This window comes from Hymenobacter sp. 5516J-16 (genome assembly GCF_022919335.1).
Taxonomy (GTDB): domain Bacteria; phylum Bacteroidota; class Bacteroidia; order Cytophagales; family Hymenobacteraceae; genus Hymenobacter; species Hymenobacter sublimis.
The window spans coordinates 454,893-512,563 of record NZ_CP095058.1 but is presented as its reverse complement, the minus strand read 5'-3'; the positions used below and the strand labels follow the sequence as shown (position 1 = coordinate 512,563).

Annotated in this window: 42 protein-coding genes, 1 tRNA gene and 10 pseudogenes; 18 read left to right on the top strand and 35 right to left on the bottom strand. The window is 60.1% G+C overall.

All coding sequences use genetic code 11. From position 1 onward, the window contains the following. Positions 1-168 precede the first annotated feature (168 nt). The 4 genes and pseudogenes from MUN84_RS02510 to MUN84_RS02495 form a co-directional block, all read right to left on the bottom strand. Entirely contained in the window at positions 169-1,266 is a 1,098-nt protein-coding gene (locus MUN84_RS02510) for a DUF695 domain-containing protein (RefSeq protein ID WP_244696509.1), read from the bottom strand. A gap of 89 nt (positions 1,267-1,355) precedes the next feature. Continuing rightward, positions 1,356-2,498 (bottom strand): alpha/beta fold hydrolase, encoded by a 1,143-nt coding sequence (locus MUN84_RS02505; protein ID WP_244696508.1) that lies wholly within the window; start codon positions 2,496-2,498, stop codon positions 1,356-1,358. A 357-nt stretch (positions 2,499-2,855) separates the two neighbouring features. After that, positions 2,856-4,033, bottom strand: a pseudogene (locus MUN84_RS24360) (MFS transporter). Between the two features lie 223 nt (positions 4,034-4,256). Next, positions 4,257-4,808 (bottom strand): GNAT family N-acetyltransferase, encoded by a 552-nt coding sequence (locus MUN84_RS02495; protein ID WP_244696507.1) that lies wholly within the window; start codon positions 4,806-4,808, stop codon positions 4,257-4,259. Positions 4,809-5,245: 437 nt separating this feature from the next. Here MUN84_RS02495 and MUN84_RS02490 point away from each other — a divergent pair, with 437 nt between their 5' ends. After that, positions 5,246-5,905, top strand: a complete 660-nt coding sequence (locus tag MUN84_RS02490; protein WP_244696506.1) for a dioxygenase — start codon at positions 5,246-5,248, stop codon at positions 5,903-5,905. A gap of 502 nt (positions 5,906-6,407) precedes the next feature. On the opposite strand, the gene MUN84_RS02485 is transcribed toward MUN84_RS02490, so the two are convergent. After that, positions 6,408-6,842 carry a c-type cytochrome gene (locus MUN84_RS02485; protein WP_244696505.1) on the bottom strand — a complete coding sequence of 145 codons (435 nt, stop codon included), beginning with the start codon at positions 6,840-6,842 and terminating at the stop codon, positions 6,408-6,410. 8 nt (positions 6,843-6,850) lie between these two features. Beyond that, entirely contained in the window at positions 6,851-8,134 is a 1,284-nt protein-coding gene (locus MUN84_RS02480) for a PQQ-dependent sugar dehydrogenase (protein WP_244696504.1), read from the bottom strand. Between the two features lie 454 nt (positions 8,135-8,588). Between MUN84_RS02480 and MUN84_RS02475 the strand changes: the two genes are divergently transcribed. The 3 genes from MUN84_RS02475 to MUN84_RS02465 all read left to right on the top strand — a co-directional run bounded on the left by MUN84_RS02475 (position 8,589) and on the right by MUN84_RS02465 (position 13,573). Beyond that, positions 8,589-9,668 (top strand): acetamidase/formamidase family protein, encoded by a 1,080-nt coding sequence (locus tag MUN84_RS02475; RefSeq protein WP_244696503.1) that lies wholly within the window; start codon positions 8,589-8,591, stop codon positions 9,666-9,668. A 238-nt stretch (positions 9,669-9,906) separates the two neighbouring features. Beyond that, a complete protein-coding gene (locus tag MUN84_RS02470; RefSeq protein ID WP_317239079.1) occupies positions 9,907-12,501 on the top strand; it encodes an MGH1-like glycoside hydrolase domain-containing protein in 2,595 nt (864 codons plus the stop codon). A gap of 358 nt (positions 12,502-12,859) precedes the next feature. Continuing rightward, positions 12,860-13,573, top strand: a complete 714-nt coding sequence (locus tag MUN84_RS02465; protein WP_244696502.1) for a dienelactone hydrolase family protein — start codon at positions 12,860-12,862, stop codon at positions 13,571-13,573. A gap of 182 nt (positions 13,574-13,755) precedes the next feature. On the opposite strand, the gene MUN84_RS02460 is transcribed toward MUN84_RS02465, so the two are convergent. Continuing rightward, positions 13,756-14,208 (bottom strand): ankyrin repeat domain-containing protein, encoded by a 453-nt coding sequence (locus MUN84_RS02460; protein WP_244696501.1) that lies wholly within the window; start codon positions 14,206-14,208, stop codon positions 13,756-13,758. A gap of 273 nt (positions 14,209-14,481) precedes the next feature. Here MUN84_RS02460 and MUN84_RS02455 point away from each other — a divergent pair, with 273 nt between their 5' ends. The 5 genes from MUN84_RS02455 (at position 14,482) to MUN84_RS22720 (ending at position 18,085) form a co-directional block, all read left to right on the top strand. Then, on the top strand, positions 14,482-15,180 hold the full coding sequence (locus MUN84_RS02455) for a carboxypeptidase-like regulatory domain-containing protein (RefSeq protein ID WP_244696500.1): 699 nt from the start codon (positions 14,482-14,484) through the stop codon (positions 15,178-15,180). Then, entirely contained in the window at positions 15,084-15,293 is a 210-nt protein-coding gene (locus MUN84_RS02450; protein ID WP_244696499.1) for a hypothetical protein, read from the top strand. The genes MUN84_RS02455 and MUN84_RS02450 overlap by 97 nt, the downstream gene beginning before the upstream one ends. Before the next feature lie 580 nt (positions 15,294-15,873). Beyond that, positions 15,874-16,935, top strand: coding sequence for a TonB-dependent siderophore receptor (locus tag MUN84_RS02445; protein ID WP_244696498.1), 1,062 nt, complete (start codon positions 15,874-15,876; stop codon positions 16,933-16,935). Between the two features lie 17 nt (positions 16,936-16,952). Next, positions 16,953-17,756 (top strand): PepSY-associated TM helix domain-containing protein, encoded by an 804-nt coding sequence (locus MUN84_RS02440; protein WP_262920616.1) that lies wholly within the window; start codon positions 16,953-16,955, stop codon positions 17,754-17,756. Beyond that, positions 17,711-18,085, top strand: coding sequence for a PepSY-associated TM helix domain-containing protein (locus MUN84_RS22720; protein WP_262920615.1), 375 nt, complete (start codon positions 17,711-17,713; stop codon positions 18,083-18,085). Before MUN84_RS02440 ends, MUN84_RS22720 begins: the two co-directional genes overlap by 46 nt. A 256-nt stretch (positions 18,086-18,341) precedes the next feature. Here MUN84_RS22720 and MUN84_RS02435 read toward each other — a convergent pair whose 3' ends face one another. The 10 genes and pseudogenes from MUN84_RS02435 to MUN84_RS02390 all read right to left on the bottom strand — a co-directional run bounded on the left by MUN84_RS02435 (position 18,342) and on the right by MUN84_RS02390 (position 26,802). After that, complete coding sequence (locus tag MUN84_RS02435; RefSeq protein WP_244696497.1) at positions 18,342-19,391, bottom strand: bile acid:sodium symporter family protein; 1,050 nt, start codon at positions 19,389-19,391, stop codon at positions 18,342-18,344. Positions 19,392-19,477: 86 nt separating this feature from the next. After that, positions 19,478-20,839: a PepSY-associated TM helix domain-containing protein gene (locus MUN84_RS02430; protein ID WP_244696496.1), complete on the bottom strand. Its 1,362-nt coding sequence runs from the start codon at positions 20,837-20,839 to the stop codon at positions 19,478-19,480. Positions 20,840-20,970: 131 nt separating this feature from the next. Then, a complete protein-coding gene (locus tag MUN84_RS02425; RefSeq protein ID WP_244698599.1) occupies positions 20,971-22,296 on the bottom strand; it encodes a TonB-dependent siderophore receptor in 1,326 nt (441 codons plus the stop codon). Positions 22,297-22,859: 563 nt separating this feature from the next. Next, positions 22,860-23,363: pseudogene (locus tag MUN84_RS02420) on the bottom strand (carboxypeptidase-like regulatory domain-containing protein); the annotation flags it as partial. A gap of 733 nt (positions 23,364-24,096) precedes the next feature. Further along, entirely contained in the window at positions 24,097-24,537 is a 441-nt protein-coding gene (locus MUN84_RS02415; protein ID WP_244696495.1) for a hypothetical protein, read from the bottom strand. Positions 24,538-24,629: 92 nt separating this feature from the next. After that, positions 24,630-25,153: pseudogene (locus MUN84_RS02410) on the bottom strand (MsnO8 family LLM class oxidoreductase). Between the two features lie 145 nt (positions 25,154-25,298). Further along, the gene (locus MUN84_RS02405; RefSeq protein WP_244696494.1) at positions 25,299-25,508 is read right to left on the bottom strand and encodes a hypothetical protein; all 210 of its coding nucleotides are present in this window, start codon (positions 25,506-25,508) and stop codon (positions 25,299-25,301) included. Next, the gene (locus tag MUN84_RS02400; protein WP_244696493.1) at positions 25,481-25,777 is read right to left on the bottom strand and encodes a hypothetical protein; all 297 of its coding nucleotides are present in this window, start codon (positions 25,775-25,777) and stop codon (positions 25,481-25,483) included. Before MUN84_RS02400 ends, MUN84_RS02405 begins: the two co-directional genes overlap by 28 nt. Positions 25,778-25,790: 13 nt before the next feature. After that, positions 25,791-26,312 carry a hypothetical protein gene (locus MUN84_RS02395; RefSeq protein ID WP_244696492.1) on the bottom strand — a complete coding sequence of 174 codons (522 nt, stop codon included), beginning with the start codon at positions 26,310-26,312 and terminating at the stop codon, positions 25,791-25,793. 14 nt (positions 26,313-26,326) lie between these two features. Next, positions 26,327-26,802 (bottom strand): annotated as a pseudogene (locus MUN84_RS02390) (MFS transporter). A gap of 251 nt (positions 26,803-27,053) precedes the next feature. On the opposite strand from MUN84_RS02390, the gene MUN84_RS02385 reads away from it, so the two are divergent. Continuing rightward, positions 27,054-27,833: a sulfite exporter TauE/SafE family protein gene (locus tag MUN84_RS02385; protein WP_244696491.1), complete on the top strand. Its 780-nt coding sequence runs from the start codon at positions 27,054-27,056 to the stop codon at positions 27,831-27,833. 213 nt (positions 27,834-28,046) lie between these two features. Here the strand turns inward: MUN84_RS02385 and MUN84_RS02380 are convergent, their stop codons facing one another. Next, positions 28,047-28,508, bottom strand: coding sequence for a hypothetical protein (locus MUN84_RS02380; protein ID WP_244696490.1), 462 nt, complete (start codon positions 28,506-28,508; stop codon positions 28,047-28,049). Between the two features lie 192 nt (positions 28,509-28,700). On the opposite strand from MUN84_RS02380, the pseudogene MUN84_RS24355 reads away from it, so the two are divergent. Then, positions 28,701-29,701: pseudogene (locus tag MUN84_RS24355) on the top strand (SDR family NAD(P)-dependent oxidoreductase). A gap of 200 nt (positions 29,702-29,901) precedes the next feature. Here the strand turns inward: MUN84_RS24355 and MUN84_RS02365 are convergent. The 5 genes from MUN84_RS02365 to MUN84_RS02350 form a co-directional block, all read right to left on the bottom strand. Then, positions 29,902-30,402, bottom strand: coding sequence for a DUF5004 domain-containing protein (locus MUN84_RS02365; protein ID WP_244696487.1), 501 nt, complete (start codon positions 30,400-30,402; stop codon positions 29,902-29,904). Between the two features lie 312 nt (positions 30,403-30,714). Next, positions 30,715-31,536: a DNA-formamidopyrimidine glycosylase gene (mutM, locus tag MUN84_RS02360; RefSeq protein WP_244696486.1), complete on the bottom strand. Its 822-nt coding sequence runs from the start codon at positions 31,534-31,536 to the stop codon at positions 30,715-30,717. Positions 31,537-31,680: 144 nt separating this feature from the next. Beyond that, a complete protein-coding gene (locus MUN84_RS22715) occupies positions 31,681-32,280 on the bottom strand; it encodes a PhzF family phenazine biosynthesis protein (RefSeq protein ID WP_262920614.1) in 600 nt (199 codons plus the stop codon). A 32-nt stretch (positions 32,281-32,312) separates the two neighbouring features. Then, positions 32,313-32,582, bottom strand: coding sequence for a PhzF family phenazine biosynthesis protein (locus MUN84_RS22710; RefSeq protein ID WP_262920613.1), 270 nt, complete (start codon positions 32,580-32,582; stop codon positions 32,313-32,315). A 220-nt stretch (positions 32,583-32,802) separates the two neighbouring features. After that, on the bottom strand, positions 32,803-33,687 hold the full coding sequence (locus MUN84_RS02350; RefSeq protein WP_244696485.1) for a membrane-binding protein: 885 nt from the start codon (positions 33,685-33,687) through the stop codon (positions 32,803-32,805). A gap of 228 nt (positions 33,688-33,915) precedes the next feature. On the opposite strand from MUN84_RS02350, the gene MUN84_RS02345 reads away from it, so the two are divergent. From MUN84_RS02345 to MUN84_RS02335, 3 genes are read left to right on the top strand one after another with little or no spacing between them, the layout of a single operon-like run. Beyond that, a complete protein-coding gene (locus tag MUN84_RS02345; RefSeq protein ID WP_244696484.1) occupies positions 33,916-34,641 on the top strand; it encodes an IPT/TIG domain-containing protein in 726 nt (241 codons plus the stop codon). Continuing rightward, entirely contained in the window at positions 34,638-35,225 is a 588-nt protein-coding gene (locus tag MUN84_RS02340; protein WP_244696483.1) for a hypothetical protein, read from the top strand. Before MUN84_RS02345 ends, MUN84_RS02340 begins: the two co-directional genes overlap by 4 nt. After that, on the top strand, positions 35,129-35,968 hold the full coding sequence (locus MUN84_RS02335; protein WP_244696482.1) for a T9SS type A sorting domain-containing protein: 840 nt from the start codon (positions 35,129-35,131) through the stop codon (positions 35,966-35,968). Before MUN84_RS02340 ends, MUN84_RS02335 begins: the two co-directional genes overlap by 97 nt. Before the next feature lie 165 nt (positions 35,969-36,133). On the opposite strand, the pseudogene MUN84_RS02330 reads toward MUN84_RS02335, so the two are convergent. The 9 genes and pseudogenes from MUN84_RS02330 to MUN84_RS02295 all read right to left on the bottom strand — a co-directional run bounded on the left by MUN84_RS02330 (position 36,134) and on the right by MUN84_RS02295 (position 44,890). Further along, positions 36,134-37,928 (bottom strand): annotated as a pseudogene (locus tag MUN84_RS02330) (ABC transporter ATP-binding protein). A gap of 266 nt (positions 37,929-38,194) precedes the next feature. Beyond that, positions 38,195-38,574 (bottom strand): annotated as a pseudogene (locus tag MUN84_RS22705) (MFS transporter). Beyond that, positions 38,511-39,774 (bottom strand): annotated as a pseudogene (locus MUN84_RS02325) (MFS transporter). The pseudogenes MUN84_RS22705 and MUN84_RS02325 overlap by 64 nt, the downstream one beginning before the upstream one ends. A gap of 275 nt (positions 39,775-40,049) precedes the next feature. Continuing rightward, positions 40,050-40,286, bottom strand: coding sequence for a KGG domain-containing protein (locus MUN84_RS02320; protein ID WP_244696481.1), 237 nt, complete (start codon positions 40,284-40,286; stop codon positions 40,050-40,052). 48 nt (positions 40,287-40,334) lie between these two features. Next, on the bottom strand, positions 40,335-40,667 hold the full coding sequence (locus tag MUN84_RS02315; RefSeq protein ID WP_244696479.1) for an STAS domain-containing protein: 333 nt from the start codon (positions 40,665-40,667) through the stop codon (positions 40,335-40,337). Between the two features lie 53 nt (positions 40,668-40,720). After that, positions 40,721-41,155, bottom strand: coding sequence for a hypothetical protein (locus MUN84_RS02310; RefSeq protein ID WP_244696478.1), 435 nt, complete (start codon positions 41,153-41,155; stop codon positions 40,721-40,723). A gap of 529 nt (positions 41,156-41,684) precedes the next feature. Beyond that, a complete protein-coding gene (locus tag MUN84_RS02305) occupies positions 41,685-42,422 on the bottom strand; it encodes a hypothetical protein (RefSeq protein WP_244696477.1) in 738 nt (245 codons plus the stop codon). Next, the gene (locus MUN84_RS02300) at positions 42,329-43,852 is read right to left on the bottom strand and encodes a hypothetical protein (protein ID WP_244696476.1); all 1,524 of its coding nucleotides are present in this window, start codon (positions 43,850-43,852) and stop codon (positions 42,329-42,331) included. Before MUN84_RS02300 ends, MUN84_RS02305 begins: the two co-directional genes overlap by 94 nt. Positions 43,853-44,149: 297 nt before the next feature. Further along, positions 44,150-44,890 (bottom strand): DUF305 domain-containing protein, encoded by a 741-nt coding sequence (locus MUN84_RS02295; RefSeq protein WP_244696475.1) that lies wholly within the window; start codon positions 44,888-44,890, stop codon positions 44,150-44,152. A gap of 377 nt (positions 44,891-45,267) precedes the next feature. Between MUN84_RS02295 and MUN84_RS02290 the strand changes: the two genes are divergently transcribed. From MUN84_RS02290 to MUN84_RS02280, 3 genes and pseudogenes are all read left to right on the top strand, one after another. Next, complete coding sequence (locus tag MUN84_RS02290) at positions 45,268-46,842, top strand: alpha-N-arabinofuranosidase (RefSeq protein WP_244696474.1); 1,575 nt, start codon at positions 45,268-45,270, stop codon at positions 46,840-46,842. 171 nt (positions 46,843-47,013) lie between these two features. Next, positions 47,014-49,503 carry a beta-galactosidase GalB gene (gene galB, locus MUN84_RS02285; protein ID WP_244696473.1) on the top strand — a complete coding sequence of 830 codons (2,490 nt, stop codon included), beginning with the start codon at positions 47,014-47,016 and terminating at the stop codon, positions 49,501-49,503. 218 nt (positions 49,504-49,721) lie between these two features. Next, positions 49,722-51,996: pseudogene (locus tag MUN84_RS02280) on the top strand (heavy metal translocating P-type ATPase). Positions 51,997-52,250: 254 nt separating this feature from the next. Here the strand turns inward: MUN84_RS02280 and MUN84_RS02275 are convergent. Next, positions 52,251-52,322, bottom strand: a tRNA-Glu gene (locus MUN84_RS02275). A gap of 112 nt (positions 52,323-52,434) precedes the next feature. Beyond that, positions 52,435-53,160, bottom strand: a complete 726-nt coding sequence (locus tag MUN84_RS02270) for a TVP38/TMEM64 family protein (protein ID WP_244696472.1) — start codon at positions 53,158-53,160, stop codon at positions 52,435-52,437. Positions 53,161-53,322: 162 nt separating this feature from the next. Here MUN84_RS02270 and MUN84_RS02265 point away from each other — a divergent pair. Beyond that, positions 53,323-55,112, top strand: a pseudogene (locus MUN84_RS02265) (glycoside hydrolase family 15 protein). 114 nt (positions 55,113-55,226) lie between these two features. Here the strand turns inward: MUN84_RS02265 and MUN84_RS02260 are convergent. Next, positions 55,227-57,401: a bifunctional alpha,alpha-trehalose-phosphate synthase (UDP-forming)/trehalose-phosphatase gene (locus MUN84_RS02260; RefSeq protein WP_244696470.1), complete on the bottom strand. Its 2,175-nt coding sequence runs from the start codon at positions 57,399-57,401 to the stop codon at positions 55,227-55,229. Positions 57,402-57,671: the final 270 nt, after the last annotated feature.

The window sequence follows — 57,671 nt, the reverse complement described above, 5'->3', positions numbered from 1 at the left end:
GCGTAGCCGCCGCCATCACCAACGCCGTGTACCACGCCACCGGCAAGCGCGTCCGCGACCTACCCATTTACCTGGACAAGCTGCTGTAATCCGGCTTGCTATGACACAGAAAAGCCCCAGTGCCGTAAGGTGCCGGGGCTTTTCTGTTCCAGGGCAATTTTACTGAAACTAGCTGCTAATGAACCGGTTAAACGACTGCCAGTATTTGTCTTTATATATATAATATGTTAGTGGAAATATATCTGCATACTCATTTTGTATTTGATAGAGAAGCTTGGATGGCTTCCTGAAATCTCTACAGGCGAAGTAAATATCTCGCACCCCATCGGCTGTTTCTCTGCCAATATTTAGATATCCCTCAGAATCCTTGAGCTCCTGTATGATTCCGTCTTCGATATCATCAAGGGTTTTATAATCTTTTTCGTCTGGCAATCCACGACTTTCTTCTCCGTTATACTGTATTTCAATATGGAGTATCCATGGGTGAGAAGCTTTACCGTCCCAGTTCAGCAGGTCTGTGTTGACGACGGCAAGCATTGGCTTTCCGCTTTCTAGTTCAGCTTCAAGTCCGGCATAACTATCAGATTCTGTATTGTGTCGAATACCTTCATACTTTTCAATAAACTCCTTTTCACGCCATATCAGAAAATTCTTTAGCTTTTCAATTGGTATTAAATTTCCTGGGGCATCAGGAGGGGAGATAATTTGTAAATTATCAATGGTAGTGGCGTAGTTCAGCTCCCCAAGGTAGTTATCCAGGAAAATGTGTACGCCTTTGGCTATTTCAGACTCGTTTTCCTCTGTAGCATCCTTGTGTACAACTGTAATATCTATTAAATCAGGACAATCATGATGATCTGTCGCATAGAAGCTCATGTTTCCACAATTAAATGAATAACCTGCCATACTTATACTAACATTTGTTATGTCAATTTCAGGCTTCAAGGCCGTAAATTTCCATCCTTCTATTTTAGGTGCAGAGTTTATAAGCTCCTCTGCAAAGATTATATTCTCTATAGTACCATCAACTGTAATAACTAGCTCAGCGACATTTTCGCTGTCCATTCCAACTAGAAAATAGAAGCCTTCTTTTAATTCGTTTAGCTTTGGTGAAAGCTTGTCAAGAAAGTCACTTTCTATGTTATTGTGCTCTTTTGTTGCTTTGAAGAAAGTCTTTTCGTGTATTAGAAACCAACGCCAGAAGTCTTCATAAGATACAATAGGCGTCTGCTTTTGCTTGTTAAGAATGTTTTTAAAAAAACTCATGTGTGGACTGTTAATGTTCTCATCTTGGGTTAGGGTACTTAGTCAGAACTCGCAACGCACCCATATAGAAGAGGCAATCTACAACGTCTTCAACATCTCCACCGCATTCGTATTCCTGGGGTTAAGCTCCACGGACTTCTTATAGTTGGCTTTCGCCAGCTCTTTGTTGCCGGAGGTGAGGTAGGCTTCGGCGAGGCTGTCGAAGGCGTTGCCGCTCTGGGGTAGAGCACGGTGTTGAGTTTGAAGACTTCCAGGGCTTTCTGAATTTCGCCCTGGCGCAGCAGGGTGTAGCCCCAGCTGTTCAGGTCGCTTTCGGAGTGGCGGTAGTCGGTTTCGCGCTTCTTTAGCTCGTTGGTGGCTTCCACGGAGTAGCGGAGGCTGCGCTGGAGTAAGTCGGCGCGTTGCTGGGGGCCGCGGGTGGCGGCGTAGGCTTTGGCAATGGCACTGACTGCCAGGGCGGGATTCTCGTGGAAGAGGTAGTGGCCGCAGCCATAGGCCGTGAGGAGTTCCCGGTTAGGCTGTGCCGCGGCGAACTGCTGATGGCAGGCTTTCCAGCGGGCGGCTTCGGTAGGATTAGGTATGAAAAATTGCTCCGCTACCACGTCCATAACCGGGACGCTGGCCGGAAACGGGGCATTGCGGACGGCCTGCACGGTGGCGGGGTAGTTGAGGGTTTGGTAGTAGCGGCCCCGGTGCTCGGTTTTGTTTTTGGCAATGTCGGCCTGCATGTCGCGCATCATGCCCGCGAGGAAGTCATCGGTGGCGAAGCAGGGTAGCATGGCATCCAGGAGCACCACGGCCTTTACCTGCTTGGGGTGGCGGGCGGCGTAGAGCGAGCTGTACCAGCCGCCATAGGAGTGGGCTACTAGCATAATTTCCTTGCCGTAGCCCAGCTTTTTGAGACCGGTTTCCAGCCCCTGCATGCCGCTCAGGATGCCGTGCTGGGTGTCGTCAGCTTCCCGGGATACTTCGCTTTTCCCGAACCCGGCCCGGTCGTAGGTTATTAGGGTAGTGCCCGTTACCTGGGCCAGGGGTTTCAGCAGCTGCTCCCACACGCGGGCATCGTCGCCGCCCCCGGCTTCGAAGAGAATCGGTGTGCCTTGGCCTTTAACGATGTGGAAGTGGAGGCGGTAGCCGCCTACGTCCACCAGGGTGTCAACGGTCTGGGCATGCCCGCGCTGGGGGACTAGCGGCAACAGGCAAAGCAGGAGAGCGGCCAAATAAAGCTTCATCAGGGTAAGGATAGAAGGGTGGGTATAGGATAGGGAGGTGATTCGGCGGCGGGAAGTTGCTTCGAGTCACAGGTTATAAAGGCCCAAGTAGAACGTCATGCAGAGGCGCAGCCGAAGCATCTCGCTCGAATCGTTAGGTAGTAAATCAGACATCAGCACGCGAGATGCTTCGCTGCGCTCTGCAGGACGTTCTACTTGGGCCTATTCAGTACTGAAAGGCTGTGCAAAAAAGCCATTTTCACTGGTCATTCCGAGCCCAAGCGAGGAATCCGGGTTGACCATCAGGAGCCAGACCCAGATTTCTCACTTGGGCTCGGAATGACAAACTATGGTGTTACCTTCTACCAGCGGCCTTAGCTACTTCCTATCCGCTGGCGCAGTCCTGCCCCGCCACAAGGCCAGTAGCCCCAGGGCCGGCCCGATGGCTAGCGGCAGCAGCAGATAACGCGGGTTGAGGCTGCGGGAGAGCAGGCCGGTGAGCTGGATGCTGGCAATGGTGAGGGCAAAGCCCAGGCAGTTGACGATGGTGAGCGAAGTGCCCCGCGAAGCGGCCAGCGCGTGCTGCGCCACCAGCGTGGAAAACAGCGGCGAATCGGCCACTACTACTACCCCCCAGAAAAACAGAAACCCCAGCAGCAACGCCACGGAGCCGCTGCCCAGCATCAGCGGCGACACCACGCAGCACACCCCCGACAACGCCAGCGCCGCCGTGGCCACCGGGCGCGGCCCCAGCCGCTGGGAAAGCAGCCCGCTACCCACGCAGGCCAGGCTGCCTACCCCAATAATCAGAAACGAGAGCAGCGGCACGGGCAGCTCCGCGCCAGGGTGGGCGCGGTTGTAGGTCGCCAGCAGCACCGGTACAAAGGCCCAGAACGTGTACAGTTCCCACATGTGTCCGAAGTAGCCAAAGGCCGCCGCCCGAAACGGCCGCTCCCGAAACCCCGCCAGAAACGCCGTGAACTTCAGTTGCTGCCCGGCGCGGCGGTGGGGCCCATCGGGCACCAGCAGCACCAACGCCAGGCCGCCCAGCAGGGCCAGGGCAGAGGTAGCCCCCGTTACGTATTGCCACGGCAGCTGGGCGGTAGCGGCCTTCAACAGGTGGGGAAAGGCCGTGCCCAATACCAGCGCCCCACCAGAAACCCCAAGGACTTACCCAGGCCAGCCTGGTAGTAATCGGCGGCTATTTTCATACCCACCGGGTAAATGCCCGCCAGGAAAAACCCCGTCAGGAACCGCAGGGCCAGCAGCTCCCCGGCCCCGATGCCATTGCCGTTAACGCCCAGGTTGCACAGCGCTGCCAGCAGGGCACTCCCGAAGAACACCCGTGAGGGCGAGAATCGGTCGGCTAGGGCCAGCAGGGCGAAGGTGAGCGTGCCGGTAATGAAACCCAGCTGCACGGCGCTGGTAAGCGTAGCCACAAAACTGGGTGGTAGGTGCAGCTGGGCGGCTATGTCCGGGGCAACGGCGTTGCCGGCAAACCACAGGGAGGTGCAGAAAAACTGCGCCACCACCAGGGTTGGTAGAATACGGGGCATGAAGGGTGAGCAGAACGGGTGGGGTAGGAGCGGAACCAGTCAGCAAGTTGCCGAAAGTTCTGACGCGGTGGCCCGTAACCTTGAGCAGAAAGCAGGACGTTTTAAAGGGCTGTTAACTACCACCTGTTATTCTGAGCAGCGCGAGGAAGCTGGAGTTACTGCGAGAGGGTAGCCCAGATTCCTCGCGCTGTGCGGAGCGACAGGTGAGATGTTGCCGCTCCCGTTACTTAGAGGTGTCGTAGGCCAGCTCGTAGTACTGGTTGCCGTTGAACTCAAACTCCCGGATAACTTCAAGGCCCAGCTTTTGAGTATGCGCGGCATAAGAGCGGGTATTGATGCGGTTGATAAACGTGACCAGCACGGGGTAGCGCACCGCCATCTGTGCCCTGGAGAAATCAAATATTCTTTCCAGCACCCCGCTACCCCGGTGGGCCTTATCAATGCAGATGGGGCCGTACTGGTAGCTGTTCGCGGTGCTGAGCTGCCGGCCCGCGTAAGTCAGCGTCGGTAGCTGCGCTATCATGTAGGCGAAAATCGGCCACCCGGACCAGAACTGCCACGAGGCCGCCATGACGTACGCTACCACCTGCCCCTCATGCGTGGCAACAGTCAGGCCCTGCTCTTGCTCAATAAGCTGCGTGAGCTGCTCCCGGGTGAAAGCGGTAGTTACAAACCCATCCGGCTTGTCTTCCTCGGCAATGGTGGCCAGCTGGTATTTCTGGTGCAGGGCCAGCACGCCGTCAATGTCTTCTAGACTAGCAAGTTTGAACTCCATAATAGGGGTAGGGGAAATATGGTCAAGAAGCACAAGCTACTAATTCGTTGTCATGCTGAGCGAAGGCGTAGCCGCAGTCGAAGCATCTCTACCTCTGACTAACTTCTAATGGGAGGACGAACCGGGAGAGATGCTTCGACTGCGGCTACGCCTTCGCTCAGCATGACGTTCTGGTGAGTTGCTATTTACAGCATAGCAGTAACCCCGAGCCGTGCTGCGCCTTTATTTCTTACCCTACATCAAGGTCCCGCCACCTAAGCCGGGGTACTTTTGTTCTGTAGAAACTACTAACCCAGCGCACCGCCACGACTTCCTGAAAGTCCGGGCCGCGCTACCCTTTGCCGCTGCTATGAACTCCCTGCAAGACCTTCATAAAACCGCCAGCTCCTTCCAGCAAACCGCCAAAATGCCCGTGCTTTTCGTGGGCACGGCTCCCCATGAATGCCCTGGCCGACAACCCGTTCACCCAAACTCTGCACCAACTGGGCCAAGACATTCGCAACCGGCAGCCGCCGCGGGCGGTGCTGGTGGTGTCGGCGCACTGGCTCACGCGCGGCACCTTTGTGGCCGTGAATGAGCGGCCCGAAACCATCCACGACTTCGGCGGCTTTCCCCAGGAGCTGTTCGACATGCAGTACCCCGCGCCCGGCGCCCCCGATGTGGCCCGCGAGGTACTGCAAGCCTTGCCCGACGCCCACCCCACCGACGAATGGGGCCTCGACCACGGCACCTGGACGGTGCTGCACCACATCTTTCCCGAGGCTGATATTCCGGTGTTTCAGCTCAGCATCGATTACTACAAGCCCATTACCTACCACGCCGAGCTGGCCCGGCGGCTGCAGTTTCTGCGCCGCCGCGGCGTGCTCATTCTGGGTAGCGGCAACATCGTGCACAACCTGCGCCAGAGCATGCCCCACTTCATGCAGAACGATGCTACGCCCCACGCCTGGGCCGTGGAGTTCGACGCCTGGGCCAAAACCAAGATAAACCAGCGCGACCTAGCAGCTCTGGCCCACTACCAGCAGGCCGGCGCCAGCGGCCCGCTCTCCGTACCCACCCCGACCACTACATCCCCATGCTCTACAGCCTGGCCCTAGCCGAGCCCACCGACGACATCCGCCACGCCTACGAGGAGGTAAGCTTCGGCGGCATGAGCATGCGCACGTTTGTGGTAGGGTAGGCAGTGAGCCTCGTTGGTGAACTGAGTGTGTGTTGGTAAGTGTGTTAGGTGCTTCCTATTGAGTTGTAGACTACTTATTTTTTTCCGCGCCCTACAATTACCCCCTTATACCCTGGGGTAAGTAAACAGTCAGTAAAAGGCACGTCATGCAGAGCGGAGCGAAGCATCTCGCGTGCTGACGTTGCAATGCTAACCAGACATCAGCACGCGAGATGCTTCGGCTCCGCCTCTGCATGACAATTTCCTTCTTTAAAATCTTTATTGCCTACTCTCTAGCCCATTGTCCTGAGCGTGGCGAAGCATGAAGGACTGCAGAAGCACGTACTGTAATCTGCATTGTCACACTACCCTTGCCTCTCAAGCTAGAAAGCCACCGCTGCTAAGTGCAACGGTGGCTTTCTAGCTTGGTATGCTTTGGCCTACTTCCTGTTGGTAGTCCGGATGGTTTTCACTTCCGCTGCGGTTACCTCACTGGCTTTGTTGCCGAAGTTGCTGCGGACGAAGGTCAGTACGTCGGCAATTTCCTGATCCGTGAGAATGTCGAAAGCGGGCATGACGTTGTTGTAGGGTTCCCCATCAATGTCCTCGTCTTGGAGGCCATTGAGGATGACTTTCACCAGGCGGGTTTTGTCGCCGAGCACGTAGGTGGTGTTGGTGAGGGGCGGGTTCATGCCATCTACGCCGCCACCGTCGGCCTGGTGGCAGGTAAGGCAGTTGCGCGCATAAATGGTTTTCCCGGCCACCACGCCCACGGCGGCCGCGGGGCGCGATTTGGTTTTTGCGTTGGTTTTCTGGGCTGCTGCCGAGTGGCTAAACCAGGCCAGCATGCACAGCAAGGCAAGAATCTGCTTCATTAAAGGGGTTATTTTTTAGCGTAGACGATGCGGTAGATGGTGCCTTTCTTGTCGTCGGTGACGTAGAGCGAGCCATCGGGACCCTGGGCCAGGCCGCAGGGCTTGTGCTCCGGGCGGCCGGCAGCAGCATTGGCCTCAGAGCCAGCAAAGTTATCCGCAAATACTTCCCAATCACCGCTTGGCTTGCCGTTTTTGAAGGGCTGAAACACTACGTAGTAGCCTTTCTGGGGCTCGGGGGCGCGGTTCCAGGAGCCGTGGAAGGCAATGAAGGCGCCGTTGCGGTAGCGCTCCGGGAACATCGTGCCGGTGTAAAACAGCAGGGCATCGGGGGCGGTGTGGGCAGGGTAGGCCGCGGCCGGCTCCAGGTAGTTGCCCGTCGCTTCCTTCTTGCCGTCGCCGCCGTACTCGGGGTTCAACATTTTCTTGCGCTGCTGCCCATCATAATAGAGGTAGGGCCAGCCGGCGTTGTCGCCTCTTTTCAGGGCATACATGCACTCGGCCGGTAGCTCCGCCGACTGCTTGCTGTCGTAGAGGGCCGGAAAGTTGTCGTAGAGCTGGTCGCGGCCGTGCTGCATCACGAAAAGCTGGTTGGCCTGGGCGTTCCAGTCGAGGCCCACCACGTTGCGCAGGCCCGTAGCGTAGCGAATCCCGTTGCCGTAGGTCTGGTTGAGCTTGTCGGCCCGGAACTGCCAGATGCCGCCCGCCGAGTCCAGAATGGGGCAGTTGGGCCGGCCCAGGGAGCCTTTCTGGCGGTCCTTCACCTGGCAGGTATTGGAGTAGGCGCCCACATTCACGTACAGGTTGCCTTCCCGGTCTAGGGTGATGGACTTGCTCTCGTGCTGGCGGCGGTTGAGCAGGCCCGTCACAATTTTCTCGGGCTGCTCGGGGTTTACTACCTCGCCCTTGCCGTTGAGCTTGTAGCGGAACACGTCCTGGTCGGAGGAGGCGTAGAGGTACTCCGGGGTGCTGTACACGCCCGTGCCGCCGTAATTGCCAAAGGCGCTGGCCACCTCGGCCTTGCCGCCACTGGTTTCGCGCAGCATCAGCAGACCCTTGCCGGCCGCGTTGGGCCGGTTCAGCTTCACGAAGATGGTGCCCTGGGGCGTGATGGTGATGTGGCGGGCCCGGCCCCCGGTTTCGGCCACTTTCAGGGCGCTAAAGCCGGCGGGCAGCTTCAGGCCGGCATTGTCGGGGTCGGGCACAACGGTGCTGGCGTGCCGGAGCGCCAGCAGCGCCAGGCTGCCGAGCAGGGCCGGCGCCAGCAGCAGGGAACGGGTAAAGGAGCGTTTCATAAGAAGAAGACGATGGGTCAGTTCAGTAGATAAATCGATGAAAAGGCAAGTAAACCATTTGCCCGGCAAGAAAAGCGCCCGACCACCCGAAAAGCCGTTTCCTTCCCTGCAAGCTGGCCGCCGCACCGCTAGGCCCCGAGGAGCGAAGCCCAAGTTCTACTGGTTGCGGCAGGGTAGGTGTGCGGCCCAAGTGCGCATGTAGCAGCCAGTAGTTCAACCGGAAGGCTACCCTTTCGCAGCTGCTCGGGAGGCTGCGCGGTAGCCTCAAGTTCGCTGCTCTGCCACCGCGTTTGGGCCGGTGCCATCCTTGGCAGCGGTTCTGCCAGGGCAACGGCGGTGAATTGGGGCGGGAGGTGGGCTTGATTGTGATTTGAGGCTTTTTGGAGGAGGCCCTTGGTGGGCGTTCGGGTTCTGGGATGTAGCTTGGGGCGTACTCCTGTTTAGCTTTTTCTCGATGACTCCTCGTTTGAACCGCTACGCCGCGGCCACGGCTTTGGCGCTCCTGCTCTGCACTAACGTCCGGGCTCAGCAGGCGGCATCCGCTGCCGCCACGGGCAAATCCACCACCCACCAGCTCAAGCCTACGCCGGCCACCGTGGCCTGGGGCTTTTACGATGCCGCCGCGAGGCCCGTGCTGCGCATCAAGTCCGGCGACAAAGTGGAGGTGCAGACGCTCATTACCTCCAGCCCCACCCGCCTGGAAGGGGCCGGCCTACCCGCCAGCCAAGTGGAGCAGTCCTTGCGCGACATCCACCAGAGCGTGACCAACAAAGGGCCCGGCGGCCACATTCTCACCGGCCCGATTTACGTGGAAGGTGCCGAGCCCGGCGACGTGCTAGAGGTGCGCATTCGCAAGGTGGAGCTGGCCATTCCCTATGCCTACAACGCCTTCGGACCCACCAGCGGCTTTCTACCCGAGGACTTCGGCTACGCCAAAATGCGCATCATTCCCCTGGACAAAAAGCGCATGGTGGCCCACTTCGCGCCGGGTATTGAGGTGCCCCTACGGCCCTTCTTCGGGAGCATGGGGGTGGCCCCGCCGCCCGCCGCGGGGCGCGTCAACAGCGCCCCGCCCGGCATCCACGCCGGCAACCTCGATAACAAAGAGCTGGTGGCCGGCACTACCCTCTTTATTCCGGTGCACGTGGCCGGGGCCCTGTTCGAAGTCGGTGACGGGCACGCCGGCCAAGGCAACGGAGAGGTGGACATTACCGCCCTGGAAACCTCCCTCACCGGTACCCTGAAGTTTATCGTGCGCAAGGATATGCACCTGACCTGGCCCCGGGCCGAGACGCCCACCGCCTACATTACCATGGGCATCGATGAGGACCTCACGAAAGCCACCAAAATTGCCCTGCGCGAAATGCTGGACTTTTTGATGAAGGAAAAAGGCCTCAGCCACGACGATGCCTACATGCTGGCCAGCGTGGCCGCTGATATGGAAATCACCCAGCTAGTGGACGGCACCAAAGGCGTGCACAGCATGATTCCCAAGAAGATTTTCACTGGCAAGGCCAGTGGCAAGAAGAAGTAAGGGCTTACGGTTTAAGATCATGGAAGAAGCGCCCGGAAGTAGGACAAGGCGCAGAACCGGCCTGCTTGCTACCCTGCCTACCTCCTCCGTAGCAACCATGCGGCGCAAAACGGAGTAGGGCAGAACTTCATTCGGCCAGATAAAGCCTAGCCAGGGAAACCGGCGCGGGCCCTGCTGCCCGCCGCATCTCGGCTCCCGTTGGCTTACGTGTATATTCAGGAGCCCTGAGCACCACTCTATGACGCAGGAACAACTACGCCTCGCAGAAACTACCGCCCGCACCGCCCCCTGGAAAAAGTTTGGCCCCTACCTCACGGAGCGCCAGTGGGGCACGGTGCGCGAAGACTACAGCGCTGAAGGCAACGCCTGGGACTACATTACCCACGACATGGCCCGCAGCAAGGCCTACCGCTGGGGCGAGGAAGGCCTCGGCGGCCTCAGTGACGACCAGCAGCTGCTCTGCTTCGGGCTGGGATTGTGGAATGGCAAGGACGAAATCTTGAAGGAGCGCCTGTTCGGCTTGACCAACGGCCAGGGCAACCACGGCGAGGACGTGAAGGAGCTGTACTACTATTTGGATAGTACGCCCACGCACTCCTACATGAAAATGCTCTATAAGTACCCGCAGCGGGCGTTTCCGTACCGTAAGCTGATCAGGGAAAACGGCCGCCGCAACCGCCAGCAGCCGGAGTATGAACTGACGGACACGGGCATTTTCAGCAAAAACCGCTACTTCGACGTGTACATCGAGTATGCTAAAGCTGGCCCCGAGGACCTCCTGATGCAGGTAACGGTGCACAACCGCGGGCCTAAAGTAGCCTCGGTGCAGGTGCTACCCCAGTTCTGGTTTCGCAACACCTGGGCCTGGGGCTACGACGCTACCCGCCCCGTGCTGCGCGAAACGGCCCCCGGCACCGTGCTGGCCGAGCACCCCGCCCTGGGCCGCTACCACCTCTACTACGACCAGGCACCCCAGCTGCTGTTCTGCGAAAACGACACCAACGGGGCCCGCCTCTACAACCTGCCCGCCGAAGGCCGCCACTTCAAAGACGGCATCAACGACTACGTGGTGGACGGTGACGCTGAGGCCATTAACGCTGAGCAACGAGGCACCAAAGTAGCGGCCCAGTATTTCCTGAAATTGCAGCCCGGCCAGTCGCAGGTAGTGCGCCTGCGGTTGCGCCAACCTGACTGCGAAGAGCCTTTCCTGGATTTCGACCACATCTTCGCGGCCCGCCGCCACGACGCCGACGAGTTCTACGACTGCATCCACGAAAATATTACCGACCCGGATGCGCGCAACGTGCAGCGCCAGGCATTTGCCGGCATGCTTTGGAGCAAGCAGTTCTATTACTACGACGTCACGCAGTGGCTGCAGGGCGACCCGGCCGTGCTCATGCCCCCGCCCGAGCGCCACAAGGGCCGCAACCGCCACTGGGGCCACCTGCACAACGCCGACATCATCTCGATGCCGGACAAGTGGGAATACCCGTGGTACGCGGCCTGGGACCTGGCCTTTCACTGCATTCCGCTGGCCATGGTCGATGCCGAGTTTGCCAAAAGCCAGCTCCGCTTGCTCACCAAGGACTGGTACATGCACCCCAATGGCCAGCTGCCGGCCTACGAGTGGAACTTCTCCGACGTGAACCCGCCCGTGCACGCCTGGGCTACTTGGCGCGTGTACCAAATGGACAAAAAGCTCCGCAATGGGCTAGGCGACGCCACCTTCTTGGAAAGCGTATTCCATAAGCTGGCCCTGAACTTTGCCTGGTGGGTGAACCGCAAGGATAAAAGTGAGCGGAACATCTTTGAGGGCGGCTTTCTAGGCCTGGACAACATCGGCGTGTTCGACCGCTCGGCCCCATTGCCTACCGGCGGCTTTATTGAACAGTCGGATGGCACGAGTTGGATGGCCATGTTTGCGTTGAACATGATGCGCATGGCCCTGGAGCTGGCCAAAACCAACCCGGTGTATCAGGAGCTGGCCGGCAAGTTCTTCGAGCACTTCCTCTACATTGCCGATGCCATGACCCGCGGGGGCGACGGCCTGTTCAACCTCTGGGATGAGGAAGATGGCTTCTACTACGACGTGCTGCACACCCCCGACGAGGAGCGCACCAAGCTCAAAGTCCGCTCCATTGTGGGGCTGATTCCGCTGTTTGCCGTGGAAGTCATCGACCAGAGCCTGCTGGACGCCATGCCTGAATTCACGGAGCGGGCCCGCTGGCTGATGGAAAACCGCCCCCACCTGGCCCAGCTGGTTTCGCGTTGGGAGGAGCCGGGCAAGGGGGCCCGCCACCTGTTGAGCCTATTGCGCCGCTCCCGCCTCAAAAAGCTGCTGACCCGCATGCTCGACGAAACGGAGTTCCTCGCCGATTACGGCATCCGGGCCATGTCGCGCTACCACCTGGAGCACCCCTACGTGTTCAGCACCGAGGAAGACGACTTTGCGGTGCAGTACGTGCCGGGCGAGGCGGAAAGCAGCATGTTCGGGGGCAACAGCAACTGGCGCGGCCCCATCTGGTTTCCCATCAACTACCTCATCATCGAGTCGTTGCAGCGGTTTCACTTCTACTACGACGACAAGTTCAAGATTGAGTATCCCACCGGCTCGGGCAACCTGCTCAACCTGCAGCAAGTAGCGGCGGCCCTGGCTGGCCGGCTTACCAAACTCCTGCTCAAGGACGAAACCGGCCGCCGCCCCGCCCTCGGCAAGAATGAGCTGCTGCAAACCGACCCGCACTTCCGCGACAACCTGCTTTTCCACGAGTACTTCCACGGCGACACCGGTCACGGCCTCGGGCCAATCACCAAACCGGCTGGACTGGCCTAATTGTGCGGCTGCTCCAACTGCGGGAGCAAGGAGTAGCATCGTGAGATGGTGAAGTGTGCGTGAGCCCAAGCGGCTCGCCTAGCTAACAAAAGCACGTCATGCTGCGCTGGCGAAGGACCTAATTACGGCAGTACGATACTCGGCGTACCGACTCGCTCAAATATGATTAAGTCCTTCGCCAGTGCAGCATGACGTATGGAAGTAGGAGCAGATGATGCCTTAGCAGAGATGGGTACTGGGTAGGCAAAAGTGGACGATGGGCAGCTGATGTCACTTTGAGTGCTGGCGTCCTTAGCAGACGCAAACAAAAAACCGGCTAGCTGCTTTAGATAGCCGGTTCTTCAACCTCGCCTTTCCTATGAGCTACCCCAACGCCGTTACACTTACCGCTTCCGACAATACCCAGCTGAGCGCCTACACTGCCTTTCCAACAGATGGTGTGGGTCCGCAGCCGGGTATTATTCTGTTGCAGGAAGCTTTCGGCGTGAATGGCCACATCCGCAACGTGGCCGACCGGCTAGCCCAGGCGGGCTACGTCGTTATTGCCCCGGAGCTGTTTCACCGCACGGCGGCAGCGGGCCTGGAACTTCCCTACTCCAACTTTGCGGCGGCCATGCCCCACTACCAGGCCATTACCAAGGAGGGCCTAACGGCCGACGTGCAGGCCTGCTACCACTGGCTGCGGGGCCAGCCAAACGTGACGGATAAAATAGGCAGCATTGGGTTCTGCTTGGGTGGCCGGGTGTCATTTCTGACGAATGCCGTGCTACCCCTGGCGGCGGGTGTATCATACTACGGCGGAGGCACTCACTTGCTCACCGACCGTGCAAAGGACCTGCACGCACCCCACCTGTTCTTCTGGGGTGGCCAGGACCAGCACATTAGTTCCGCGCACATAGCCCAAGTTACGGAAGCCCTAGAAGCGGCCGGCAAGCCCTACATCAACACCGTTATTTCCTACGCCGACCACGGCTTCCACTGCGACGAGCGGCCCAGCTACCACGCCCAGGCCGCCGCCGAGGCGTGGGCCCTTACCCTAGCCTTTTTCGAGCAGAAACTGCGCCTGGCCTAACGTCAGTCGCCGCGGGTACGGTTGCCGGAGTCAGTGAGCGAGGTAGTTTTTGCCCTTGTTGGGGCAATGTCAAAGTAGGCCTAAGGGAAACCTAAGATGCCTACTACCAGCCCCGAGCAACGAAACGCCCGAAACTCCAGCGGGAGCTTCGGGCGTGCCAGAAGGGTAGCGGGCCGTGGGCCTTACTTGGCTTTGGCCTGAATCAGCTTGAGTACCTCGGCGTTGCCACCTTCTTTGGCGCTGGCCAGTACGTCTTTGCCATCCTTATCCTTGGCCTTGGGGTTGGCCCCGCTGGCTAGCAGAAACTCTACTACCGCAAGGCTGCCGTTGGCGGCGGCGGCCATCAGGGCCGTGGCATTAAACGAGTCGGGCTTGTCAACCTGGGCCTTGTTCTTCACTAGCGCCTTCACTACCTCCAGATGGCCGTTGCCAGCAGCAATAATGAGGAAGGTGGTGGGAAAGCCCGGCATCATTTCTACGGTAGCGTTGGCATCGGCTCCGGCACTGAGCAGGGCGTCTACGTCGGCGGGCTTATTCTTTATAACGGCCGCGTATACCTTTTGGGTAGGAGTTTGGGCCTGGCTAAAGGTAGTGGCAGCGAGAAATAGCGTAATAGCAAGAAGAAGTTTTTTCATGCCAGGAAATCCAATTGAATAGGGAAAAGAAACTCAAATATACGGTATGCTACTGGAATAGCCCTATTTCAGCGTAAACAATAGGGCGGTAAACATACGGTTGAGCTTCGTGGTTTTCCCACTTACAGCCGGTGCGGTTGTAGAGCGATGGGCTGGGTAGGAAAGGGCAGATGAGGGTTAGTTGTGTAGAATAATTCTAAATAAATTTCATTTCCGACATTCTGTGGGCTTACTTTGCAGCGCTTTAGAATCATTCTAAATACAGAATTCAGCATGAACACACTGCACCACCTGGGACTGATTTCCACGTTATCAGTTTGCGCTTTATCGGCTTCCGCTCAGCAAACCGGTTCTATTAGAGGTACCATCACAACGGCCGACGGCCGGCCGGCCGAAGCCGTTACGGTAGGGCTCAAGGGCCGAGGCCAGGGGGCTATTAGCAACAACCAAGGGCAGTTTGTGATTGAGCGAGTACGCGACGGGCAGTACACGGTAGTCGTAACGGCCGTCGGGCTGAAATCGGAGGAGCGGGCCGTAACGGTCAGCGGCGGGCAGAGTGTATCCCTGGACTTTACCCTCACGGAAAATGCCGAGCAGCTGCGTGAGGTAGTGGTGAACGGGGCCCGCGTGAACCGCTTCGCCCGCAAAGAGTCCATAGACGTCAACAAGATGCCGCTCAGCAACTTGGAAAATCCGCAGGTGTACGCCACCGTGGGCAAGGAGCTACTGACGGAGCAGCTGGTTTTTTCGGTGGATGAGGCCACGCGCAACGCTCCCGGCGTGCAAAAAATGTGGGAGGCCACTGGCCGCTCCGGCGACGGGGCTCGTTCTACGCCTCGCGGGGCTTTGTGGTATCAAGCCAGTTGCGCAACGGTGTGGCCGGCGGGGTCACCAGCACCATTGATGCCGTCAATCTGGAGAAGCTGGAGGTTATCAAAGGCCCTTCGGCCACGCTCTACGGCTCGGCCCTGACCTCGTACGGCGGCCTGCTGAACCGCGTGACCAAGAAGCCCTACGACCGGTTCGGGGCGAGGCCGCCGTGGCGGCTGGCAGCTACGGCTTCCACCGGGCGAGTGTGGATGTGAATACGCCGCTCAACGCCGCCAAAACGCTGGCCTTCCGCCTGAACGGGGCCTACACCTACGAAGACAATTTCCAGAATGCGGGCTACACCGGCTTTGCGAAAGACGTGGCCCTTGCCCCAAGCCTGCAGTTCCAGCCCACCGACCGGCTCACCATCAACCTCGACGCCGAGGTGTACCGGAGCACCAACGTGGGCAAGCAGCTCATTTACTTGTACTTCCTCGATAAGGTCGATAACTTCGGTTTCTCGCGGGCCGATCAGGCCCCGCTCGATTACCGCCAGTCCTACCAAGGGCCGGGCCTGACCCAGGATTCGCGTAGCACCAACCTGTTTGGGCAGGTGCGCTACCGCATTTCGCCCAGCTTCACTTCCACTACCTACCTCACCTCCAGCCGCAGCTACTCCGAGGGCAACGGGCCGTACTTCTATCTGGCCTCCGACATTGCGCTCGGCAAGGGCACCACGCCCGGCGTCAGCAGCCTGATTCGGGCCGACCAATCAACCCAGGACAGCCGCCGCCAGACCTATCAGGTGCAGCAGCTCTTCAACGGCGACTTTCAGATTGGGGCCTACGTAACCGCGTGGTGCTGGGCCTGGACTTCCTCCGTCTCGACTCCGACATTGAGTTTTTTGGCGGTACCATCGATACCGCGCCGCTCAACGTGCCGGGCTATAATTACCGCACCTTCAACAAGAGCACCGTTGACGCCACGTACGCTGCTCAGGCACCGGGGCGCTACCCGGTGACCACTAAAATCAACACCTACAGTGCTTTCGTGTCGGATGTGCTGAACCTGACCGATAAGCTCAGCGTGCTGGCCGCCGTGCGCGTGGACCGCTACGATAACAAGGGCGGCATCCTGTACTTCCCCGTGCCGGCTTACAAGCAGACGGCCGTTTCGCCGAAGTTTGGTTTGGTGTACCAGCCGGTGAAGGACCGGGTGTCGTTGTTTGCCAACTACCAGAACAGCTTTAACAACCAGAACAGCTCCTACCTGAGCACCGAACTACAACCGTTCGTGACCAAGCCCGAGCGCGCTAACCAACTGGAAGGCGGCGTGAAGCTGGATGCGGCCGGAGGACGGCTGAGCGCCACGGTAAGCTACTACGATATTCGGGTGCAGAACGTCCTGCGTACGCTCTACACGGTTACTACCGCCGACAGCGCTACGCTGACGATCAGCGCCCAGGACGGCACCCAGTGGAGCCGCGGGACGGAGCTAAGCCTGACGGCCAACCCGCTGCCGGGCCTGAACCTGGTAGGCGGCTTTGCTTACAACTACTCGAAGTTTGTGAACACCAACGAAAACGTGAACGGCCGCCGCCCGAACACGGCTTCGTCGCCCTACCTGGCTAACCTCTGGGTAAGCTACCGCCAGCCCGAAGGCCCGCTGAAAGGCCTGGGCCTGGGCTTTGGCGGGAACTACGCCAGTGACAATAAGATTCTGAACAGTGTCTCGCAGGGTGTCTTCACGCTGCCCAGCTACACGGTGCTGAACGCCAGTGCTTTCTACGACCTGCCACACTACCGCTTCGCGGTGAAAGTGGATAACCTGACCAATGAGCGCTACTGGATTGGCTACACCACCTTCAACGCCCAAAAGCTACGCAGCATCATTGGCAGCGTGGCGTACAAGTTCTAACCCAACCTTCTTCGCCCATGAAGGCTAAAAAGCTTGTCGGCAAGCTACACCTCTGGCTCGGACTCACGTCCGGGCTAGTGGTCTTTATTGTAAGCCTGACCGGGGCCATTTTCGTCTTTCAGGACGAAATTCGGGACCTTACGGAGCCGTGGCGCAAGGTGCAGGCGCAGGCCACGGCGCCGGTGTTGCCTTCCCGGCTCCAGGCCGCCGCGCTGGCTTCGCACCCGGGCATTGCGGCCTCTACCACGTGGGTGACCTATTTCGGCGCCGAGCGCTCGGCCACGGTCTTTTTCACCGACAAAGCCGGCAACCCCATTCAGGTCTACCTGAATCCATACACCGGCCAGGTCTTGCGCGAGCAGAACCTGCACACCTACTTTTTCAGCATTGTGCAGGAAATTCACATGACCTTGCTGCTGCCGGAGGCGGTAGCGAAATGGGTGGTAGGCAGCGCGGTGCTGATTTTTGTGGTGATGCTGCTGACCGGCCTGGTGCTGTGGTGGCCCAAGCGCCGGCAGGAGCGCAAGCAGCGCTTTACCATTAAGTGGGGCGCCCGTTGGCGCCGCATCAACTACGATTTGCACAACGTGCTGGGCTTCTACGTCGCCAGCATTGGGCTGATACTGGCCCTGACGGGCTTGTTCATGATTTTTCCCTCGGTGCTCACCTCCATTGCGTACGTAACCAACGGCGGACGAACCTACCCCCAGGACCTAATAACGGCCAAAGTAGACACCCTGCGCCCCGTGGCCCCTGCCCTGCGCCCCTCTCCGACGTGGTGTACCAAGCGGTGCGCCGCCGCTCACCCCAGGCGGAAATGATTCTGCTGGGGCCCGCGGGCAACGGCAAAGAGCCCGCCTACTGCTGGGCCTACCGCAAGGCGCTGCATTACTACCACCGCGACGACTACGCCTTTCACCCCGTGTCGGGCCAGGAGTTGCAGGCTAGCTTCCACGCTACCAAAAGCGCCGGCACCCAGCTCACCGACATGAATTACGACATCCATACCGGCCAGATTCTGGGTTTGGGTGGTAAAATCGTGGCCTTCCTGGCCAGCCTGATTTCGGCCAGCCTACCCGTCACGGGCACCATCATCTGGTGGGGCCGCCGCAACAAGGCCAAGAAGCCCCGGAAGCTGCAAACGGCCTGACCCCCGCACTCCATTCGAGTACCCAAGGCTTTGTGGACGTAGGAAATGGTAGAAAAAAGGCCGTCCTGCAGAGGCGGCAGCCGAAGCATCTCGCTCGAATGGTTAGGTAGTAAACCAGACATCAGCACGCGAGATACTTTGGCTTCGCCTCTGCATGACGGTTTCCTAGGTGTCAGGAGACGCCAATACCCACACAGCTTAAAACAGAAAAGCCCGGCACCGCGCCGGGCTTTTCTGTTTTTCATAAGTAAGGCAATTAGGCTGAAACTGAGTTGCCAGCTTCCCGGCCCATGCGCTGGGCCATCATGCTGGCTAGCATAATTTGCAGGGCGTGGTAGAGCATGAGTGGCAGCAGGAGCAGGCCCGTGGCGGTAGTGGCCGGAAACAGCAGGCTGGCCATCACGCTGCCGTGCACCAGAGACTTTTTGGAGCCGCAGAACAGGGCCGTAATCCGGTCCTCGCGGGAGAAGCCCAGCAGGCGGCTCAGCCCCCACACCAGCCCGAAAATAGCTAGGTACAGCCCCACCATGCCCAGGCCCAGCAGTACAATGTCGCGGGCCGCGTAGCTGCGGAAAACGCCCTCGGCAAACGACTCGCAAAAGGCCGTAAACACAATCAGCAGGATTACTACTTGATCCGAAATGCGTAAGGTGCCCTTGTGCTCCTCGGCAAACACGCCGAAGCGGCGGTTGAGCAGCACGCCCGCCACTACGGGCAGAATCACCTGCCATATGAGGCTGGTAGCCAGGCCCCAGAGGTGGCCGCCACCGGCAGAGGTGTGCAGGAACAGGCTGGTCCAGAGCGGGGTAAGGAAAATGCCCAGCAGGCTGCTGATGCTGGCGTTGAAGATGGCCGCCGGTAGGTTGCCCCGCGCAATACTCACCATCACTACGGAGGTAGAAACCGTGCTAGGCAGGGTGCACAGAAAGAAAATGCTTTGCCAGAGCTGCTCACCCTTCAAGCCCGCAAACAGCGGCCGCGCCACCAGGGCCAGCACCGGAAATGCCACGAACGTAATGAGTTGCACTACCACGTGCAGGCGCCAGTTGCGCAGGCCAGCCTTCAGCTTGTCTAGGCTCAAGCGCAGGCCGTAAAAGAAGAAGATGAGCGCCACGCCCGCCGTGGTAATAGCTTTCCACGGAATGGGGCTAGCCTTGCTACCTACCCCCGGAATCAGGTAAGCCAGCACTACTGCCCCCATCAAGCCCAGCAAAAACCAATCGAGCAGGCCCGCCCACCGGAGCAGGGCCACAAAGCGGTTTTCAGTGGGAGCAGGTAGGGTAGGAGGGGAAGTTGGCTGACTCATCGAGCGGTAAAATAAAAGCGTCAGGCTGAAGTAGCCCGACGCTTTTAAAAATACGCGCGCAACGCGCCGGGGTTATTCGCCGGCCGCTACGCAGCTACTAGCTTGGCCTGCTTGCGCCGCTGCTTGCGCAGGCGGTTCAGCCACAGAATAGTGCCCGTGATAGGGAAGGTGAAGCCCAGCACGCACACCACCAGGCTGATAATTTTGGAGGGCCAGCCCCAAATAGAACCCGTGTGCACCGGCTTAAACAAGCCCCGAACGCGCTGCCCCAGGTTGCGCTGCTCGTAAGTCTGCTGGCTTAGCACCTGGCCCGAGTACTGGTCGAGGTAGGCTTCGTCGGTGGCGTTTTCGTAGGTAGCGTTAGGCCGCAGCGTAGCTACCCGAATGCTGCCGGTAGGGTCCTTCGGCAGTTGCAACGAGTAATACACCGATGAAGGAGCCAGCTCCCGAGCCCGAGCTAGGGCCGCATCTGCCGTGAGGCCGGACACTGCCGGAGCCGGAGCGGCGCCAGCTTCTGGGGTTACAGCAGGGGTAGCCGTAGCAGCACCCGGCACTACCGAAGTTGGCGGCTCGGGGCGTTGCATGGGCGAGTTCGTCACGGCGTAGATGCCTTTGTTAAACCACTCAAATGACCAGGCCAGCCCCGTAAAGGCAAACACAAACAGGAACAGCGCCGAGTAAAACCCGAGCACGATGTGCAAATCGTGGTTGAGGCGCTTCCAGCCGCCAGTCCATTTCACCTGCAGGCGCTGCTTTACAGCCTTGCGGGTAGCGGGCCACCAGAGCACCAGGCCGGTCAGGATAATGAACAGGAACATCACGGTGCTCACGCCCACAATCAGCTTGCCGATGGGGCCGCCCACCATACCGCGGTGCAGGGCCATCATCGTGAAAAAGAACGTTTCGCGGTAGTTCAGCTCGCCCGTTACAGTGGCCGTGTAGGGATTCACGAACACCACCGGGCCGCGGCCACCTTCGCCGCCCCCGCCTTTGCCACCTTTGCCTTCCGCGCCGCCTTTGCCGCCCTGGCCTTCCTCGCGGCCGCCCTCGGCGCGCTGGCCTGCCACTTGCGGGCCTTTTCCGGCTTCGGCGCGGCCCTCATGGCCTTGGCGGCCTTCTGCTTTCTGCTCCTTGCCTTCCCCTTTGTGCTCACCGCCTGGGCCACCGGGCGCGCCGGCCAAGTTGAACTCCACGGTGCGCGCGGGGTCAGCGTATACCTTCATGCCCGTGATTTTAGCGTCGGCTTTGTAGGCTTTTACAGCGGCTGTGAGGCGCTCTAGGGGCAGGGCAGGGGTAGCAACCGGCGCCACAAAGTAGCGCTCCGGGTGCCAGGCCTGCTCCAGCTCTTTCTCGAAGACGAGGATGCCGCCGGTCAGGCAGACCACGGCAATAATCAGCCCCGAAACCAGGCTGAGGTAGAGGTGAATGTTGCGGAAGAAGGTTTTCATGGGGCTAAAATACAAGGCGGAACGTCGGGCGAAAACCCGAAAGGTGGCTAGTTGCAGCTAGCACCTCCCGGGTTTTCCTTCACTCACTTTTCTGTGTCAGCTAGCGAACTAGCCTTCGGCTGCTACGCGCACTACAGGCGGTAGCCCAGGGTAGCTGAGAAGTTGCGCGGGGCAATGGGGTTCACACTGTTGTCATCGTGCATGTTGTAGCTCAGCTCATTCAGCAGGTTGGCCATTTTCACGCGCACCGAAAACCGGTCGTAGCTGTAGCCCAGCGAGGCATCAAACTGCAGGTAGTTCGGAATGCTGATGAACTTGTTGGCATCCGTGCCGGTGGGCCAGGGCTTGCCGTCGGCAGGGTTTACTGTGCGCGGATTGCGGCCGGCCAGCTTGTCGCCGACGTAGTAGGTAGTGACGCCGGCCGTGAGGCCCCGTAGGAACCCGTTCTCACCGAAGCTGCTCCCGAAGTTGTAGAACAAACTCAGGTTAGCCGTGTGAGCCGGATTGTAGCGCAGGCGGCTGCCGTTCTCGAAGATGTTGCTGTTGGTGTAGGCCGTGTGGTTGTAGCTGTAGCCCGCAATAAACGAGAGGCCATACATCGGCTTGCTCTGAATGTCTACCTCCACGCCTTTGCTGGTCACTTCGCCAGCCAGCTCCTGAGGGCTGGTGGTCTGTGCTGTCTGGAAGCGCGGATCAGTGGGCAACACGCTCTGAATTTGGTTACTGTTCACAATGCGGTAGGCCGTTACGTTGGCCGACAGCGCGCCTTTGAACAAGTCGTTCTTAATGCCTACCTCGTACTGGTCGATAATGGAAGGAGGCAGGGGCTTGCCCTCCAGGTCGACGGCCGTATTGCTTTGCGGCGTGAAAGAGCTAGAGTACGAAGCAAACAGCGCCGTAGTCTTGATGGGCTGGTACACCACGCCCAGGCGGGGCGAGAAGGCATCGTCGTAACGGCGGTTGTTCACCAGCTGACCGGCCAAGGGGCCGAATTTGTTGGTGCCAACGCGGTTGGCTGCCGTGTTATAGTAGTACAGGTCGCTGGGGGTTTCCTGATAGCTCCAGCGCAGCCCGGCCAGTACTTTTACTTTCTCCGAGAGGCTAAGCAAATCTTGCACGTAGAAGCCGGCCCGGCGCGTGTTGCTCTGGGTAGAGAGGTTGCGCACCAGCGCGTAGAAGCCCCAATGCGCTCCTTGGGCTGGGCCACTACCTTGCTGCGGTTCAGAATGTTGATGGCGTCGTAGGCTGTTACGTTGACCCGGGAGTTGGTAGCCGAAGTCGGACCGGAATACGCCAGCGTGTTGGTCAAGTACTGATCCGCATCGGCCCCGATAAGCACCGTGTGCTCCAAAGAGCCAGTGCGGAACTTGCCGGTCAGGTCCAGTTGGGCCAGGAAATAGTTTTCGTTGGTTTCGGTGCGCTGCAAGCTGCGGGTCAGGTCGCCGTAGGTAGCAGATGTGGGGCTGGCCACTGGGGGTACCGGGCGGGTAGCAGTGCGCAACTCGTTGTCGTAGCGCTGGAAGCCGGCCACGCCCCGGATCTGCCAGGTGTCGTTCAGGCGGGTAGTGAGGGTAGCGGTAGTGCTGGTTTGGTTGGTGGCATTGCTGGCGCCCGGCACGTTCAGGAAGCGGCTCCGCGACTCTTGAATTACGTAGTCGATGGCACCAATACCGTAGTCAGGTGTGCGGTTGTCGCGCAGGTAGTCGCCCTCCAGTACTAGCGTAGTCTTGGGGCTCAGCTCAAACAGCAGGGACGGATTCACATACACCCGGTTTGATTTCACCTCGTCGCGGAAGCTGTTGCCCTGCTCGTAGGTGCCGTTGAGGCGGAAGGCCACTTTCTCGCTCTTGCCCACGGCCCCGTACACATCTACCAAGGGCTTCCAGAACCCGAAGCTGCCCACGCGCAGACCTACCGAGCCGCCGCGCTCAAACTGGGGCTTCTTGGTTACCAGGTTCAACACCCCACCCGCGGCCACGTTGCCGTAGAGGATGGCGGCGCTACCCTTCAGCACTTCCATGCGCTCTAGAGAGCTAGCCTCGGGCATCACCCCGTTATTGAAGCGCACCCCGTTTTTAAAGGTGTTATTCGAGCCGTAAGCAAAGCCGCGGCTACCCAGTTCTTCTTGGGTACCGCCGGTGGTGCTGGTTACGTAGAGGCCGCTCACGTTGACCAGTGCGTCGGAGAGGCGCAGCACCTGCTGCTGCTCCAGCACCTGGCGTTCCACGGTTACGGCGCTCTGGGGCAGGTCTAAGGAAGCTACCGGCAGCTTGCTGATGCTGGTGGGGCGCTCATTCAGGCTGCGGTTGCCGGTTACGGTTACTTCGCTCAGCTGCTGGTTGCTCTGAGCCAGGGAAAAGGCCGGTAGCGTGTTGGTTTCGCCAGCCGTAATAGTAACCGTCTGCTCCTGGGAGGTGTACCCCAGGCTGCTTACTACTAGCTGGTAGGAGCCAGCTGGGGCCGAGAGGCGGTAGCTGCCATCGGTGCCAGTGGTCGTGCCAAAAGAGGTGCCTTTCAGGGCCACCGTCACGCCTTCTACGGGCTGCCCTTTGTCGTCCTTCACTACCCCCGCCAAGCGGCCCCGCTGCGCTACGTCGTCCTCACCGTGCTTTACGGAAGCAACCGGAGCATCCGGACCGTTCAGTAGGGGGCGGCAACACCAGACAGCGGCAGAGAAAGAAGCAGGAGCAGAGGTAAAGGTCGGGACATATGGAAGGCAGCCAACGGCGGGCAGCTTATTTAGACTGATTTAAAACAATGCAAAGCTCAGGTCTATTTAGATAGATACAAAACAGTTCTTTAGAAAAATTATATACTTACAAGAATGTCCATGAATATCAATAGAGTTGCCTGTTGTCAGCTAGCCCAGGTACAGGATGGATAACTAAAAAAGCCCGACCATAGGTCGGGCTTTTTAGTTGCTAAGTAGGTGTGAGTAGCAACTGTTATCAGTTAGCTTAAGTCGTCCGTCATGCAGAGGCGGAGCCGAAGCATCTGGCGGGCTGACGTTAGGATTACCGCTGCAACATCAGCCCGCTAGATGCTTCGGCTCCGCCTCTGCATGACGTTCAAGATTCATTCGAATAGGCTCCAAGTCAGCCACTAATGTTTTACACATTGTGGAGATGCATATTTTGCGTCTCTTCATTGCTGGCGTTGTTTACCAGATGGTATTAGACCAGTCGTTCAACGACGAGTCTCCAAGTATTGCGTCTCTACCTTGTTCTGTTGGGTTATTGGCTGATTCCTCCCACTTCTCAGTGCAACACGGCGGCCTGGGTGTGGGCGGTAGCACCCGTAGCAGGCAGGGCGAAGGCATCGGCCAGCAATTCGTAGGAGCGGAGTCGGTCGTCGAAATCGTGGGTGATGGTGACGGCCACGACTTCATCGACCTGGTAGGCGGTGGACAGTTCCTGCAAGTCGGCTTTCACCTTATCGGGGGTGCCGCTAATAATGCGCTGGTGATGGTAGGCCAGGCGGTAGCGCAAATCAGCCGGTAGGCCCGCCACATTGGCTTTCTCGACGGTATCAATGGGGGAATATTGGCCAGTTTCAAGCTTGAGCATTTGCAGGGCCAGGTTGTCGGCCAGGGCCTGGGCATGGCCGGCGGTATCGGCGCACACCACGAAAATGGCCACGTTGGCCTGGGGCGCAGCCAACTCCGGGGAAGGCTTAAACCGGTCGCGATACAGCTTCATGAGCTTGGGGCCGCTGTTGGGATTGATGAAGTGGGCAAACGAGAAGGCCGCACCCGCTTCGGCCGCGAACAGACCGCTTTGCCCACTGGAGCTCAGCAGCCACAGTTCCGGGTAGTGTCCGTAAAAGGTGAGGCTTTCACCCGGGCATGTATGGTGTCGAGCACTACCTCGTCGCGCAGGTAAGCACGCAAATCCATGAGCTGCTTGGCGAAATCTTCGTCGCTGAAGGTGTTGTGGGGGTTGAGGGCGTGGGCCGTAATCCGGTCGGAGCCGGGGGCGCGGCCGATACCCAGGTCGATGCGGCCGGGGTACAGGGTTTCGAGAAGGCGGAAGTTCTCGGCTACTTTCAGAGCGGAGTAGTGGGGTAGCATCACCCCGCCCGAGCCCAGACGGATGCGGGAGGTTTCGGCCCCAGCCGGGCCAGCAGCACCTCCGGGGCCGAGCCGGCCAGGGTGTTGGTGTTGTGGTGTTCCGACACCCAGAAGCGGCGGAAGCCGAGCCGGTCGGTGAGGCGAGCCAGCTCCAGGGTATGGTGCAGGGCCTCGCGCGGGGTGCGGCCCACCGGCACCGGAGACTGGTCCAGCACGCTCAGGTGAAGGGAGGAAGGCGTTTCCATGGCAGAAGAATGATCAACCCGAATAACCGCCGCGCCACCTCAGAAGTTTGCGCGGCACTTCCCTTCTTGTGCCGAAGCCAAGTTACATGCCAATGGGTAGCCGCCGCTGGGGTAGGGGCGGCAGGGGAGCCGGCCAACGCAGGCGCTACTCAGCCGGGACGGGCGGGGCGCTGTCGTTGCTTTTGCGCAGGGGTAGCTCCGGCACGAACAACGTCATCAGCAGGCCGCCAGCTACCAGGAATATGTTGAACAGGTACACCCGCGAAATAGCCTGGGAGAAGGCTGCCTTCAGCGCCGGTGATACCTGCGCCGCTCCCGGCCCCGGCACTACTGGCCCTTCCGAAACCGCCACCATCGGCGGCGCCGGTGCCCCGTAGCGGGCAGGCTATGCGTGAGCGTAAAGGTGAGAATGGCCCCCAACACCGAGGCCGTAATGGCTCCGCCAATCTGCCGAAAAAACTGGCTGGCCGACGTGGCCTGGCCCATCAGCTGGGGCTCAATGGCGTTCTGAATAGCTAGTGTGTACAGGGGCATGGTAGGCCCCAGCCCGATGCCACACAGTAACAGGTAGCCCAGCACCTGCCGGTAGCTGACCGTGACGGGCATGGTGGCCAACAAGGACAACCCCCGAGCAGCACTACCAAGCCCCCAGCATCCAGCGCTTGTAGTGGCCGAAGCGAGAGACCATCTGCCCGGCCAGCAAGGAGCCCAGCACCACTCCCATCGACAGCGGAATCAGGCTAACGCCCGCCCGGGTAGCCGACACACCCAGCACGTTCACCATAAACAAGGGCTCGAAAATGATGATGCCCAGAAACGCGCCGCCTAGCAGAAACAAGGCCGCGTTGGCCGTCCGGAAAACGTGGTTGCGAAACAGCCCGAAGTCCAGAATTGGGTTGTCGTGCCGCAGGCTGCGCCTCACAAACAGAGCCAGAGAGGCCACTGCTACCGCAAAAAGCCCGAGCGTAACCGGGGATGTCCAGCCGTACTCCGCCCGGTTGAGTTGCAGGGCTACCACCAGCGGCACCAGCCCGGTTAGCAGGAGCAGGGCGGCCAAGTAGTCAATGGGCCTGGGTTTGCCGGCGGGGCGGAGGGCGGGCATCTGGGTCAGGATAAACCAAAGGGCCAGCAAACCCAGCGGCAGATTCACGTAGAACACCAGCCGCCAGCCCGCTACCCCGGAATCAGGTCGGAGCCCTGGTCGGTCAGGAAGCCGCCCAGGAAAGGCCCCAGCACCGAGGAAGTGCCAAACACGGCCCCCGTATAGCCCTGGTAGCGGCCTCGCTCGGCGGGCGGAAACAGGTCGGCAATAATGATGAAAGCCATGGCAAACAGCCCGCGCCCCCAAAGCCCTGCACGGCCCGAAAAACCACGAGCTGGTTCATCCCATCACCGAGCAGGGGTAGGGGGCCAAATTCCCCGGCCAGACCGCACAGCATGGAACCCACCAGAAATATGCTCACCGCCCCAATTTCAATTTTGCGCCGCGAGTACGTGTCGGCTAGCTTGCCGTAGAGGGGCACCAGCGCCGTGCTGGCCACCAGGTACGCGGTAGCCACCCAGGTAAAGCGGTCCAGCCCGTGCAAATCGGCCGCAATGCGGGGCAGGGCCGTGCTGACAATGGTTTGGTCGAGGGAGCCCAGGAACATGGCCAGCAGTACGCCCGCAAACGTGAGCATCTTCTGCCGGTGGGTCAGGTTTTCGGTCATGGAGGCGAAGGAATGAACCTGCCTCTACGGCCCCCGCCGCCCGAAGATGCTTCGGCACAGGTTTTCAGGGCCTCTTAGTTAGCCAGCAAAGCACAGCGGCACTACCGTTATTCGGCTTCCCGCAAGTCCCCGGAAACAGTACCCTGCAACGCTAGCAACTTCGGTGTGCCGGGCTGTACCTTCGCGGCCACATGATACCTACGCTTACCCTTGCTCTGCTGTGCACGTTTGCCTTTTTGGCTGGATTGGTTGACGCCGTTGTGGGTGGCGGCGGCCTGATTCAGCTGCCCGCCATGCTGGTGCTGCTCAAAGGCACGCCGGTGCCTACCATTTTCGGGACGGGCAAGGTTTCCTCTCTTATGGGCACGGCAGCGGCCCTGCGGCGCTACGCCGGGCAGGTACCCATCCGGTGGCGGGCGGTGGGCGTGGCGGCTGGTGTAGCGGGCATCTTCTCGTTTCTAGGGGCGCGGGTGGTGAGCATGTTACCCCAGGAGCTACTGCCTCCGTTGGTGCTGGGCCTGCTGGTGGTTATTGCCATTTACACCTTCTGGCGCAAAGATTTTGGCTCGATTCACGCCCCGCGCCTGCCCGAAAATCGGGAGCCGCTCTACGGGGCGCTGATTGGCCTGGTTATCGGGTTCTATGATGGGTTTTTTGGTCCCGGCACGGGTTCTTTCCTGCTGTTTGCCTTCGTAGGCCTGTTTGGCTACGATTTCATTACGGCCTCTGCTTCGGCCAAGCTGGTCAACGTGGCTACCAACCTGGCGGCCCTGGCCTACTTCGCCTACACCGGCCAGATTCTGTGGGCCGTGGCCGTGCCCATGGCCATTAGCAACATCATCGGCTCCACCCTGGGCGCCCACCTGGCCCTGCGCCACGGCACCGGCTTTGTCCGTATTTTATTCCTGGTAGTAGTCAGTGCCTTCATCCTCAAGCTCAGCCTACAAGTGTTCGAAGTGAGCTTGTGGTGAAACAGGGAATGAGTACCTGAGTGAAGTACTGTCATGGCGAGCAGGTGGCGCCGTCTGTTCTCTCTTCTGCGACAAGGCGAATAAACTAACAAGCCCTTACTGCCAGCGCGGCGATAAGGGCTTGTCACATGTCAGAGCGGTAGTACGCAGTCAGGACGGATAGCTTCAGTGCCCTCGCCATGACAGTGCTTCACTCAGGTACTCATTCCCCGTCTACTCCTCGTAGCGGCTGGGGAGGCCGGGGGCAGCGTTGCCCTGGACGCCCTGGCTGCTGGGAACTCCCATTTTCTCCTCGCGCTTGCGCTGGTACTTATCGAACTGCTGGGGGGAAAGTGTCTCCTTGAGCATGGCTAGGCGGGCCTGGCCAATATCGTCAACTACGCCGGCCATTTTGCGCACGTCGCGGCCGTACTTCTGGCGGGCGGATTCCACGCCTCGTACGCTGATTAGGTTGATCTGGCGCACCTTCTCTACCTGCTGCGGGGTTAAGGCCAGAGCCTTCTGCATGTTGTCGGTGAGGGCATTGGCGCGGGCCTCCACTTGGGCCGGGTTGGGCGCGGCGGGCTGGGTAGCGGCCGGAGCTGCGGGTTTCGGTTTGGGCTTAGTGGCGGTTTGGGCCAGCAGGGTAGCGGGGGCGCTGAACAGCAGCAGCGAAGCGAGCAGGGTAGTTTTCATGCGGGGAAGTAGCGAAAAGTCGGGGCAGCGAAACAGACGAGAACTGCTACCTGCGCTTTCCACCTGTAAAGATGATGCCAGAAGTGTAATCTGCCACCCACAACGCACAAACGGCTGGTTGTATTCCACGGCAAGAACAAAATCTGGACGGGCCGGCGCGCAACCTTTCCCCGGGGTTTCCATACACAGATTATGCTGCTGCCCGGCGGCACCACTTTGCCCAAACCTATGAAACCTGATACCCGAAATACTCTGCTGGCCGCCGCGGCTGGCGCCGTGGGCCTACTGGCCGCTACCCTTTACTCCAATCGTCGGGGCAGCTACGAGCTGGCTGGTCGGGTGGTGCTTATTACCGGCGGCTCGCGCGGGCTAGGCCTGATTCTGGCCCGCCAAGCCGTGGCCGAAGGCGCCAAAGTAGCCATCTGTGCCCGCGACGCCGAGGAACTGGAGCGCGCCCGCCAGGAGCTAACCCAGAGCGGAGCCGAAGTGCTGGCCCTGGTCCGGGACCTCACCAACGCCGAGGAAGTGCAGACCCTGGTGGCGGAGGTGCAGCACCAACTCGGCCCCATTGATGTGCTGGTCAATAACGCCGGCATCATCACGGCTGGCCCCCTCGATAACATTGAGCTGCGCGACTACCAAGATTCCATGGACACCCACTTCTGGGCCCGCTCCACGCCATGCAGGCCGTGCTACCCAGCATGCGCCGCCGCGGCGAGGGACGCATTGTGAACATAGCCTCCGTGGGCGGTAAAGTACCAGTGCCGCATCTGGCGCCCTACTGCGCCAGCAAGTTTGCCTTGGTGGGTCTTTCGGAAAGCTACCGTGCTGAGCTGCTGCAATATGGCGTTCAGGTCACGACCGTGTGTCCCGGGTTGCTGCGCACCGGCAGCGCCCGCCACGCCATCGTGAAGGGCCAGCATAAGAAGGAGTACGCCGCTTTCATCATTGCCGACTCCCTGCCCATGCTCTCAATGAATGCGGATGCGGCCGGGCGGCAAATCTGGAATGCCTGCCGCCGCGGCGACGCCGAGGTAATCCTGAGCGTGCCGGCCAAAGTGCTTTCTACCCTGCACGGCCTGTTCCCGGGTACTACTGCCGATGTGCTAAGCTGGGTGAACCGCAGCTTGCCCAAGTCCGGCGGCCCCTCGGCGACGAGCGGCGCCGGGGTTACGAAAGTGAGTCGGAACTGAGCCGCTCCTGGCTTACTACCCTCACCCGCAAAGCCGAAAAGCAAAACAACGAACGGTAAGCCCCTTACGCTTCTTCTAGCCCTCACGAGGGAGCCGTACTATTCGCCATTGAAAAGAGCTTAAGCCCGCACCAAGCAAAAGCGCCCGGTCATCATGACCGGGCGCTTTTGCTTGGTGCGGGCTGTAGTAAAGCGCTGCGCTTAGCGTGCGAATACGGAGGTGTAGGTGTTGGTTCCCTGCTCGCTGGTTTGGGTCAGCTTGATGCGGAGGGTAGTGCTGGTGAGTTCCTCCACGGCGAAGTGACGGGTCACGTCAGGCTGGGAAATAGTCAGCGAATCGCCGGTCAGTTTCCAGGTGCCGGTGCTTTGCTGAGGAGCCTCGGGGTAGGCTTTTACGGCTGCCTCATCCAGGGTGTAAGCGCCGCTGGTAGCAAAGCTGTGCAGATTGTCGCGCTGGGCGGGTTTCATGCGGGGGAAAATGTCCACGGCGGGGGCAGCTGTAGCACCCGGAGCGACCGTAGCCAGCGTCAGGCTGGTTAGGTGCCAGGGACCAGCGGCCAACAGTGCCGGTTTCGATTGGACGGTAGTAGCGGCGTCTGCCACTTCCTGGGCGGGGTCTTTAATCTCCTCAATCTCTTTCTCACAGGAGGCAAACACGAGGGTGCTAGCCAGCAGGCTCAGGAACACGGGCAGTTTCTTCATGAAAACGGGTTTTGGTGATTGTGCAACAACACGCTTCGAGGCGTAGTATATCTGCGACATATGCCTGACTTTTTACGTCCAACTTCTCTACTACTCGGCTCCCTGGTGGATACCGTTGATGCAAAGCTAAGTAATTATAATTAATGCTGGTTCAGGTAGTTATCTATTTTGGCAGATTTGTACCACGTTCTCCTCATCTGGTACAATATATAGTGCATTTTATTAGCAGGTTCATATCATTATCCTTTAAAAATGAAAATAGCCAGCTGGGTAGTAGCTGGCTAATATATAGGTGCAATAGTATTTTATGGGTTAACTAGTCGCCGGCTGGCACTGTAGGCATACATACGTAGCTCGCCCACCAACATAAAATTTTTCTATTTTAGTCTCGGGGTGACGAGGGCAGTACAAGTGCTTATCAGTACCTGGCGTCGCGGAATCATCCCATTCCCGGGCATGGATGAGAAAACCAGCCGGAAAATCCCGGTAGGTAGCCTCGTGCCCGATTGCGGTGCGTAATACCAGCTGAATGGCTTGGTGCAGATCTTTAAATTCTGCAGTCGACAACGTGTGGGCCGTACGCTCGGGATGAATCCGGGCCTGAAACAGCACTTCATCTACAATCCAATTGCCAAGGCCGGCCGTGATGCTTTGGTCTAGCAGCAGCGGTTTTAGGATGGTTTTGCGGCGCTGCAGCTTGTGCTCCAATTCCTCCACGGTAATAGCAAGGGCATCGGGGCCCAGCTTTTTGGCCTGCTGGTAATGAGCCACGCTTTCCGCCAGCCGGATGCGTCCAAACTTACGCGGGTCGATGAAAGCAACCCGCAGGCCGGAAGCTAGGTGGAAGGCGACGCGGGTGAAACGGGGCGCGTCGGTTTCGTCGCGGTAGGCACCCACGTCGCCAGTCATGCCGAAGTGTAGCACCAGGGCCAGGCCGCTGTCTAGCAGCAGAAAACAGTTTTTGCCGAGTCGACTTGTACCAATAACCGTGCGGCCCACCAGCGCCTGGCGCAACGTATCTTCGTCAACTGCCAGTACGTGCGGGTCTTGCACTTCAACGGCCACAATGGGCTGCTGTAGCATCATCTCTTCCAGAAAACGGCGGTACGTTTCAACTTCTGGTAATTCGGGCATCTGGCTGTAGGGTCAGGGTAGGGTTCAGGAAAGAAGGGCTGCGGCCTTAAAGTGGCGACAACTAGTAGAAAACAAGCTCCACACTAGCCTTCGTTCCCAACCCAGCGGCTAAGCTCTAACGGGCTCTTGGCCGTTTCATTGCTTTCAGAGTTGCAGTTGGCCTTCCACTACAACTACGCCGGTGCCGCCAATCTGCACGGCGTCAATGGCTTGGCGGGGCCCCAGCACGCGTACCTGTACCGTGCCCGGTCGGCCCAGCCAATGCCCTTGCTCGGCTATAAAATCGGGGGAGGCCAGGTAGCCGTAGTGCCAGAGGTAGGCCGCCATGCCGCCGGTAGCGGAGCCCGTAACGGGGTCTTCCAGCACATCGGGAGGGGTGCAGAGGTGACGGGCGAAGGTGGTGCCAGCGGGGGTAGCACCTTCCAGACAAAACAGGTGGGAACTGAAGAAATCAGTGCGGCGGCGGTATGCTTCCAGGGCAGCGGGATTGGGTAAGTGCGCCCGCCGGAGGGTAGCGGCATCGCGCAAGAACACCATCAGCTGGGGCGTGCCCGTACTTACCGTTTGAATAACCGAGCCCGGCACCAAGTCCTCGGGCCCAAGGCCGAAAAGAGCCAGCACCTGAGCTGGCTCATGCACCTGCCCAAAGACGGGCCGGCGCTGGGTCATGAGTACCTGGGCCGGCGCAGCAGAAGCCGCGGGAGGCAGCACCGAAATGGCAATGGGGCCGTGCAGCAGTTCCAACTCCAGGGCCAGTGGCTCGGTAGTAGGCTGCGCTAGCCGCCCGTGTGCAGCAGCGCCGTGATGGTAGCAATAGTGGGGTGGCCAGCCAGGGGAATTTCCTCACTGGGAGTAAAGTAGCGGACGCCAAAAGCCGCCACGCGTGAGGAGCGCACAAAGGCCGTTTCGGACTGGTTAAACTCCTGGGCCAAGCGCTGCATCTGCTGATCGGTCAAATCATCAGCATCAAGCACGACGGCACAGGGGTTGCCGCCCAGGGCCGTTTGGGTGAAGGCGTCTACCAGCAGAAAAGGATAGGAAGGCATTGCAAAAGAGTAGGTGTGAGGCCAAAGGTAGCCGACACGCGCAAAGCCTGGCCTAGTTACCAGCGTACCTGAGCACAGCGCAGTTCCTGCAGTTACGATAGGTAGGCGCTCTATGTACGCTGGAGCACTGTTCAGTACTCCTATAGTAGTAGCAACAAAAGCAAAGGCCAGCTTCCGCGGAAGCTGGCCTTTGCTTTTATCAGAAGCGCGCACAAGTGCGTTACGAAGGATCGGAGAGCATGGCTACCTGCCGGCCGGTGGTATCAAAAATACCGCCGCTGCGGCTGATGTAAAGTCGGCGCTGCTGCCCATCAACCAGCACGTAGGGATAGTTGGTGCTTTCCGAGCGGGTTAGGCGGCCCACTACCTGCGCCGTGCGGTCATCGGGGTCTACGCGCACCACGCTCAGGCGGTTGGTGAGGTAGAAGAACTGGTCGGGATTGTCGCGGAAGGTAATTTTGCCTAGCACGCTCACCGGACTAGCCGCGGTGGCTACCGTGCGCACCGGGGCCGTAGCGCGGTCGGCTAGTACGGCGGGCGCAGCGGAAGGAGCGGCCACGCGGGTGCTGGCTACAATCTGCTGGTTGGCTCGCTGCCAGCCCTCCCCAATGGAGGTGAGGCGGGTGCGGCGGCCCGGGTGGGTAGGCGACGCCTCATCATCGGAAACAACGGCCATACCGGCCTGGGCCTGCGCTAGGCTAGCGCCCATCTTGCGCAGAACAAAGCCCGAAAACTCGTCGGCTTCCAGCTCGTCGGCGGGGTTGGAACCGCCAGCACGCAGGGTGTGCCCGTTGAGGTGGTGGCCCATTTCGTGGGCCAGAATGCTGATGCCAGCCCAGTCAGTACGACCAGCGCGGTTCACGGCGGCCACAAACTGCGGGTTATATAGGAGGTAGCGTTTGCCACCATATACTACGGCGGCGGCGTTTTGTACTTCGGTAGTTGCCCGCAGCTCAAAGCGAGGCTTGAGGCCCACTACATCCGTGATTTCGCGCAAAACGTCGCGCTGCCCGGTAGTGGATTGCGCTTGCAGCGAGCCGGTAAGTAGGAGCCACCCGGCAAGCACCAAGCCTGCGAAGCGGCGGAAGAAGCGAGGGTGGTTCATGAAAAAATCCAGTTAAGTGTAATGGTTTGATAACAAGAACCTTGCCGAAAATTATCGGCCCAGGGTAAGGAACTAAAAGTGGGCAAGTAAAGTTTGAAGCCCATATTTATGTGTGAGTACCGCTAACTAAAACCGCTCGATGCGGAGTTGAAAAGCGAGGTGAAGACTACAGAATTCGTACTGAGCTACATGGAAAAAACACAATTGAGGTGGAATAGGTTCATCTGGGTGGGTGCTACTGTACTAGGACTACTGGCTGTCACCGCCGGCTCATCTGTAGCCCAGGATGCCTGCCTGCTGGAGCCCGTATCTTTGCGCCAGCGCATTGCCGCCGCCACCGTAATTGTGGAAGCCCGCGTAGCTGCTACCCGCAGCCAAGACGAAGGGCCGCACATCGTAACTCTTAACGAACTCGAGGTATATAAAGTATTCCGCGGCACGCTGCCGGCCGGAAAGTTAACCGTGGTAACGGCTGGCGGCACGGTAGGGCTACGGCGGGAAGAAGTAACTAACTCACCCCAACTAGCTGTAGGTCGGCAGGCCGTGTTTTTACTGGAGCCCGATCCGCAGCAGCCGGGGCGTTTCCGTCTCTACGCCGGGCCCCAGGGGCTTATTAGCTACGACCTGAACACGGCCACCGCCGCGGAGCCCTTTGCTCGCTACGCTTCCATTGAAAACGACCTGTATCCGACCCTCGAAGCGCAGACCGGCCAGGCCTTTCGCCCCGTGCAACCCAATGCTCCGCTGCTGGCCCGCCTGAAACGGGCGGCTCGGCCTGGCGCCGCGCCGCTCATCAGCGGGCTGAGCCCCACCACTATTACGGCCGGCACCACCAGCGTGCTCACCATCACTGGCTCGGGGTTCGGGGCCACCCAGGGCACGGGTACCGTGGGCTTTCGGAACTCCGACAACGGCGGGCAGTCCTTCGTTTCCCCCTGGCTGCTGACTACGTGAGCTGGTCGGACACGGAAATTAAGGTGCGGGTGCCTTCCACTACCATCGGCGACGCAGGCACAGCCGGCTCCGGGGCCGTGCTGGTAACCAATGGCACCGCGGAAAGCGCCCTTAGCGCTGATAACGTGACGATTGACTACGCCCTGACTAACCTGAGCTACCAGACCAGCGCTACGGCGCCCCTGAGCCCCTACCGTGTAGCCCTGGTTGGCCGCGACGGGCAGGGCGGCTACACCTTGCACTACAACGAGCGTTTCGCGGCCAACACCGCTGCCAAAGAAGCTTTCGAGCGGGCCCTGCTGACCTGGCGCAACGGGGTAGGGGCCAACCGCCGCATGGCTGCCACCACCACTACTACCAATGCCAATGCCCGGGACAATGTGAACATTGTCAGCTTTGATGATGCCGGGGAGCTAGCAGCCGGGGTGCTGGGCGTCACCTACTCCTACTACGCTGGCTGTAGCACGAACGGGGGAGTATCAACTGGGTGTTGGCCGAAACCGACTACCTCTATGACGAGGAGCGCAACTGGCAATTCACCTCCGCCAACCCCACCAACGGACAATTCGACTTTGAAACGGTAGCCCTGCACGAGCAGGGCCACGGCATTCAGCTTGGGCACATCATCAGGCCAGGAGCGGTTATGCACTACGCCATTGCGCCCAACACCAAAAATCGTGTACTCAGCGCGGCCAGCGACATAGCCGGGGGCACGGCCGAAACCAATTTTAGCCTCTCCGCGGTAAGCTGTAACTACGCCACGTACGCGCGCCAGGCCCCGGCGCCGCTGCCCGTCACGCTGGTAATTTTCGGGGCGGAAGCGGGCCCAGCCGGCGTACAGCTACGGTGGCGCACGTCGGTGGAGTTGAACAGCCGCTACTTTGCCGTGGAAGCTGCCGACGACCCAGCGGCCAGCAGTTGGACCGAGCTTACCCAGCTGCCCGCCGCCGGTACCAGCACCACACCCCGCGACTATGCGTACCTGGATTCCCGGCCCCTATCGGGCCTGCGTTACTACCGCCTGCGTCAGCAGGATCTGGACGGGACCGTGCAGTATTCGGCCGTGGTAACGGTAGCGCCCGGCGCCAGTGCCACCCTAACCGCCTACCCCAACCCCTTTACCACGGAGTTACAGGTACAGCTACCGGCCGCGCCGGCGGCTACCCTACGCCTACTCGACCTCACGGGCCGCAGCGTGTACTCCGCGCTTGTGCCCGCCGCCCAAACCTTATTGACCCTTACTCCGCCCGATTTGCGCCCTGGTGTGTACTTGTTGGAGTGGCGCAGTGGTAACCAGGTGCAGCGCACCCGGTTGGTGAAACAGTAAGCTAGCCTATGGCTAACTAGTAACTAGGTGTAGAAATCCTTCCAAAACTGTCATTCCGAGTGAAGGGAGGAATCTGGGTCAGACTGTAAAAGGCTACCCCAGATTCCTCTCTTCGCTCGGAATGACAGCTTAAGCGAGTTTCTAATCGAAGACAGTTTGACCGGGCTACACGGCGGCGCGCTGGCGGCCGGGCTGGATGGCCGCTTGGGGCCGCTCGCCGATTTGCTGGCGCCACATGGCGTAGTAAAGGCCGCGCTGGGCCAGCAATTCATCGTGGCGGCCGGCTTCGGCAACGTGGCCGCGCTCCAGCACGAAGATGCGGTCGGCGTGCAGAATGGTGCTCAGGCGGTGGGCAATGAGGATGGTGATGTGCTGGCGCGAGCCCGAAAGCTCCCGCACCGTTTGGCTGATTTCCTCTTCCGTGAGCGAGTCCAGGGCCGAGGTAGCCTCATCAAACACTAGCAGGGTCGGGTGGCGCAGCAGGGCCCGGGCAATGCTCAGGCGCTGCTTTTCCCCACCCGAAACCTTCACGCCGCCCTCGCCAATCACCGTATCCAGGCCCAGGGGGCGCGGGCCAGCAATGAGTCGGCGGCGGCTTGGTGCAGGGCGCGCAGGCACTGCTCGTCGGTGGCCTGGGGCGCCACAAAGCGCAGATTTTCCCGGATGGTGCCGGCAAAGAGCTGAGCGTCCTGGGTCACGAAGCCAATTTGCTCCCGCAAGGCGTCCAAATCTAGCTCGGGACCAGGAATGCCGTTATAAAGAATCTGGCCCTCGGCCGGAGGGTAGAGCCCTACCAGCAGCTTGACCAAGGTAGTTTTGCCCGAGCCCGAGGGCCCCACGAAGGCAATGGTTTCGCCTAATTTGGTGGTAAATGAAATGCCCGACAACGCCGCCGTGCTGGCGGTCAGGTGCTGGAAGTGCACGTCGTTAAATGCCAGCGTCTCGATTTTCTCAATCACCTTAGGATGGGCGGGCTTCACCTCCTTGGGCGTGTCGAGAATCTGTTGGTAGTTGGCCAGGGAGGCCTCCGTTTCGCGGTACACGTTGATAATAGTGCCCATTTCCTGCAAGGGCCCAAAAATGGCGAAGGAGTAAATAAAGAAGGAGAAAAACTCGCCCACGGAAATAACCTTCTGCACCACCAGAAACAGCAGCATCAGCAGAATCACGTTGCGCATCAGGTTCACGAAGGTGCCCTGCACAAAGGACAAGGAGCGCAGGTAGCGCACTTTCTTCAACTCCAGCTTCAGAATTTTATCGGTGGTAGCATTCAGCCGCTGGGTTTCCTGCTGGGCCAGCCCCAGACTTTTCACCAGCTCAATGTTGCGCAGACTTTCGGTGGTAGAGCCGGCCAGGGCCGTGGTTTCAGCCACAATGGTTTTCTGAATCACCTTGATGCGCTTGCTCAAAAACAAGCTCAGCGTGGCCAGCAGCGGAATGGTCAGGAAGTAGACTACCGCAATGGGCCAGTACACGCTGATGGCGTACCAGGTCACAAACAGGATGGCCACCAAGGAAATAAACAGCACGTTGACAAAGCTTTGAATCAGCTTTTCCACGTCGGTGCGCACCTTCTGGAGCTTGCCCAAAGTTTCGCCGGAGCGCTGATCCTCGAACACCTGGTAGGGTAGCTCCAGGGAGTGCCGCAGCCCATCGGAGTAGAGCTGGGCTCCTAGCCGCTGGGTAATCACGTTGGTGTAGTAGTCCTGGAAGTTTTTGGCAATGCGCGACACCATGGCCACACCTAGGGCCTTGAGAATCAGCAGGCCCGCACCCCCGGTTAAGAAAACCCAGAAGGTGGGACGCTGGGCACTGTCCAGGGAAGGCGTAACGTAGCGGTCAATAATCTGCCGCAGAATGTAGGGATCTAGCAGGGAGAAAATCTGGTTGATGGCCGCCAGCAACAAAGCCAGGGCCAGCAGGCCCAGTAGTTGCGTAGGTAACTGTAGAGGAGTTTCATTGAGGAGAAAGAGGGGAGCTATAGTAAGCCGAACAGGCGCTCGAAAGTTTTATTAGGGTAAGCGGGTAGGAGTTAAGGGGAGGAAATTCGTTATTCTTGAGTTATCCAGTCCCGAATGCTCCGTTAGTCAAGTTGTAGAGGTTTTGCTCAGACCAGAGAGAGTTTTCTTCAAGCACTAAAGTACAGAGCTGCCCCTCATCAACTCTTAACCTCACACCCTCCTACCCTGAAAACCTACGCCGTGGCCTCGCCGGCGGTGCTGGCTACTAGGCGGGTGCTGCCGGGTACCATTGGGGCGGCGGGGCGGTAGCGTTGTAGTGCTGGGCTAGCAGGTGGCTCACGGCGGGCGGCTTGGGGCCCTGGTGCAGGGCCCGGATCTGGTTTTTCAGCTCCGCCTCGTCGCGACTGACGCCCCGGTCGTGTTGCTGGGCGTGCTCCTCCCACGACTCGGTCATGAAGTATTCCACCAGCCGGGTGGGGTCGGCCAAGTCGGCATAAAGGCCCAGCCGATGGCGCCCTCGCGGCGCCGAATGCGCGCCAGCTGCTCCATAAGGTAGGTGAACGTGGGGCGGTCGGTGGGGGCTACCCGGTAGGTAGTCGTGATAATAACCGGGCCATCCTCGGGGTCGGGCGCCTCGGCCAGCACTGGTTCGGGGCGGGGGCGGGCGGGGGTGTGGTCCAGGGTTTCGGGGAGGTGCGCAGGGAAAAGCGCAGGGCTAGCAGGGTAGTCAGGCCCAGCCAGATGGCAGCTCCGGTCAGAGCCAGGGGTAGGCCCGCCCGCTCAGCTACGGTACCCCACACCACACTGCCCAGGGCCATACCGCCCTGAATGGTAAGCAAATAGAGGCTGATAGTGCGGGCTTGTACCCAGCGCGGCACCACCGTTTGCACGCCCACGCTAAACGAGTTCAGCACCAGCATCCAGGCCATGCCTACCAACGTCAGCAGGGCATACAGCAGCCAGTGACTGTCGGCGTAGCCCAGGCCCAGCAAGCTCATGGCAAAAGCCGCCGTAGCCAGGGTCACGCGCCAATCAATGCTCAGGCGTTGGTTGAGGCGGGGCAGCAGGAAAGCCGCCAGCACCGCACCCAGGCCCATGCAGGAAAGCAGCAGGGAGTAAAACGAGGTCGGTTCGTGCAGGCGGCGGGCTACCACGGCGGGCATCAGGGCAAATAAGGCGCTGGCCCGAAGGTAAAGCACACGCCCCGCAGCAGAATATGCTGAACCGGCGGGGCAAACCGGGCGTAGCGGATGCCGCCCCGGATGGCGGCCACTACCCGCTCCGTAGCCAGCGTAGAGGTGGCCTGGGGTTCCCGTTTCCAGCTATACACCATGTAAATAGTAGCCAGAAACGACAGCCCATTTAGTAGAAATGCCGCGCCCGCCGAGAAGTACCCGATAACCAGTCCGCCCAAGGCGGGCCCAAAGGCGCGGGCCAGGTTAAAGCTGACGCTGTTCAGGGCAATGGCCTGGGGAAGCTCCGGGCGGGGCACCAGCTCCGGCGTCACGGTTTGCCACACGGGGTTGTTCAGGGCCCCGCCCAGGCCCAGCAGAAACGTGAGCGTAAGCAGCAGCCACGGGGTAGTAAAGCCCAGCAGCGTTACGGCGGCCAGCAGCAGGGCCACCGTGGCCATCCAGGTTTGGGTGAGCAGCAGCATCTTGCGGCGGTCCACCAAGTCGGCGAGGGCACCAGCGGGCAAACTCAGCAGGAACACGGGCAAGGCCGAGGCGGTCTGGAGCAGGGCCACCAGCACCGGCGAGGTCGTCAGTTCCGTCATCAGCCCCACGGCCCCACGTTCTGCATCCAAGTGCCAATGTTCGACACAAAGGAGGCAATCCACAGCATCCGAAAAAACGGAATCCGCAGGGGCGTGAACGGGGACGTGGAGGAAGCGGGCGAAGCGGCCGGAGCCGTGATGGGAGCAGACATGCGAGGCAAAGCGGCGAAGACAAGGGAGCAAAACCGCTTGCTTGTACGCAGGAACCTGCGGGCTGGCCGCGGCCAGTGCTCGGACTACCCCCTCACTAGGGCCGAAGACCGGGCTACCCCAAAGCGCCAAAAAGCCCGAAGGTGCGCTTCGGGCTTTGTGAGGTGAGAAAGGTGGGCAGTTGCTGCCTGGGCTAGCTGCAGTTACGCGGCGCTAGTGCGGGTAGTGCGGCTAGCCTGGCCCCTTTGCGGCCGGCCGCCCGGGCCTCTTCCGAGGTGAAGCGGTGGCCCCGGCCGCTTTCGTGCGAGGCTTTGCCGCCCTCACTGGCAATGCGGCGCTGGGTGGCGGGGTCCATGGCGGCGAAGCCCCGGGGGCGCTTGGCTTTGTCGGAGTTTGGGTTCGGGCGAGACTGATTTTGGTCGTTTTTCATAGCGTAAGAGAAGGTTGGAAAAGAAGTGAAAAAAGGTCGAGGAACATGTTAAGCGGGCCGGGCCTTGTTGTCGGCCTCCGCGGCTCGCAGCTCAAACAGCTGGTCGAGGCGGAGCAGGCGCAGGGAGTGTTCCAGCACCGGGCCCACGTTATAAAGCACAACAGTAGCGCCGGCCTGGCGCGTGAGTAGCAGCTGCGACGCCAAGTAGCTGACGCCCAGCGTGTGTAGGCACTTAAGCTGGCTGCAGTCGATGCGCAGCCGGGGCTGGGAGCCGGGCAGCGTACGAACTAGGCGGCGGGCCAGGGCCACGGGGTCGGTTGTGTTCAAGTCGACGTTATACAAAATCGACGAGGAGGCAGGTTTATTTGAAGCGCGTAACATACTAAGGCAGACGATAAAGAGAATACCGAAAACAGAAGTAGCCGGCGGGCAGGCTACACGCGCCGCGCCGCCGAGCGAGAGGAAGCTATTGTGCGGCCCGGTCGGCGCTGGGCAGGCGCCTGGGGCACGGGCCCGAACAGCCAGGTAGCACTACCGGGCTGTAGGCGCACTACCGCAAACTGACCCCGTAAGTGCGCCCCACCAATGTGCAAGCACAGGTAGTGGAGCGGCCGGTGCCCGGCTACGGGAACCACGGCCCGGCAACTACCGGCGTCGAGCTCGGTGGTAGGCAGGGCCAGGCCAGCGGGGGCCTCCGTAAGCAGCAGGTGGGGCTGGGACGCTTCCCCATGGCAGGCGGGCGTGGGCACCAGCAACCAGTGCGCTACCAGCCCCTCCGGGCTGAATAGGGCCAAGTGTTGCAACCCATCGGCGGCCAAGGACTGACGGAGCGCAAAGCGGTGGAAGGTGGTGGCTTGGGAAAGAAGCATACCGGGCAGAGCAGTAAACAGAAGGACCGGCGGGGGAGAGGCGTGAAAGGCGCCTGGCCGCTGGTTGGATAAAGGTGGTAAGGAGACTCAAAGGTCGCGGACTAAAACCAGAAATAAGTCCAGATAAACTACCAATTGTGCTAATCCGTATTTACCGCGGCGCTTCCTACCCGAACAGTAAAAACCCGTCCGTGCTTTGCGCTGGTAGGGTAGTTTCCACACGCCAGAAGGCCTCCTAGAGCTAGGAGACAGGCCACTCCCCACGTGGTCAAGCCGCTTTGCCAGTTAATGCAAGGAAATAGGCTAGGTGCTTTCCAGTAGCTGCTATCCGTCAGGCTACTGGGTAGTGGCTTCAGCAGGGCGCGGGGGCTAGCTTTACCCGGTAATTCTCCGCAGGATATACACGTAGTGAAAACCTATCTGAGGCTGCCGCTTTTTCTAATACGCAAGAGGCCCGGAACGACAGTTCCGGGCCTTGGGCAAATGCGGTAGTAGGGGACAGGTGGCGCCAGTGCGCTTGCCGTGGGCGCTAGAGCCGAATCCCGATGCCCGGCCCGAATAGGAAAAACAAGGAGCGTTTGTTCATTAAGTAGCCCCCGCCCAAATACAGCGGAAACGTTAGTTTGGCATCAGAGCGGGTAGGGTACACCGAGCCCAGCACCACAATGCCCAGGTCACGGTTCACGTTGGATTCCTGGCTGAGGTTAAAAGCATTGAGGGCCACGAAACCGGCGCCTACCTTGTAGGGCCGCAGCTTATTGATTTTGGTGGGGTGGTAGAAGCTGAGCTGGGCCAGGGTGGCCAGTGAAATGCCCCCGAACGAGGTAAAGCTCGACTCGCCCTTGTACTTGGTTAGCAGGCCGCCCGGAAAGCTGATATCAATGTCGAACTTGACGCGGCGCTGCAGCACCAGCTCCAGCTTCTGGGAAAAGCCGGGCTCCTGGTACTGGCTTTGGGTGTGCCGGATGGTGATGATAATCGTGCTCCAGTCGTCGAGGTCGTAGGTTTTACGGTAGCTCAGCAGGCTGTTCAGGCTGATGTTGCCTACCTGGCACTGCTTGTCCTGGTAGAAGGAGGCGCGCACGGAATTGCCATCGGGGCAGACCACCACGTTGTCGATGGTGCGCATCTCAATCAGCTCGCCCTTGGCGTTTTGGGTCCGGATGTCAAAGGTCAGGTACTGCTTGCCGTAGAGCTGCCGCTCTGAGTCGATGGCTCCGGCATTAAAGCTGAACACCACGTCGCTGATGGTGCGGTTGTAGAGCACGGGCCCGTTGAGGCGGGTAAGGGGCCGCGGGGCCTCCCCAAACGTAACGCCCACAAAATCCAGGGGTGGGGCCGCTGGAACTCCCGCACCGAAAGGCCGTAGCCGGTAGGCTGCCCAGAGTTGAAAATGGTAATGCGCTTCTTGTCGATCGTAACCGGCACCTGCACCCGGTACACCACGGCCGCATCGGAGCGGATGCTGGAGTCGGAGGGAATCACCTGCACGTCTTCGAAGTGAAACCGGGCCCGGGAGAGGGATTCGCCCTCCAAGCGCACGTCCACGGTTTCGCCGGGGTTCACGTTGGTGTTGGTGGTCCAGTCGCCGCCGCGGTGGCGCACGCTCACGGCGCTGATGGCGGTTTTGGGTGAGATGTTGAAGTTGGTGACGTACTTGGCCTGGTCGTTTTCTTTGATGTAGAGGTAGCTTTCCGTCTGGCGGTGGGTGTTGTACACCCGCAGCCAGCACAGCACCCGGTCGTTGGTCAGGTACTGGCGCGTAAACAGCTCGGCAATCAGGGTGCCGCCGGCTTCTTCCTGGTCCTCAATGCGGTAGGTGCGCTTCAGATCAAAGGTGCGGCCGTTGTCCAGAATTAGCTCTACGCCGCGGCGGCGGGAGGCATCATCGAGGGTAATTTCCTTCTTATCGACGCTGAGAAAGCGCAGGCGCGAGGCCTTTACGGTAAACTCCTGGCGCACCGGCGGCAGGCTGTAGGTCACGCGGCGGTTGTTGTCGGTCAGGAAGGGCCGCTCGGTTTGGGGGCGCAGGGTCAGCTGGCGGGTGCCCAGGGCATTGGGCAGCACGTGCAGGCGTAGCACGCCCTTTTCCTGCTCCACCCGGTAGTCAATGTCCTGGCCGCGCGTCCACTCCGGGCTCACCCGAATGTTCTTGGGGTTGTTGCTGATCAGGTCAAATACCTTTTCCTCGCCCACGAACAGCTCCGTATCGGCGGGCCGAAACTCCAGGGTGGTGCGGGTGGTAGGCAGCAAATTGATGGTTTGGGTTCGTACCGGCCGGCCCACCGTATCGGCGCTTTGCTGAAAAGTTAGGCGCAGGTAGCGGGTGCCAGTCAGGTCGCGGAAGCGCACCTTGGCCCGGTAGTACTGCCCGCCCTCCACGGCCGTCAGCGAATCCAGCAACACAAAATCGGCGGAGCGCTGCAGGCGAAGCGGCGCGCCCGGCCGGGGAGCAGCCTCAGGGTACACCAGCAGCTCCGCAGTTTCGTCGTCTTGGCGGTAGGTGAAGTAGAGGTGAGGCTCGCCCTGCACCGCTACGGTGTTGCGGCTTAGGCTGTAGCGGGTGGTGTCGGTGCGCACACTCAGGTCGCGCACCAGGGGAAATTGCTGGGCCTGAGCAGTCAGGCCACAGAGGAGCAGCAGCAGGGCCAGGCCCCAGGCGCCCGGCAGCCTGCGGAACCCGGAGAAGTTCAACACGGCAATCAAAAGAAAAAGTAGCCCCCGACCCACCGGGCGCCGCGCAAAGGTAGGACGCCGGGTAGGCCAGTTGCACTACTGCGGGCCTTTTTTTCAGCAGGAAGGAAGTGAGGTACTGCTGTCTGTGAAAACAAAATTGGCTGGCCGCTCCCGTAAAAGCGCAACGCGCCGCCGCCGCTCGGCCGCTGAACCAGCCGTGGTATTAGCAGATTTCACCGGGCCCGGGGTGCCGCAGCGCTACTGGCCGGGCGGCCCGGGCCGCGGCTCGGAAGGGCGCGAAAGGGTAGGGAAAATGGGCTACTGCTTGTTGGCGTTGGCGGCGTGCCAGGCTTTGAACTGCTGAATCTCCTGCTGCTGGGCCGTAATCATTTGCTGGGCCATTTTCTTGAGCTGGGGGTCACGGCCGTGCGCAAGCTGAGCCTGGGCCATATCCACGGCGCTCTGGTGGTGCACCGTCATGAGTTGGTTGAAGCTCAGGTCTGGGTCGGTAGCTGGCTGGGGCAGGTCCTGCATCATGCCGTCCATTGAGGCCTTCATTTTGCTGCTGAACGGGTCGGCGGGGTTCTCGGGCTGGTAGTTGGCCGGGGCACTTTTCAAGCGGGCGGCAGCGGCAGTCAACTCACGGATTTCCTGTTGCTGATCAGCCTTAATTTGCTCCGCCATGCGGCGCATGGTAGCGTCCTGGCCGTCGCGCAGCTCAATATCGGCCATTACCACGGCGCCCTTGTGGTGTTCTAGCATGTGGCGGGCAAAGTCGTAGTCGGTGTTTCCGGTGGGTGTAGTGGCGTGCATTTGCTGCATCATCTCGTTCATGGCCGTCAGCTGGGGCGAAGGCTCACTGGCGCCGGCTGCTCCGTGCCCCATGGCCGCGTGGTCCATAGCCGAGTGGGTTGCGCCAGCCATATCGTGGGTAGTGGAGGCATTGGCGCCCGCCCCGGCAGTGGTAGCCGCTGAATCGGCGGTGTGGTCGTTGGTGCAGCTGCTTAGCAGCAGGGTAGCCACAAGGAGAGCGGTAAGATAAATAGGGGAGTTTTTCATGGGAGAGAGATGAGAGGGTTTGCGGGATAGGCAGCCTGGTGGCCGGTGCCAGCTTGCCAGCAGTTTATTCTTAACTGAGAGCCGTACCAAAATTGTTCTGCCGAGACGTTTCCTGGTTTCAACGAGAACAACCTGGCGCGGGTGGGAGCAGCCGACTAGGTTTACGGAAGCCGTTGACTACCCACCGTTGGGCGCCTGAACTCCTGCGGGTTAGCGCAAGCCGGCCTGGCGGCAGCCACCTCGGCCTTTTTTCTGGGCGGAAGTTGCCTTCCTCTCTGGAAAACAGCGTACGTTGCACGCACGTTTCTTTTCCAGCCTAGCTCAGCTTCTGCTAGCCGGGCACACCAAACCACGTATCCTTCCCCACCTTTCAACCGATGACGACAGAAAATCTACACAATCGTTTGTGCCAGCTAGCTTTGGCAGTGGCCTTGGCTTCTCCGCTGGCTGCTACGGCCCAGGGCACTACCACCGTAACCGTGCAACCCGGCGACCCGAAAGTGATGATTAGCAAGCACATCTACGGGCACTTTGCCGAGCACTTGGGCCGCTGCATCTACGACGGATTTTGGGTAGATGAGAAGCTGAACGTGCCCAAGCAGGGCCGCATCCGGATGGACATTGTGGAGGCCCTACGCAAGATTAAGGTGCCCAACCTGCGCTGGCCCGGCGGCTGCTTCGCCGATACCTACCACTGGCGCGACGGGGTAGGACCCACGGCTCAGCGCCCTAAAATGCTCAACATGTGGTGGGGCAATAACCTAGAAGACAACTCCTTCGGTACCCACGAGTTTCTGGAGTTGTGCCAGCTGCTGAATACGGAGCCCTACCTGGCGGCTAATGTGGGCAGTGGCACGGTGCAGGAAATGGCCGGCTGGATGGAGTACCTCAACTCCAACGACGACACCCCGCTGGTGCTGGAGCGGCGCAAAAACGGCCATTCCGAGCCGTATAAAGTGAGCTGGTGGGGCATTGGCAACGAAAGCTGGGGCTGCGGGGGCAACATGACGGCCGAGTACTACACCGACGTATACAAACGCTACGCCACCTTCGCCCACAACTACCCGGCCTCCCCTCCGCTCAAGAAAATTGTGAGCGGGGCCAACGGCGACGACGCCCACTGGACGGAAACGTGCATGAAGAACATTCCGCTCAACCAGATGTGGGGCCTGACCCTGCACCAGTACACGCTGCCCACGGGTAGCTGGACCGGCAGCAAGGGCAAGGCCACCGGTTTCACGGAGCAGGAATACTTCAATACCCTGCGTAACTGCCTGAAAATGGACGCCGTAGTAACTAAGCACGCGGCCATCATGGACAAGTACGACAAGGACAAGAAGGTGGCCCTGCTGGTGGACGAGTGGGGCGTGTGGACCGACGTGGAGCCTGGCACCAACCCGGGCTTTCTGTACCAGCAAAACTCCCTGCGCGACGCCCTGGTGGCTGGCACTACCCTCAACATCTTCAACAACCACGCGGACCGGGTACGCGGGGCCAACCTGGCCCAGGCCGTAAACGTGCTCCAGGCCCTGGTGCTGACTGATAAGGAGCGGATGCTGCTCACGCCCACCTACCACGTTTTCGACCTCTACCAGGTGCACCAGGATGCCCAACTGCTACCCCTGCAGTTCCAGAGCCCCGACTACGTGATGGGCAGTGAGAAAATCCCGGCTCTGAACGCCTCGGCCTCGCGGGCAGCCAACGGTACGGTGCACATTTCCCTGGTCAACCTCGATACCAAAAAGACCCAGAAGCTGGAAACCGCGCTGCCCGGCGTCAGCTGGAAAACCGTGTCGGGCCGCATCCTGACCTCGCGCAACGTGAGCGACTACAATACCTTCGACAAGCCCAATACCGTGCAGCTGGCTAGCTTCAACGGGGCCCGCAAGCGCGGCGACAAGCTGAGCGTGGAAGTGCCACCCCAGTCGGTGCTGGTGCTGGAGCTGAAGTAGGAACCTCGTATTTACCGGCCCACCCGTATTTTTTGAAAAGCATGGGCTGAGTGCCGAATACGAGGTCTGGCGCTTGTTTTATCCTGCGGGTTGTCGGTTTTCCTACGCTTCTTTAGCTCTACTAATTTCCTTCCAGTAAAAGCCCGTGGGCTTCCTGCTTACCGTTTACATATGAAAGATATTTTAGTGCGGAGCGGCCTCCTGCGAGGCGTGGTAACCGGCTTGCTCTTAGCGCCTTCCCTCATGGCCGCGGCCCAGGCCCGCCAGGAATACCTGCTGACTTCTGACTGGAAATTTGCCAAAGGCGACCAGCCCGCCGCCCAGCAGCCTAACTTCAAGGACGCCAAGTGGCAGACTGTCAGCGTGCCCCACGACTGGGCCATTTACGGTCCGTTCAGCAGCACCAACGACCTGCAAAAGGTTAAAATCGAGCAGAACAATGAGAAGCAGGCTACCACCAAAGCCGGCCGCACCGGCGGGCTGCCCTTCATCGGGACGGGCTGGTACCGGCGGCAGCTGACGGTGCCGGGTTTCGGGCCGGGCAAGCGGGCCGTACTCCTCTTTGATGGAGCCATGAGCGACGCTCACGTCTTCGTGAACGGGCAGCAGGTAGCGGTGTGGCCCTACGGCTACAACTCGTTTTTCGTGGATGTGACGGACGCCCTCCAGGCCTCCGGCCCGAATACGCTGGCCGTGCGCTTGCACAACCAGCCTGAGGCCTCGCGCTGGTACCCCGGGGCCGGCCTCTACCGCAACGTGCACCTCATCGTCACTAACGACGTGCACATTCCCGTCTGGGGCACCTACCTCACTACCCCCGAAATCAACACTGACTACGCCAAGGTGAAGCTGCGCACCCAGGTAGAAATGCCCGCCGGAGCGGCCCCGGCGCTACGCCTGCAAACCGAAATCCGGGACGCGGCTGGGCAGGTAGTGGCTACCCTTACCACGCCGCTGGCTACTACCGATGGGCACACGTTTGAGCAAAACCTGGTGGTGCCCAAACCGCGGCTATGGTCGCCGGAAACGCCGGTGCTCTACACAGCTTCCTCCAAGCTCTTCGCCGGCGACCAGCTCCAGGATGAGTACGAGACGCGCTTTGGCATTCGCTCCTTTACGTTCGAGGCCGATAAGGGCTTTTCCCTGAACGGGCAGCCGCGCAAGTTCAAGGGCGTCTGCAACCACCACGACCTGGGACCCCTGGGCGCGGCCATCAACACGGCCGCCCTGCGCCGCCAGCTGACGCTGCTCAAGGACATGGGCTGCGACGCCATTCGCACCTCGCACAACATGCCCGCGCCGGAACTGGTGGAACTCTGCGACGAAATGGGCTTTATGCTAATGGTAGAGTCCTTTGATGAGTGGAAGGCACCCAAGGTCAAGAACGGCTACAGCCAGTACTTCGATGAGTGGGCCGAAAAGGACCTGGTGAACATGGTGCACCGCGACCGAAACCACCCCAGCGTAATTATGTGGAGCATCGGCAACGAGGTGCCCGACCAGAGCACGGCCGGTGGCGGCAAAATCGCCAAGCGCCTCCAGGACATCGTGCACCGCGAGGACCCCAGCCGGCCCGTCACCATGGGCATGGACCGGTTCGACGATGACCTCAAGAATAACTTTGCCTCGGTGCTCGATGTGCCCGGCTTCAACTACAAGCCCCACCGCTACCCCGAAGCCTACGCCAAGCTGCCCCAGGGCATGATTCTTGGCTCCGAAACGGCCTCCACGGTCAGCAGCCGCGGCGTGTATAAGTTTCCGGTGGTGCAAGCCAAGGAGCAAAAGTACCCCGACAACCAGTCGTCGTCCTATGACTTGGAAGCCTGCAGTTGGTCGCAGGTGCCGGATGATGAGTTTGTAGCCCAAGACGAATTGCCCTACACCCTAGGCGAGTTCGTGTGGACCGGCTTCGACTACCTCGGCGAGCCAACCCCGTACGACGAGCGGTGGCCTTCGCACAGCTCCTACTTTGGCATCTTGGACCTGGCTGGCCTGCCCAAAGACCGGTTCTACCTCTACCGCGCCCGCTGGAACACCACCGCGCCCACCCTGCACCTGCTACCCCACTGGACCTGGACCGGCCGCGAAGGCCAGACCACGCCCGTGTTCTGCTACACCAGCTACCCCTCCGCCGAGCTGTTCGTGAACGGTAAAAGCCAGGGCCGCCAAACCAAAACCACCACCGGCACGCCCCAGGCCCGCTACCGCCTGATGTGGAACGAGGTGAAGTATGAGCCCGGCGCCATTAAGGTAGTGGCCTACGACGCCCAGGGCAAGGCCGTAGCCCAGGAAGAAGTACGCACCGCCGGCCAGCCCCACCACATCAAGCTCGTTGCCGACCGCACCAGCCTCACCGCCGATGGGCAGGACCTGGCCTACGTGACGGCGCGGGTAGAGGACGCCCAGGGCAACCTCTGTCCCGAAGCCACCAACCAGTTACAGTTTAGCGTAAATGGCGTGGGCCGCTTCCGGGCCGTGGCCAACGGCGACGCTACCAACCTAGAGCTGTTCCACCAACCCCGCATGAAAGCCTTCCAGGGTCAGCTAGTGGCTCTAGTGCAAACCACCAACCAAGCTGGCGCCGTGCAGTTGAAAGCCACTAGCAAAGGCCTGAAAGACGGCGTAATTCAGCTGCAAACCGCCAAAACAGCCGCGAAATAGCGGCTGGCGGGCCCACTTGCGCGCCTAGCGTTTCCTCGAAGTTGTTGCAATAGGCTGAGCCGTTTGCTTCGGCGCTACCGCCGCGTGCAAATCATGCAAGATTTCGGAAGAATTCCGTACGAACTCCGGCTTGGTCGGGCTGTTTCTTTGTATCGGCTGGGCAGGCTGCCGTTTTACTCGCGAGCAGCCTGCCTAGCCGGGCCATGTTGCTTACTACTATGGAATCAGCTACCAAAACCGAAACCCTTGCTATAGAAGGCATGACGTGCGCCTCGTGCGCGTCCTTTGTGGAGAAGTCGCTTAGTCGTACGCCGGGCGTGCAGCGGGCGGTGGTGAATTTCGCCACCGAAAAAGCGACCATCGAGTATGTACCAACTCAGGCCAGCCCGGCCAGCCTGAAAGCGGCCGTTTTACAGGCAGGTTACGGCGTAACCGAGCAGGCCCCCGCTACCAGCGTCGCCGACCAGCAGGCCGCAATCGACCAGCAAAAAGCCCTGGCCTATGACAAGCTCAAGCGCCGCTTTTGGGTGGCCGCCGGGTTGGCCGCGCTTATCATGCCCCTGAGCATGCTCATGCTCTGGCCTGCCATGATGCAGCGCGTTGACATGCAGTGGCTTAACTATGGCCTGCTGGTGCTCACCCTACCCGTGCTGCTTTATAGTGGGCGCGAGTTCTATACCTCGGCCTGGAGCAGCTTCCGGCACCGGACCGCCACCATGGATACCCTGATTGCGGTAGGTACGGGCGCTGCTTTTCTGTACAGTCTGGCTGCTACCGTGGCCCCGGGCTGGTTTACGGGCCAGGGCATCGTGCCCGAAGTGTATTACGACACCACGGCTACCATCATTGCCCTGATTCTGCTGGGTAAGGTGCTGGAGCTGCGCGCCAAAACGCAGACTTCGGCCGCCCTTAAAGCCCTAATGGGGCTGCAGGCGAAAACGGCCCGGGTGGTGCGCCCCGGCGGCCAGGAAGTTGACGTGCCCTTGGAGCAGGTGCTGCCCGGCGACGTGGTGATGGTGCGCCCCGGCGAGAAAATTGCCACCGATGGAATTCTGGAAGAAGGCCACTCCGCCGTGGATGAGGCCATGCTCACGGGGGAAAGTTTGCCAGTAGAGAAAAGGGTAGGCGACTTGGTGTTCGGGGCCACCCTAAACAAAACCGGCTCCTTTCGCTTCCGGGTAACGAAAGTAGGCGCCGAAACCATGCTCGCCCAGATCGTTAAGCTGGTAGAAGATGCGCAAGGCAGCCGCGCCCCCATCCAGCGGCTAGCCGACAAAGTCAGCGCCATCTTCGTGCCCGCGGTTATTGGCATTGCCCTCCTAACGTTCGGGGTCTGGTTTGCCCTGGCGCCAACGGAAAGCCGCCTGCCGCTGGCCCTGGTCAACTTTGTGGCCGTGCTTATCATTGCCTGTCCCTGCGCCCTGGGCCTGGCTACGCCCACGGCCATCATGGTAGGCACTGGCAAAGGCGCGGAGCACGGCATCCTGATTCGCAACGCTGAGGCGCTGGAAAAAGCTTATCAAGTAGACACCGTGCTTCTGGATAAAACCGGTACCATCACCCGGGGCCAGCCCACCGTCACCGATTTTGTGCCGGTTCCGGGGCCGAATGCTGCGGAGCTGCTGGCAGTGGTTGCGGCCGTGGAGCGCCAGTCAGAGCACCCGCTGGCCGAGGCAGTGGTTCGCTATGCGCAAGCCCAGCAAGCGGCCGTGCTGCCGGCCACTGCTTTCCGGGCGCTGGAGGGTAGGGGCGCCACGGCCACGGTTAGGGGGCAGGCGGTGCTCATTGGCAACTTGCCCCTGTTGGAAGCCGCCGGCATCAGCCTGCCGCCCGCCTTGCACGAACACGCCGCTGCCCTACTTGCCCAGGCCAAAACGGTGCTCTACGTGGCCGTAGCGGGGCAGGCGGCCGGGTTGGTGGGGTAGCTGACACCGTGCGCGATACGTCGGCCGCCGCCATAAAGCGCCTGCAGCGCCTGGGCCTGGAGGTGGTTATGATGACCGGCGACAACCCCCAAACGGCGGCACAGGTGGCCAGGCAGGTGGGTATTGGGCGGTACTTTGCCGAGGTGCTACCCCAGGACAAAGCCGCCAAGGTAAAGGAGTTGCAGCAGGAGGGCCGCACCGTGGCTATGGTCGGCGACGGAATTAATGACGCGCCAGCCTTGGCCCAGGCCGATATTGGGGTGGCCATGGGTGGGGGCACGGATGTCGCTATGGAAGCCGCCGGCATCACGCTCATGCGCTCGGATTTGCTGGGGTAGTAACCGCCCTTGAACTATCCCGCCAGACCATCCGCACCATCCGGCAGAACTTGTTTTTCGCTTTCGTTTACAATACGCTGGGTATTCCCGTGGCCGCCGGGCTGCTGTACCCTGTGTTCGGCGTGTTGCTTTCCCCCATGCTGGCCGCCGCCGCCATGGCCCTAAGCTCCGTGTCGGTGCTGATGAATTCCTTGCGCCTCCGCCGGTTTTCGATGAAGAATGAGCTGTGAGGAAAAGGCAGTCAGGTCGCCGTTCGTACCCAGGCCGGCCTTCGCACCCATTCTATGCTCTCTGCTTCTTGCCGCCCCGCGGCCGGTACCCGTGCGCGAGTAACTGAGGTAAGCTCCGGCTAATTCTGGTGACGAGCAGGGGATTAATTGCGCGGGTGAGAAGTGCGAACAGCAGCGGCATTTGATACTAGCACCAACGTAAAAGCAAAACCTCCCAGCAAGCTAAGGCTTACTGGGAGGTTTTAGATGAGCTGTAGTCCGTAGGGGAATCGAACCCCTGTTGGTAGAATGAAAATCTACTGTCCTAACCCCTAGACGAACGGACCAGATTACCAGCGGAGTGTTTTCCGTTTTGGTGGTGCAAAGATAAGAGGCGCTTTAAACACTGCAATAGTCTGCGCTGAAAATTTTTCTGATTGGGCCGTAAATCGGAGAGAATCAGGAGGTTTTTTTGTGCATCCGGTTCCGGTCCCACCAAATATAAGCTCCAAACAGCACCACACTTACGCCCGTTACCCACAGCAGGCCCGATTTCAGCCGGTCGCTGTTCTCGCCTAAATACGCCAGCAACGCAATCAGAGGTACTACCCCAGCGGTAGTGGCAGCCATAAACTTCAGGTAACCCATGCGCGCCAGGCCCGCTACGAAGCTGATGGCATCATCGGAGAGGGCAGGGGAGAGGCGGGCGATGATAACAGCCCACACGCCGTAGCGGTCCACTACTTCCAACACTTTCTGCTCGTTTTTCTGGCCCAGTACCCGCGTCACGAACGACTCGCCCATGGCCCGGCCCAGGCCGTAGCCCACAGAGGAGGCCACCAGAATGCCAGCTAAGGCCAGGGCTGAGCCCCACCACGGTCCGTAGGCCAGAATAGCTACCAGTATGAGCAGCACCACGTTGACAACGAAAAGAAACATTTGCGCCACCATAGCGGCCACAATTACCACCGGGCCCCAATAGCCGAATTGCTGCATCCAGGCGGCAATGCGGGGCTGCTCGCCGCTGCGCAGTACCGTCCAGCCTTCGCGGGCGGTGGTCTGGAAATCGGGCCAAAAAAACCAGCAGCCCAGTAAGCCCAGCAGCACGGCCAGCGTAACGTACAGGGGAGTGTGGTTAGCGCGTTTGGCCGGCGCGGCGGCAGTGGAAGCAGTGGTAGGTGGCACGGGCAGGCAAGGTAGAGTGCGGGAGTTTTCCCGGGGCAGAACGGGTACGTACGCAGGCCGCGCCCAAAAAGCTGCGGCAACCCCAGCGGCACCAGAGCGGTACTACCCCTAGAAACCGCCATCCGGCCGCTCGTTGGCTGCGGACCGGCAAACTCTCTCCCGATGACAAAACATACCTATGACCTCGGTCTGGTTGGCAACTGCGCCTTTCTGGGCCTGATTGGTACCGATACCGCCGTGCGCTGGCTCTGCTGGCCCCGCTTCGACAGCAGTTTCGTGTTTGGCTCCCTGCTTGATGACAACAAGGGCGGCGAGTACAGCATTCGGCCCGCGGAGCCGGGCACTACCGTTACGGCTCGCCAGTACTACCGCACCAATACCAACGTACTCTGCACGGAAATCACCACTGACGACGGCAGCAGCTACCGCGTCACGGATTTTGCCCCCGCTTCCTGCAGTATGAACGCTACTACAAGCCCCTGATGTTTATCAGAAAGGTGGAGCCGCTGGAAGGGACACCCCGGGTGCGGGTAGCCTGCCGACCGGTGGGCCAGTACGGGGAGGTAGAGCTAAAGCGCCGCCGCAGCTCCAACCATATTGCCTTCCTAGGGCTGGAAGAAGAAATCCGGCTCACTACCAACATCCCGCTAACCTACGTGCTGGATGAGGAGGACTTCGTGCTCAACGAAACCAAATACCTAGTGCTCACCTACGGAGCCCCGCTGGAGGCTCCGTTGGAAAGCACGGCCGAGCGGTTTCTGCGCGCTACCATCGACTACTGGCGCACCTGGGTTAAGAGCACCAGCATCAGCAACTTCCGCCAGGATCAGGTAATCCGCTCGGCCCTGGCCCTCAAGATTCACCAGTACGAGGACACCGGGGCCATCATTGCGGCTAGCACCACCTCCCTGCCCGAGGCCCCTGGCAGCACCCGCAACTGGGACTACCGCTACTGCTGGATGCGCGACACCTACTATATCCTCACGGCCTTCAATAACATTGGCCATTTTGAGGAGATGGAGCGCTACTTCCACTACATTGCCAACATCTCAACCAAGATAAAAGGCCGCTACCAGCCCTTGTATGGCATCAGCGGCAAATCGGAGTTGGTGGAGCAGGAGTTGCCCCTAGCCGGCTACCTCGGCAACCAGCCCGTGCGCATCGGTAACGATGCCTACACCCACATTCAGAACGACGTGTACGGGCAGGTGCTGGTGGCTCTGCTGCCGCTCTACGTGGACTGCCGCTTCATCGACCCCGAACGGCCCAACCCCTCGCAGCTGGTGTTCGAGGCCCTGAATCTGATTGAAGCCACCATGGACCAGCCTGATGCTGGCCTCTGGGAGTTCCGTAACCTGGCGCAGTATCATTGCTACACCTATTTGTTCCACTGGGCTGGCAGCCACGCCGCGCGCAAGGTGGCCCGCTCCCTGGGCAACAAGGAAATGGAAGCTCGGGCTGAGCGACTGATGCAGGCCGCCGCCGACCACATTGAGCAGTGCTACAGCCCTGAGTTGGGGGCCTACACCAACGCCATCGGCTCGCCTCACCTCGATGCTAGCGCCATGCAGCTCATTCTGATGGGTTACCTGGACCCCGCCTCGGAGCGGGCCCGCACCCACCTAGCCGCCCTAGAAAAGGAGCTGATGACGCCCGAAGGTCTGTTCTACCGCTACCGCCACGCCGACGACTTCGGAACTCCCGAAACCACTTTCCTCATCTGCTCCTTCTGGTACGTAGAAGCCCTGGCCGCCGTGGGTCGGGTAGAGGAAGCCATGACCGAGTTCGAAAAGCTAACTACCTATACCAACCACCTGGGCCTGCTTTCCGAGGACGTGGACGCCAAAACCGGCTCGCAATGGGGCAATTTTCCCCAGGCCTACAGCCACGTTGGGCTGGTAAACGCCGCCTACCGCATTGCCCAGAAGCTAGCCAAACCCAACTTCATTTGATTGGGTCGTGGGGTCTTGGATATATACATCAAAAAGCCTCGCCATGTACTGGCGAGGCTTTTTTGTAACCTGGCATCAACCAGAACATACACTTTAAGACCCCAAGACTCCAACTTACAGCAGCGTGCGCAGCAGATTGCGGACGTCGGTGGTGGAGCTGAGGTGAAAGCGGGCCAGGGAGCGGGTTCCGGTGCCAACTTTGATGGTGTAGGCATCTTCGGGTAGGGCCCGGAACGTGTCCTCGTCCGTGCGGTCGTCGCCGATGGCGAGGATAAACTGCGGGTTGTAGGCTGCCAGCCAGCGGGCGGCCGCCGTGCCTTTGTTAATGCCCGAGGTTTTCACTTCAATGACCTTGTTGCCTTCCATCACTTGCAGCTCTGTGTTTGAGGTCATAAAGGATAGATGGTTCAGCAACTCCCGGGCGCGCACCTCGCCCAGCTCCGCATCGGCGCGGCGGTAGTGCCACACCAGGGAGTAGTCCTTGTCTTCAATGAAAGAACCAGCCGTTCGGGTCACGTACATTTCCATAATGGGGCGGATGTCCTGCTTCCAGCTGTTATTCAGGGGCTGAAACAGCTGCCAGTCCTCGCTAGCCGGCCGCAGCCACACGCCATGTTCGGCAATGAAATCAAGCGGCAACTGCCCCAGCCAGCTCTGCAGCGTCGTCCGGTCGCGGCCACTGATGATGACCACGTGGTTGCGCGGATCGGCCGTTAGCGCTTGCAGCAGCAGCAGCAGCTCCTGGTCGGGCTTGGCGCGCTGGGGTAGGTTGTGGAACGGGGCCAGGGTACCGTCGTAGTCGAGCAGGAGCAGGCGCTGTTCGGCGGTAGTAAAGTCATTGAGCAGCTGCGCGGTAGCATCGGAAGTCAGCATTTCTGTGGCCAGGGTCAGCTGCTTGATTTTGCTGTACGCTAGCCGGTCCATAAACAGCTTGGTCCAGGCAAACACGTCGTACTGCCGCACCAGGGCCTGCATGGCCGTCATACGGTGCACCTGTTCTTCCTCGGGCATCACCAGGGCATCGTGCATGGCCTCGGCCAGCTGGGCCGTATCGGTGGGGTTGATGATGAGGGCATCGGACAGCTCCCGGGCGGCACCGGCCCGCTCACTCAAGATTAGTACCCCTTTACCATCGGCCTTGCTGGCTACAAACTCCTTGGCTACCAGGTTCATACCGTCGCGCATGGGCGTTACCAGCGCTACCTCGGCCAGGCGATAGAGGGAGGCCAACTCTTCTAGCGGGAAGGAGCGGTAGAAGTAATGAATGGGCGTCCAGCTGATGGTGCGGTACTGGGCATTGATGCGGCCCACTATTTCGTCGATTTCCTCCTTCAGGGCCGCGTACTGCGCCACCTGGTCGCGAGAGGGCACCACCACCATAATCAGGCTGACTTGCTCGCGCCACTCGGGGTAGCGCTGAATCAGGACCTCAAAGGCGCGAAGTCGCTCGGCAATGCCTTTGGAGTAATCCAGCCTATCAATGGAAAGAATGATGCGGGTATCACGCAGGGCCTCGCGGTACTCGGTCTCGTGCTGCTGGGCCTGCTCCGAGGCGGCGGCGGCCACAAAGCGCCCGTAGTCAATGCCCATGGGAAAGGCATCCACGAGAACAGTCCGGTTCGGGGTTTCAATTTGCCCATTCTGTGAGGAGTGTCCCAGCAACTGCGAGGTAGCACTCAGGAAATGGCGCATATACCCAAAGGTATGGAAGCCAATCAGGTCGGCGCCCAGCATGCCGCGCAGCAGCTCCGAACGCCAGGGCAGGGCCCGGATCAGCTCATAAGAAGGAAAAGGAATGTGCAGGAAAAAGCCAATTGTGCACTCCGGGCGGGCATTGCGCAGCATTTCCGGCAACAGCAGCAATTGGTAGTCGTGCACCCAAATGGTGTCCTCCGGGCCGGCCAGCTCCAGCACGGCCCGGCAGAATTTCTCGTTTACGGCCACGTAGGCATCCCAGTGGGCCTGCTCGTAGGTGGCGTACTGGGGGAAGTAGTGAAAGGTAGGCCAGAGCGTGGAGTTGCTGAATCCTTCGTAGAAGTCGCGAATTTCCGCCTCCGTGAGAAACACCGGGGCCATGCTGTCGGCACTAAGCTCCTGCTCAATGTGCTGCTCTTCCGCCTCATCCTCTACAAAGAGCCCAGGCCAGCCCACCCACACGTTACCTTCCTGCCGGTAAATGGAGCCCAAACCCGTGGCCAGCCCGCCTTCGCTGGGCTGAAACGTGAGGCTCTCGGCAGTGCGCTGGACTTTTGTAGGCAGTCGGTTGGAGACGATAATTGTGCGGGACATACGCCGTGACAAAATGATGAATACCCCTGCTTACGGGAGAAAACCGGGGGTAGCCATTATTTTTTCACCTCCTTATCCTTACGGCGCGCTTAGTGCCGAGCTTGCCTGAACGGTAGAAAAAAAGCCTTAGAAAGGCTTAAAACAGCAGAATCAGGTAGTTAGCATCAGCGTGCAGTAGCCCGCCACCGCGGGCGTAGGAAAAGCATGTGCTGGGGCAGTAGTTTTCCCTCCCTGAGCCTAGGCAGGCCCGCCGGAGTGGGTAAGAGCGGT

Excerpts from the sequence above, each read along its gene's own strand:
- MUN84_RS02510 (WP_244696509.1), bottom strand. The coding sequence starts at position 1,266 with ATGAGTTTTTTTAAAAACATTCTTAACAAGCAAAAGCAGACGCCTATT.
- MUN84_RS02505 (WP_244696508.1), bottom strand. The coding sequence starts at position 2,498 with ATGAAGCTTTATTTGGCCGCTCTCCTGCTTTGCCTGTTGCCGCTAGTC.
- MUN84_RS02495 (WP_244696507.1), bottom strand. The coding sequence starts at position 4,808 with ATGGAGTTCAAACTTGCTAGTCTAGAAGACATTGACGGCGTGCTGGCC.
- MUN84_RS02490 (WP_244696506.1), top strand. The coding sequence starts at position 5,246 with ATGAATGCCCTGGCCGACAACCCGTTCACCCAAACTCTGCACCAACTG.
- MUN84_RS02485 (WP_244696505.1), bottom strand. The coding sequence starts at position 6,842 with ATGAAGCAGATTCTTGCCTTGCTGTGCATGCTGGCCTGGTTTAGCCAC.
- MUN84_RS02480 (WP_244696504.1), bottom strand. The coding sequence starts at position 8,134 with ATGAAACGCTCCTTTACCCGTTCCCTGCTGCTGGCGCCGGCCCTGCTC.
- MUN84_RS02475 (WP_244696503.1), top strand. The coding sequence starts at position 8,589 with ATGACTCCTCGTTTGAACCGCTACGCCGCGGCCACGGCTTTGGCGCTC.
- MUN84_RS02470 (WP_317239079.1), top strand. The coding sequence starts at position 9,907 with ATGACGCAGGAACAACTACGCCTCGCAGAAACTACCGCCCGCACCGCC.
- MUN84_RS02465 (WP_244696502.1), top strand. The coding sequence starts at position 12,860 with ATGAGCTACCCCAACGCCGTTACACTTACCGCTTCCGACAATACCCAG.
- MUN84_RS02460 (WP_244696501.1), bottom strand. The coding sequence starts at position 14,208 with ATGAAAAAACTTCTTCTTGCTATTACGCTATTTCTCGCTGCCACTACC.
- MUN84_RS02455 (WP_244696500.1), top strand. The coding sequence starts at position 14,482 with ATGAACACACTGCACCACCTGGGACTGATTTCCACGTTATCAGTTTGC.
- MUN84_RS02440 (WP_262920616.1), top strand. The coding sequence starts at position 16,953 with ATGAAGGCTAAAAAGCTTGTCGGCAAGCTACACCTCTGGCTCGGACTC.
- MUN84_RS02435 (WP_244696497.1), bottom strand. The coding sequence starts at position 19,391 with ATGAGTCAGCCAACTTCCCCTCCTACCCTACCTGCTCCCACTGAAAAC.
- MUN84_RS02430 (WP_244696496.1), bottom strand. The coding sequence starts at position 20,839 with ATGAAAACCTTCTTCCGCAACATTCACCTCTACCTCAGCCTGGTTTCG.
- MUN84_RS02415 (WP_244696495.1), bottom strand. The coding sequence starts at position 24,537 with ATGAAGCTGTATCGCGACCGGTTTAAGCCTTCCCCGGAGTTGGCTGCG.
- MUN84_RS02405 (WP_244696494.1), bottom strand. The coding sequence starts at position 25,508 with ATGGTGGCGGTTTCGGAAGGGCCAGTAGTGCCGGGGCCGGGAGCGGCG.
- MUN84_RS02385 (WP_244696491.1), top strand. The coding sequence starts at position 27,054 with ATGATACCTACGCTTACCCTTGCTCTGCTGTGCACGTTTGCCTTTTTG.
- MUN84_RS02380 (WP_244696490.1), bottom strand. The coding sequence starts at position 28,508 with ATGAAAACTACCCTGCTCGCTTCGCTGCTGCTGTTCAGCGCCCCCGCT.
- MUN84_RS02365 (WP_244696487.1), bottom strand. The coding sequence starts at position 30,402 with ATGAAGAAACTGCCCGTGTTCCTGAGCCTGCTGGCTAGCACCCTCGTG.
- mutM (WP_244696486.1), bottom strand. The coding sequence starts at position 31,536 with ATGCCCGAATTACCAGAAGTTGAAACGTACCGCCGTTTTCTGGAAGAG.
- MUN84_RS22710 (WP_262920613.1), bottom strand. The coding sequence starts at position 32,582 with ATGCCTTCCTATCCTTTTCTGCTGGTAGACGCCTTCACCCAAACGGCC.
- MUN84_RS02350 (WP_244696485.1), bottom strand. The coding sequence starts at position 33,687 with ATGAACCACCCTCGCTTCTTCCGCCGCTTCGCAGGCTTGGTGCTTGCC.
- MUN84_RS02320 (WP_244696481.1), bottom strand. The coding sequence starts at position 40,286 with ATGAAAAACGACCAAAATCAGTCTCGCCCGAACCCAAACTCCGACAAA.
- MUN84_RS02315 (WP_244696479.1), bottom strand. The coding sequence starts at position 40,667 with ATGTTACGCGCTTCAAATAAACCTGCCTCCTCGTCGATTTTGTATAAC.
- MUN84_RS02310 (WP_244696478.1), bottom strand. The coding sequence starts at position 41,155 with ATGCTTCTTTCCCAAGCCACCACCTTCCACCGCTTTGCGCTCCGTCAG.
- MUN84_RS02295 (WP_244696475.1), bottom strand. The coding sequence starts at position 44,890 with ATGAAAAACTCCCCTATTTATCTTACCGCTCTCCTTGTGGCTACCCTG.
- MUN84_RS02290 (WP_244696474.1), top strand. The coding sequence starts at position 45,268 with ATGACGACAGAAAATCTACACAATCGTTTGTGCCAGCTAGCTTTGGCA.
- galB (WP_244696473.1), top strand. The coding sequence starts at position 47,014 with ATGAAAGATATTTTAGTGCGGAGCGGCCTCCTGCGAGGCGTGGTAACC.
- MUN84_RS02260 (WP_244696470.1), bottom strand. The coding sequence starts at position 57,401 with ATGTCCCGCACAATTATCGTCTCCAACCGACTGCCTACAAAAGTCCAG.